The sequence below is a fragment of the Shewanella sp. GutCb genome, from assembly GCF_002836135.1.
Taxonomy (GTDB): Bacteria; Pseudomonadota; Gammaproteobacteria; order Enterobacterales; family Shewanellaceae; genus Shewanella.
The window spans coordinates 1-57,671 of the sequence record NZ_PJBL01000014.1 but is presented as its reverse complement, the minus strand read 5'-3'; the positions used below and the strand labels follow the sequence as shown (position 1 = coordinate 57,671).

Here is a 57,671-nt window from a genome sequence, read left to right as displayed (position 1 = left end):
TGTATTCTTATCGGCATTGAAAGTTAAATGGTCAACTTCATAAGCACGGTATCCATTGGGTGTTTTAACCAGGTCAACACGATCAGTCGCAGACAGCTGCGCATTCCCTAACGCATTCCAACCATCATTACCGCTAGCATTATAGTTATTAACGATCACAACATATTCAGCATCGCCAGTTACAGCAGCCCACTTAGGTTCAGTTTCGGTGCCAGTATTAACTTCAATTGCAGTGATACTACCGCTGACGTTCTTATTATCTTCGGTGAATGTATAACGCATTCCGCCAACATACGGAAACTTACCTGCGTGACTGCCTTGTGGAAGCGTATCGTTAATGGTTGTCGTTAGAAGATTTTTAAGCGTTGTGCCATTAATAGTCAAAACGGATAGATAGTTTGAGAAAGGCAATAGCTCTAGGCTCGCGTTTCCTTCTCTGAAATCACCTGATGTGATATCAGTTCTCACACCACCAGCACCCACAAGACCAATTTGAACTTTCTTTCCAATAACTGAATTTACACTTTCTTGATTTGCCCAAAACACCATGCCTTGAGCAATCAATGGTGCAACGTCAGATCCATGTTCGTCAGTACCAGCATCACCTGGTCGACGTTCATGATTAATATCGGTTGGAGTATTAGCAATCACATCGCCATAAGCTTTTTCTAAAGCAGGTTTATAAATAGCATCTATATGCACCCGCATGGCATCATTCTCATCGACGTCATCAATAAGATTATTATTATCAATAAAGGCTTCAACCTTTTCATGCTCAGCGCCAGTTAATAGGTCGCTAGGTTCACGCTTGCCATCACGATAAAAGGTTTCATTAGTCAACAGTGTGTTCTGCCCTACACATGACAGAAGATCACCTTCATTGTTAAATTTAATATCAACTTGACCTATTGCTTCCGCATATTTACCGGCTTGAACAATACAGGTTTTTCCAACTTCATCTTTTTGATTTACTAATTGAGCATAGATCCCATTATCGCCCTGACCAAGTTCAGTAAAATCACCGAGTAAGGTATGAGAATGTCCACCTACAATAACATCAATATCGGTAGTGCCTTCCGCTAGTACGATGTCTCGTGCATTACCAATATGAGATAGAACTACAATCTTATTAACCCCTTGGGCTTTAAGACTATTGACTGTTATTTGAGTTAATACTATTTCGCTTTCAAATTTAACATCGCCAGTCCCTGTTGCGATAGTGGGCATATCTTCTAAGACGACACCAATCACAGCTACGATTTGCTCATTCTCTTTAGCATCAGAAACTTCAGTTATTTTACGTTTCAACACTCCATCAAATGCAAACAGTTGATAAGGTTTTAGATTTGTAGAACCACTAAGGTTAGCGTCTAGACCTGTGTCTATATTATTTGCAAGTAGAGGGAAGTTAACACTATCGATAAAACTAGCCAGTTTCGCCGTATCTAAATCGAATTCGTGGTTACCTAGTGCCATAGCATCTAGTCCCATTCGTGATAATAGATCTGCGTTTGCCGTGCCTTCATTGAGTTTGAAGTAAGCTGTTCCCTGCCATGCATCACCGCCATGTAAAAACAGTAGAGGTTGGTTTGCATCAGTAGCATCTTCTTTAATTTCATTTGCAGCTTCAAGTATTCTTGGATAACCACCAAACTCATTAAATACAATTTCTCCGTCTTTACCCATGGTAAAACTAGACTTCACAGGATCAAAATTTGAATGGGTATCATTAACATGAGCAATGGTTAAGTTAAAGCCATCAGTAATTTGGTTATTGTCATCATCATTTGAGCAGGCTGATAATGCAGCCAATAGGGCTACAGCTAATACAGTCTTTTGTAGTTTCATTTTTATTTCTTCTTTGTAAAGGACCCGACGACAAAATAACAGAAGATAATAAAATAAACCACCAGCGTTAATAGATTGTAAATCGAACAAATACAACAAGTTAGTTACAAATCTACAGGTGATTTGGATACGTCAAATTGAGAGAAATAAATAAAAAAGGTATTGTTACATTGAAGATGATTGAACAGGCACTTGCTAAATACAAAATCCGATTAACATTTTGAATATTAATTTATCGCCCAACTAATGGTTACCTAAACGTATTATTTACGCTCCTTGATGGTTATCATATTGTAGCGTGAATAAAAGTGAAAATAGTTTATTTTGATTGATTTAATGATATTTGAAGTTAAAAAAAGCCAGTACGAAGACTGGCTTTATATTAAATCAACTCAGATTAGTAGCGACTTAAGTAGTCTTCTACACTGGCTTGTTCACGTTTTTTCAAACTAACACAGTTTCGTACACTCTCATCCAGCTTGGCTAACGTTCGAGCATACTCTGGAGTTTGTTCCATTTTAGGGGTGAAAAACTGCACCGTAGTGTCAAGTGCAGTAATATCACAACCGCTACCCGTATAATAAGGAATACTCGCCACCGCAAACGGAGGCAGCTTTTCCTTTATGGTCTCATAATTGGCATAAACCCAATCTCTGAACCTTTGCTTACGCACGTCAGTATAAGTTTGACCTGATAAAATATATCTCAAGTCTGGCGCATTAATTTTATCTGTTAATGTATAAGCTAACACTTCTGTTTGCAGTTTATCAGTAGGTGCATATCCTAGTGCTGACATTAATCGAGTACGCTTTTGAGGATCTTTAGTGGTCTCAAACTCACTCTTAACCAGTGACAATAATTTAGCATCACCGTAATAAACTGCAATAGTAAGATAGTTACCAATCAAGTATGGATCAACGTCATTATTTCCAGCAATGTAAGATTTTGCTTCTTTTGTTGCTGTCGCAATAATCGCATTATCTTTCGCTTCAAATGCTAACAAGTTAATCAATGTTGGACGCAGCTTACTGATTGCTGGACTTTCACCGGGTTTGGCTTCAACTCCATACTTTTCTATCGCACTATTAGCACGTTTCGCAATAAACTTGGCCCACTGCTGTTGATTACTCTCATCAATAAAAGTACGTTTCTGTGATTGCAAATAACCGAGTGCAGTCGATACTATTTCTGGATGTGGGTCAGCAATGAACTCACCCAAAATATTAAGCAATTCACCACCTGAAATAAATCCACCGTCGAGTAAGGCATCAGCAGAAGAAATTAGTGCTTTACGTTCACGTGGCGTTAAATGAGCTTGGGCATTCTGCAAAAGTGCTGCCATTTCTGTTTCGTCTAACAACCAACGGTAGTAACCCATAGCGTCAGAATCTGGATAGATCCACTCTGGGGTATACGCGAGCTCAACCGTTTGTGTGTCACCGCTTAACAAAATTGTTTGTTGTGAAACCTCGGCGCCTTTACCATATTTAATCGATACCGGCACGGTCCAAGATTGCGGGTCAGCTTTAGTGCCTGCGGAAACAAAGCGGCTTTGTTTTAATGTTAACTTATTACCCACTAGCGACACTTTTACCAACGGGTAAGAAGATTGCTCGATGAAAGTACTGAGTACAGAGCCAACATCTTTACCTGATGATTTTGACAGCGCGCTCCATAGATCATCCGCTTGAGTATTTTTAAAGGCATTATCTTTAATATATTGACGGATCCCGGCCTTAAACTCATCTTCACCAATATAGTTTTCAACCATAGCAAGTACGGCTTCTCCTTTACTATAAGCTAAGCCTAAGCCATCCATGATATCGGCTTCGGTCTTGATCGGCTTTCGAATCGGTTTAGTTGAGACTCTTGCATCCATTGCCATTACATAGTTTTTTGAAAGTGACAGGTCAGATTCAAATTCAGGATGGAGCTGATGAGTGATTTTTGATGCCATCCAACTTGCAAATGCTTCATTTAACCAGAGGTCATTCCACCATTGCATCGTCACTAAGTTACCGTACCATTGGTGTGCTAGCTCATGAGCAATAATAGACACGGCGCGCTCTTTACTATTTTGGCTCGCCGTTTTTTCATCAACTAAAAGAATATCTTCTCTATACGTCACTAACCCAGCATTTTCCATCGCACCAAAAGGAAATTCTGGCACCGCAATGGTATCTAATTTTTCATAAGGATAGTCAACACCAAAATAGGCTTCTAACGCTGAAAGTACTTCAGGCATTTTCTTGGCTGCGTATTGCGCTAGCTCAATCTTGCCTTTAGTCGTAATGACTCTACCGGGCACTTTCATGCCTTTAACCGCTATCTCTTCAAATTGACCGACTGCAAAAGCCACTAAGTATGATGGCAATGGTTTAGTTTGCTTAAAGACATGAGTTGTTGCGCCATTTTTATCTGTCACTGACACTTCTGGAGTATTGCTATACACCTTCTCAGTGCTTGGAGCGGTAATCGTTACTTGAAAAGGGATCTTATATGCAGGTTCATCGAAGCTTGGAAATGCGCGGCGAGCATCACTCATTTCAAACTGAGTAAATAGATAGGGTTGGCCTGCATCAATGGTCTTGTAGAGGCCGACTGATTGCCTGTTATAAGGCGCAGTAAAGTCCATCGATAACGTATATTGGCCAGGCTCAATGATATGGGCGCAATCAAACAACACCACACCAGTCGATTGCATTGTCGCTTTCATTTGGCAATCTTTGCTGCCATTTAACACTATATTGCTGGTATTGTATTCCAAGCCATTTAATTGTAATTGCTTAGTGGCCTCCGTCACTTCAAGCTTTATTGAAGTACTACCTGAAAAACTATCCTTTGCTGGATCTAAATTCAGCTTAACGCTTTGCGTTATAGGCTTGGCAACTTTGCTCAGTACATACTCATTGGCGAGCACATTAAAGCTAGTTGCACATGTCAGCGTGACTAAAGAAGCCGTAACTATTCGATACATATGATTCCCTGTTATCCAGTATTCCAATAGATTGATCTATTGCTACAATTTAATCGATTAAGGACGGGCATTTACCTCGCGTCCTTTACCGCTATAAGATAACAAAACTTTAACGGTAACGGCAGTCGATAGAGAACTGAAAGGCCACCTTGTTGTAACAATTCATTGCCGTTCTAATGCTAATACATTTAAAGCACGCCAATGAATTGCCTCATGTGCCAATAGAAATCGCGGTATAAGTAACAATATATTTGGCTAACGCGGCTTGAATGTATCCAAGCAGGACGGTTTTTGATAACGATACATGAAACGGCAACAAAGGTGTTTAGATGCATTCGCGCACTAGAAAGGACAAGGGCTAAAGCCGAGTACGCGCAATCCTGTCACAGGGTGATCAAACTCTAAACGAGTGGCATGCAGCATTAATCTCGACGCCATCTTATAAGAGTCACTTGTACCATATAGATCGCAGCCAATAATAGGATGGCCAATTTGCTGACTATGGATCCGCAATTGATGGGTGCGACCCGTCTCGGGTGTTAGCTCTACTCTGGTCACTACTGTCGCAATGGCCGCCGTCTTCTGGGTGTTCTCTGTTGTGGCTGCATTGCCTAAAGGAGCAGCAACAAAATGTTCTCGAGACAAGACTTTATATATTGAAAGGGCTGGTTTGCCCTCTTTCTCACAAATCTTCATTAACGGAAAGTTGGGCTTATCCTTCGCTATCGGCAGTGCTATCTCCCCCTCGTCATTTGGTAAGTCACCCAACAATAATGCGGTGTACCGCTTAAGCACGTTGCGCTCACTAAATTGTTTACACAAGGCGGCATTAATCGCTTTGTTCTTCGCCACCACCATAACCCCAGAGGTTCCCAAATCGAGTCGATGCACTAGCGTACAATCTGGATAATCTTTAACGAGACGGTAATGTACAGAATCCCAGTTTGCGGGGTGTTTACCCGACAAGGATAAAAGGCCGGAGGGTTTATTGATCAATAATAGATTTTCATCTTGATAGATAATTGAAATATCTTCAAAACAAGGAGGTGCAATAAAATCATCAGCCGATGGCGGCATATAACATTCCTGTGGCGTTATAACGGTTACTGATGCAGGAGTTTACCAGACTTAGCTCTATTGGGGATTGAGAAAATGCCGACCGATAACAACTCTCATCGTGGCGCAACTTACCTTGGCTAAGTAATCACAGTATTGAGGGCAAAGAGTAGCGCAGACTCACTCTAGTCATATTATTGAATTTATACTCACTTATTAAAATATAACCCCGAGGATTTTTTCATTTAATCGAATAATGAGTCACATTAACGCTTAAAGATTGATGATTAATGTCAATGTAGTGTGGCTATCCTAGTCAAAATCCCCCTACAGTGGCAGTGTTTGAGAAAGGTGAGTTAAGGCTGTGGTGTAAATGAGATAAAGAGCGCGCTGCTTTGCACGCTCTCTGGGATTAGACATTTAAATCGATGTTAGAAATCGATTCTAAAACCAACACTAATAATAGTGTCATCAAAATCAGAATATTGTTTCACATCAAACTGACCCAGTTCGGTATGCACTCGCGTCGACTTTGATAAACGGTACTCGGCACCAATGGCCCATTGTGATACTTCTGGTACGTCAGTGGCCGCGGCGCCGTATTGATCGTAAACTCGGCCGGCAATTTTGCCCGTACCCGAGTCATCCTGACCGTACTGCGCTTTTAACGTGAGTTTATCAATTTGATACTTAGCACTGATGATAAAACCATCGCCATCACGTTGCTGCCAGTTATCTAAGTTAGGGTTAACGATTTTGGCACTCTGGTAGATAGAGCCCAGTTTTAAGTTACCATACTTATACTGCGCAACCGCGCGAAAACCTTTGATGTCTTCAACGCCATCAGTGTAAGCAGCGGCGAGATAAAAATCACCGCTTTTAAACAGTTTGTCACCGTAAGTCACTGCGACTTGGTAGTTACCGTTATCACGATGAACATCGTCTTCGGCGTAATAGTTATCTTCTAGAATATAGCTGGCGCCAAATTGTAATTTGTTCCATTTAACGGTTTTATATTCTAGAGAATCACCCCAACGCTTATCACCGGCAAACAAACGGTCATGCTTTAGTGAATACATGTCCATTGCATCAGCGGTACCCTTAGCCATTTTAAACACTGGGTCGATACGACCTGCAGCAAGTTGACCGACTGTAGAATGCTTTATGCCTAAGAATGTAGGACGTGCCGAAAATGGATTATTTTGCTTACCTTCGCTGGCACCATTTACGCCCACTTCGATTTGATAAAATACCGTAAAATCATCATTTAGCGCGGCGTTGCCCTTAACGCCTAATCGACTCCAGTTGTTTTCCAGAATGGTGCCACTTTTACCGCTATGAGTCGCACTACCACTGTCAGAGTTTGTAATCGAGTAATCGATACGGCCATAAAATTTGTAGGCATCGGCCATAACAGCGGGTGAAGCTAGAATTGCCGCGGCAAGTAAAGTCAATTGAACTGTTTTCATCATCATATCTCTTAACATTATTATTGGTTTAAAACGAAGATGACTCCCCAGCTCTAAGGCGGTTAGGAGTCTTTTTCACCGCAAGTTTAGATTTTATTGTGTGCTACGATCACGCCATCTTGACGCATCTGGCGATACAAGATGTCAGCTTGATGTAAATAAAGATCCCAAGAATCTGAGCGCTTGGTAAAGCCCGTTGCGGCATAGCTGCCGGTATCACCGGTTGCTGGTAAATCATTGATTGAGAATAGAGAGCCACCTTGCTGAAGGTGGACATTTAACGCATCGAACATGACGTTAAAGCCGATACGAGCGGGTTCTACATAGTTAATCGATTCATATTTTGACTGGCGGTAGAACTTCTTTAACGATGCATCTTTTATCTGGGTCTTTTCATCAGCGAAGATTTCGTCATAATGGGCTTTAGTAATTTGCTTGCTGTCGCGATTAACCACTAGGCGTAAAACGGCGGTCACACCGGTCCATTTGCCTTTAGCATCGAGTAACTTTTCTGCGTTCTGGTAAAACAGCTCATTCGTGCCCTCGCCATTAATCTGCGCATGGATTTTAGCCGTAAGCGGCACCATAGACTGTTGAACACTGTTAGAGGCACCCGCAACAATATCGATACCGGCATATTTTAATCGATTCGGCTCTTTCAACTTATTGCCTAAAGCAGGATCAAAATCGGGGTTTAGCTCGAAGGTTAACTTGTCCTGCTCTACCATGAGCTTTTCCATGGTCAACGCAGACTGTACCCAAGCAGTCCCTTTCTTTTTACCCATTGAGAAGTTGTATTCAGACATACGCTTAGGCACATTTTGGTAAAGACGAGTGTAGTAATTTGGGCGACCACTCTCATTAAATTCGGCAAAAATCACATTGTCAGCATTATTGCTGTCAGTGACGATAGCAACACTGCCCATATGACCTTGACGAAAGCGGGCTTCTTGGAAGTAATAATCCCCTTTCAATAAACCCAATTGAGGTTGAATAGACCATTTAAGTTTAAAGTTATCGTCTGCTGCTCCCTCTTTAGAACCGACGGCAACATATTCAGGCTGACTACCGTCCGCTCTCGGAAGGCTGTTAATGGCTTTTAAGATCCCGTTAGAAGAGTAAGTCGCTCCGGAAACGGCATCAATGCCTTCATGGCCGTTATTCGCGACAACTTTCGCTAATAAACGCTCTGCATTGAGATAGAGAGATTCCGTTTCTTTTTGGGATTTTGTTTTAATATCAACAATATTTCCGTTCTTAACCTCAACGGTTAAGGTAATAAGACTTTTCTTACCTTTAGCAGATACATCATGAACGCCATCGGCGTATTTGCCGTGATCGACGCTGCCAGCACAACCTGCAAGCGTCATCGTGGCGAATAGTACAGCGCTACTTACTAATGTTTTATTAAAGATGTTTAAGCTTTTCATTCTGTCAGCCTTTAGATGTGTTATTTCATTGAGGCCAGAATATAAGTTTTAAATTTCTACACAATTGCGGAAAACCGCAATGTGATGAGTTGATGTTTATTTATTTGATCGGATTAACATAAACAAACTATTTTTTAATTTTACATTGCTTGTTATGATACTTATTATAGCCAATCAACATACCTAGGCCATATTGTGAAAATATCACTTCCTATATTAACGCTATTGTTTTTTTCTAGTTATAACTATGCAAATGTCATTACGCAACCAGTAGCACCAGACTTTAAGGTTATTAAAGTCGACACCAAGGGAGAACCTTATCGGTGTGAAGGAAATGCAATAATAACTCATAATGCTGTCAGCAGTAATCTCACCACGCTTAAATACTTTGGCACTTCCATCAGTATTGATATATATGATAATAACGATACAGGTATAGGAATTGCATTATGTAACGCACTACATGTTATTCAGGAATATCATTATCTCGCATCAAACTACAGCACTTACCCCCATGTCACCAATATTAAAAGCATCAATAATCAACCTGATAAAAAACATAAAATAGATCCAAAGTTGACTGAACTGATCCAGGCGAGTATTGATTGGCATGATAAAACCAATGGCTACTTTAACATCGCCCTATCGCCTGTCATCGATATCTGGCGCGGGTATCGGGCCAAATGTAAAGGTGAACGTAAGCTCCAAGACCGTTGCAGCATTCCTACTGAGGCAGAGCTATCAAAGGCTAAGCTATTGATTAATATTAAAGACATAGACTTAGATCTTACCAACAACACCATACAGATGAAAGCAGGCATGAGTATCGATCTTGGTGGGATCGCGAAAGGCTGGATGGCTGAAATGGTTTATAGGCAGTTAAAAGCGGACGGTGTTGAGAACTTCATGATAAATGCAGGGGGTAATATACGGCATTACGGCGTTCACCCTGAGGGCCGAGATTTTACCACTGCAGTCGAAAATCCTATTTGCAAAAAATACAATAATACTCTTGAACAGTGCCAGAGCTTTGAAGACCAATATCATGAAGTGCTGACAGGTAAAGATTTAGCCATTGTCTCGAGTGGTAATTATTTACGCTACTACCGAGTCAAAGGTAAAGAATACCATCATATTATCAACCCAAAAACATTGTATCCTAAAAGCACAGGGATATCGACAACGATAGTTGTCAATAATAACCAACTTTTCGCGGATGTGATTTCTACTGCTCTATTCTTAATGCCTTTAAAAGAAGCGCTTGCCTATGCTAATAAAAATGAGGATGTAGAATCAGTTTGGTATTTGAATGTGCAAGGAGATAAAGTGGAATCTGATCAGTTTAATAAATACAGAAAGTCATTCTAGACTGACATTAATAAAATGATTATTTACTACCATATATTTCTAGACGATAACGTTTATTAAAACAAAGGCACATCGCTCATATATTATAAATGAGGTTATTTATAAATGCTGTAGTGGTTTTCCGCAATATAAAGGAAACTGTGATTTATTTCTCTTCGTGTCGCTGTTTATAAGTACATTTTATGATAATGGCGTCATAATACTCAGGTGTCTCTTTGTTGAACTAAATAATGATAGCCAAGCTTCGCCAACTCATCATCTTAAGTACTATAGTGCTTTCATACTGTAGCTACGCCGATAATACCGATCCGGTTCGTGTCGGTGTATTGACCTTCACGCATCCTGATAAGGTCAAGCAACGTTGGCAGCCAACGATAGATAAGTTAGAACAAGACCTTAATAAGTCCTTTAAACTGATGGCCTTAACGCCCAGTCAACTTGATCGTAGCGTTGCCGAAGGCAAGTTAGATTTTTTAATCACCAATGCCTTAACAGGGGTGAGCTACAAGAAGGATTTTGGCAGTAGTAGCATACTGACACTCATCCCTTTAGGTAACAAAGACCCAAACTACTCCGTTGGCTCAGCATTAATTACTCGTTCGAGCTTAAAGGTCACTAGCTTCAACGATTTAAAACAGTTGAATGCAGTCTCAAGTGATAAACAAGCGTTTGGTGGTTTTCAAATTTTTGCCGGAGAGATGGCACATAATGGCCTCAACCCTTTCAGTGACTTTAAGCAGCTTAAGTTTGTTGGATTCCCACAGAAAAAATTACTCACATTAGTTGTTAACGGCGAAGCCGATATCGCCATTTTACCAACCTGCGTCCTTGAGAATGCTATCAGTACTGGTGAGATAGCTCCCGATAGCTTACATGTTGTTCTACCTAAGCAACCCTCTGGTTTTAACTGCCAACGTTCAAGCAAGCTGTATCCTTACTACTCTTTTTCAAAATTAGGTAAAACAGACCACCGCTTAGCAACTAATGTCATTCGCTCCTTACTATCGATTCATGCCGAAGACTCCGCAGCAATTCAAGGCCGTTATGATTCCTGGTCTGCAACCGTCAATGATAGTGAGGTGTTTAAATTATTAAAACAGTTACAGCGATGGCCATTTGTCACCAACTGGACCTCTATATTTAAAAGCGCACTACCCTGGGCATGTTTTGCAGCCATTTTCCTTTTGTTGGGTTACATCCACCATTTACGGGTAAAACGTCTGGTCGTTTTACGCACCCAAGATCTACAAGCTGAAACTCAGCAGCATACTCAAACCCAAAAAGCGTTATTAGAACAGACAAAACAGTTCTACAAGGCTCAGCGAGTACTGTTAACCGGAGAGATGGCGTCAGGTATCGCTCACGAGTTAACCCAACCCTTAGCGGGGATCCGCTATTTAACACAGGGTTGTATTTATCGTTTATCCGATGAACAAGTCGATTTGAAAGAGGCGATGACAAAGGCGATACAGCAGGTCGATCGAGCGCAATCGACCATTAAACGATTTAGGCATTTCTGCCAACAGCCTAGTGTCATGAGCCATTGCAGTCTCAATCAGATCTTGGATGAAACTTTAAGTTTAATGGCTGCAGAGTTTGGCAGGATGCAAATTGCTCCAGAGTTAAATGCAGAGCAAGTCTCTCTTAATGCCGATCCAAGTCTGCTACAACAAGTTTTTGTTAATATTATCCGCAATGCATTGGATGCAATGGAAGGTGTCAGTTCACCCCAATTGATTATTTCACTGACTAAAAACGAGCAGTATGCACAAATTGATTTCAAAGATAAGGGCAGCGGGCTCACAGAGAGCGCCTTAGAACGTTTGTTCTTCCCCTTTGAGACATCAAAAGAAAATGGCTTAGGCCTTGGCATGATAATCTGTAAGCGCATCATTGAAGAGCACCATGGCGAGATTAGAGCACACAATAATCCCCATAAAGAGACAGATAATAGCGCGTCTGGTTTAACCATAACAATAATCTTACCCACGAAGGAGGCTTCTAATGAATAACCTGTACCTTGTCGACGACGATCAAGCTGTATTGGACTCATTAACCTGGATGCTAACCGGGCTGGGTTATCAACCAAAAGGCTTTTTATCGGCAGATAGTTTTCTACAAGCAGTTGATCTGCAACAAAGCGCTATCGCGATTTTAGATGTGCAAATGCCAGGAATGGATGGCAGCGCGTTATTGAATCATATGACAAAGGCCGGCAGCCCTATTACCGTTATTATGTTAAGCGGTCACGGCAATATTGCAATGGCAGTACAAGCCATTCAAAAAGGCGCGCTCGATTTTTTAGAAAAACCAGTAGACGGTGACAAGCTGGTGTTACTGCTCGAACAAGCGAGCGCACAGACGGAACAAAACATGCTCCGTAAAGCGACACGGCAAGCGCTAGCCAATAAGCTCGTAACACTAACCCCACGAGAACGGGAAGTGATGGAAAAGGTGTTGGAAGGGAAACTGAATAAAGTCATTGCTGCTGAACTTAATGTTGCCCAACGCACTCTAGAGTTACATCGCCAAAAAGTCATGCAAAAAATGCAGGTCAGCAATGTCGCGGAACTGGCATTTTTAATGGGGAAAAATATTGATTAGAGCCTCAAAAATCAAAGTTAACAGTTGTCCTTGCGTGAGAGAACAACACTTAGCTATGCAATGCGACTCCCTGGACCGCGGATAGAATTTGCCCATGTAGCACAAAATTCCCAACCTTTAACTTGGCAGACTAATCCAGCACTGTAGCGGCTTTTAGCCAAGATGGGGCCATGATCACTAGGTGCATTGAGTGCGGTGAACAATAAACCAAAAATCGACAGCATTAAAGTAAAGCAATAAGCTTTTACGTTATGCCCTTTTAAGCCATAGCTCTGCTGGTAATAAGGTGTATTCATACTGAGTAAGGCCTCCTGTCTATTGGGCTTCATTTAAGGTTAACGGATCTCCATTTAATTGCAACTCGCTTACAAATGAATCCTGGTCACTGTTTTCAGTCCAATTCTTAGTTCAGTTCTTAGTTCAATGTCCAGCTCACTGTTTACCGTTAGCAACGACTTCAATCTACTTTTGACACTTTTCAGCAATTCAATCTGCTCTAGCTTCGGCCTACAAAGCTGAATCGAGTCACCGCAGCGACTATTCGATTTGTTTCCTAGCCTCTAAATAATCTTGTTTCAATTGACTCAATAGTCCTAGTTCATCACGTTTATTACGACTACGGCCATGCAAAGAGGACTCTACAAAATAGCTAAACCAGGTTTCCAATACGCCAGCATTTTTGGGTTCACCCGCTGCGGCAATAGCCAATGATGCCACTTCGGCAGTGCCCAGTTGAAAATCGCGGCTACCTTTTCTAAGTGCATAAGATGCCGCTGCTTTCGGAGAAAAAGACAACATAGGTAATCCATGTAAATAGGGACTTTTCCTAAACATTTTAATCGCTTCTCGCCAACTACCATCTAATACGATCAGCAAGGGTGTTTTACCCTCTGAGAGTGCGCCTTGATCAATGCTTTCGGCTATTGGCTGATTTTCGACTGCATATTCAGATGGGAAAACCACATAAGCTTGATACTTTGGATCTGTAATAACAGATAGCATCTTACGGTTAGGCTCATTTCTGGACCAGATATAGGCATGGGTATCAGGGACAATATCTGCAATGAGACGGCCACTATTACTGGGCTTAAGCACTTCATCGTCATACATGATCAGCATAAAGGCTATCTGCGTATTAACCAATTTGCGATAGGCACAAGTGCAATACCTTTTGGCTAATAAACAACGTTCACAGCGGACAACATTTTTGCCGCGGGCCGTAAACGGCTTAGATGATATTGCTTTACGGTATTGGTATAAACGATGAACGGCGTGATCTGGCAAATGCATGCTACGGTTGAGCCTCTATAGGAAATAAAAAAGCCTACTTAATCAGCAGGCTCATTGGTCGTCGGTTGCTCACTATCGTTCTATAACTATAGTATACGGCGTAATAAAAAATCAGCGCGTAAGCGTTTAATCCGCGTCATAATTTTACGAACAGGTTCGGGATAATTATGCAGCGTCTCGATTTGACTATAGTGATACAGTCGCTCTGTATGCTGCAAAATATGAGTTTGTTCTGCTTCGAACTGCTCTTTCCAGCTTTCGTTATCATCTTGCAGTAACAATCCATTCTCTAAATCAAGCGCCCAGGCGCGAGGATTAAGGTTACTACCAGTGATCAAATGACGTTTGCCATCAGCGCTGATCCCTTTAAGATGAAAACTATTACGGCCATCTTTCCATAAGTGAATATTTAACTGACCATTATCGATTGCCCACTGCTGACGCTTGGCAAACTTTCGCAGTGACTGTTCGTACATATACGGCAGTGCACCAATAGTCGAAAATGCCTCTTCTGGTGGAATATAAAAATCGTTAGCTGTTTTATCTCCGACAACAATATCGATTTTCTTGCCTTGTCTTAAATGCTTCGCTAAAGCACGCACTAAGATATAGGGCGGATTAAAGTAAGGAGTACAGATAAACAATGCGTCTGCAGACTCTTCCACCAACGCCACAATCACTTTGTTCAAAATGTTCTTTTTACGGCCTAGCCCAACAAGCGGTGTGACACGGCTGCCTATCTTTGTTGAATTGAATGTGTATTCAGCTTTAGACAAGCGGTGCTTTAAACTGCTCACTTCAGCCTTAGTTGGCAGATGCTCTAACGCTTTTGGTTGAGTCAAAGAGCTCACCGCGACATCATCAACTAAGTAAGTTTGGATCATGTCACGCATACTGCGGGCAAGCTCAGCAGATTCGATGACATGGTAGCGATCGAATCGATACTTCTCCTCTTGATGGAGATAGATATTGTTAATGCTAGCGCCACTAAAGATCACGGCATCATCAACAATGAAGCCTTTTAGGTGTAACACACCCATAAATTCTCGAGATTTTACCGGCACACCTAAGATCTCAATCGGATGCTCTGCGGCTTCGATGACCTTGCGGTACATTAAATAATTACCGCTGTCACCTTTGTGACCAATAAGCCCACGTCTGGCACGATGAAAATCGACCAAAACTTTGATATCGAGTGCTGGATTATTTTGCTTTGCATCCATTAACGCTTGCAGTACTTCTCTGCCCGCTTCATCGTCTTCAAGATAAAGGGCTGCGATATAGACTGAATGTGTTGCATTTTCTATCCGCTTAAGCAGTTCTTTTTTCAACGCTTTTGGTGTTAATAACCATTGCAGTGAATCAGACTGTAGCGGTATACCACCTAGCTTACTCAGCAAGGCTCTCTCCTTAATAATGCGTACCATCTTTATAATAGGTGCTAGGTGTTAACTCTCTAAACATAACAATGGTATGTTTAAGTCCAGGATAAGCACGTATAACGGCTTCACGGATCACCTTTTCTGCACGATGGTGTGTTTCGGGATCTTTAGGGAACCATAGCACTTCGACTTGCGCTGTATCGTTGACGCATTGTCCGCGTCTATAACTCTGACTACTAATACAATCGATAATGAATGATTCTGCATTTACCTGACAAATTTCAGCAAGAACCTCAATCAGCTGGTCACTTAAGTTAGCAACGACGCTTTCTGGCATTCCATACACTTTAATATGTGGCATCAAGATCCTCCTAGATAAGGGCATAGAAATTACCGATTTAACACGCTCTCGGCAAGTCATTTCTACTGTTTAGCCCTGTTGAGAGCATAAAACAGCACTAAGTGTCACTATTCGGTAAATAATTAGACAAACAACGTCTACATATCAATGTTATCTCTGTGCTTTTATTCGCCAAGCAGTCGGTGATTTACACAATGATCACAGCTTAGCTAAGCGTCGTTTGTTATCATCACTATTCATTTATTTCACAGCTGAGATCACGATGAATTTTAAATCATTATTAACGTTGATAGGTGTTTTGTTAGCCGCATGGGCTATCTTTCATTTTAAAGCGCAGTTAGGGTTACTGATGTTCCCGCTATTTTTTGGCTTGGTGTTGTTTGTCACGCTCAAACTGTATCATTTAATGAGCCATGATGATGATGACAAACCTGAGTAATCCGCTTTGTTTCTTATAAAGGACAGTACATTGATACTTCGGAATATCATTTCTACAGCGCTCTTGATGACCCTAGCCAGCACAGGGATTGCCGCTGAACTCAAGCTTGTATCCCCACCGCGCACCACACTCACAGCATTAACCGTTATCGCGACGAATCCAAGTGGCGTAACCCAGCGTCAAAATGCCGATAAATTATTTATCCCCGCAAGCACGATGAAATTGCTCACAGCAGTGTCCGCTACTGCGGCACTCGGCAAGGACTTTCGTTACCACACTAACATATACGCTGATAACCCTATCCAAGATGGTCAAATTGAAGGCGATGTCTATCTCTCTTTTACCGGTGACCCCACTCTGACAACTGAAGATATTCAAGCGTTATTGGACCAACTTAAACAACAAGGCTTAAAACACATTACAGGTAACCTTTATCTTGTAGGCGAACAATACGAGATCCAACATGCTCCGGGCCGAGTATGGGACGATTTAGGGATCTGTTATGCCGCACCAGTATCAAGTTATGTACTCAATAAAAATTGTATACAAGCTCAGTTTAAGCCAAGACTGGCAGACAATGCGGGTGTGGTTGAACTGTTAGAAAATGAACCTGTAGTGATTGTAAGCCGCGCTACATTTGATAAAAGTGGTCAGCGGGCGATTTGCAATTTAACGCTGGCAAGATTTGAGAAAAACCAATATCGCTTAGACGGTTGTTATCCAGGAAATAAAGCCTTGAAGTTATCTGTCGCCATTACAGACCCAGGCCTTTACGCAATAGATAAACTGACTCAAAGCATTAACTACAACGGCATTAGTATTAACGGCAGTATTACCTTAGCTCAGCAGCACGCTGCTAATGCTCTGTTAGTCGCTCAGCATCAATCAGAGCCCTTATCTAGTTTAATAACAACCATGCTATTAAAGTCTGATAATTTGATCGCAGACAGCCTCTTAAAACGCATGGGGCAGTATCTATTTGGATCCTCTGGAACATTTGCCAATGGTAGCGCTGCAATGACACAGATATTATCTGAGCAAGGTGTTGACTTAAGCAGTGCCAATATTGTTGATGGTTCAGGTTTATCTCGTTATAACTTACTCAGCGCCAACCAGTTAGCTCAGGTTTTAGCACTCATACAACAAAACGAACACTACAAATACATCATTGATGCACTTCCTGTTGCAGGCATCACAGGCACGCTGAAATATCGTCATGGCTACGCTCAAGCCCCCCTAAAAGGCCAGATAGTGGCCAAAACAGGTTCTATGCTGGGCGTGGTGAATATTGCAGGATTTATAAAACAAAATGATGCTTTGCCATCTATTGTGGTTATTTTGCAAAACGGCGTCAGTCCGACACCCGTTAAGGCCAATGTCCCCACTTATGATGTCTCTATCTTAAAACAGCTTGTTAATAACGCTAAGCACTAGATTCACAACATTAAAAGATAAAAAAGGCGGATTAAGTTAACTTAATCCGCCTTTTAATTGTTGGCGCTTTTTAGTTAGAAAAGTGATTCATCAATATCCATTATTGAAGCGTCGCCTGTTGCAACTTGAGACAAATGATAATCTGCTTTTGCTAACAATTTGTCGAAATAGAAACGGCTTAAATGCTGCTTTTGCACCTTGAAGTTATTGTCTTCATGGTCATTTGCTGCATCTGCCATCGCCAGCCAAAAATAACCATACAAGCTATATCCAAACGCATCTAGGTAATCAACGGCACACGCATTAATTAATGCAGGCTGGGTAAGTTTATGTTCATTCACTTCACGACCAATGACTAATAGCTTCTCAAATAAGCCTAATACTCTGGCTTTATCAGCACCCGATACATGCTCAAATTGGTCAATATTGGCAGTCTGTTCTGCAACGAATTCGGTCAACGCTTTAAGATTGTCTCCAGTGACCTTACGCCCCAAGAAATCAATAGCTTGAATGCCATTGGTGCCTTCATAAATCTGTGCAATACGGGTATCACGTACCAGTTGTTCTATACCCGTTTCACGAATATAACCATGACCCCCAAACACTTGTTGCGCCATAATCGCGGCATCCAAACCGCGATCGCTTAAGAAAGCTTTTGAAACCGGAGTGAGTAAGCCAACATAGCGACTCGCTTTCGCTTTTTCGTCTGCGTTATCGGAAAATTTCGCTAAATCTAATTGCTGTCCGGTATAAACAGATAACGCTCGCCCAGCTTCCGTTAACGTACGGACAGTGAGGAGCATGCGTCTGACATCGCCATGCACTAAGATGGGGTCGCTTGTTGCGCCCGTAGGTGAACCGCCGGCAGCAACACCTTGAACACGCTCTTTTGCATATTCAGACGCCATTTGATAAGCCGCTTGTGACGTGCCCAGCCCTTGAATACCTATGGCTAGTCGCTCATAATTCATCATGGTGAACATGCACACTAATCCACGGTTTGGCTTACCAATCAAATAACCTTCAGCATCGTCAAAATTCATCACACAAGTTGCCGAGCCTTTAAGGCCCATTTTGTGTTCAATAGACCCCACGGTAACACCATTGGCATCACCCAGATTATTGTCGGCATCAACCTTTATTTTAGGCACCAAAAATAGCGAAATACCATTGGTGTTAGGCAATTTTGCTAATACCAAGTGAATCACATTTTCAGTTAAATCATGATCGCCACCAGTAATAAATATTTTGCTACCGGTGATGTTGTAACTACCCTCTTCGTTGGGGACGGCTTTGGTGCGTATATTACGCAGATCAGAACCCGCCTGAGGCTCTGTCATATCCATCGCCCCAGCCCACTCTCCGCTGTACATCATAGGCAAATATTGCGCTTTGATCGCTTCAGTGCCATGCGCATGAATCGCCAATGCGGCGCCAGCGGTTAACGAACCATATAGGGTAAAAGCATTACACGCGCTATAAGCCATTTCATCAACGAGCACGCCAAGCATTTTTGGCATACCCATGCCACCAAGCTCTGGATCGCCACATAGACCCACCCAGCCACCTTCTGCATACTGGTTGTATACCGCTTTATAACCATCAGGTGTGATCACCTTATCACCTTCGTGACGAACACCTTGCTCATCGCCGCTGCGGTTAATAGGATGGATAAGTTCACGGCTGATCTTGTCTGCTTCATCTAAAATCGCTGCCGCCGTATCCATATCTACAGACTCGGCCATTGCAGGCATAGAAGCCCATGTTTTAGGGGCATTAAATACTTTTTCTAGCAGAAAGCGCATCTCAGCTAATGGCGCGTTATATGGGTTCATACTCAACTCTCAAACGATAGATTAAAACAGTTGTTTCAAATCTACCAGATAACACCAAAAAAGAAAGCCTTTTCTTGCTCTATCTTTAAGCTACAACATAACGAATTCATGTGCCTAATCGGCATTCAAATGATCGTCTCAATGCGCTAAAAAATTGATATTTAAGTTTTAGAAACGAAACTAATACAGATGTTAATAGTGCTAAAAGTAGAATATGAAAGCAGCCAAAAGGATTTAGTTGGCTAGCAATAGATGGAAGCGAAATGGTGCTAGTTTGGGATTGTCGCGGTATTTGATGACGTTGCTTTTAAGGCAGAGGCTGACGCGGTATGCAGCGTTGAACACTAAGACTGATAATGACTGATAACCCGAATGACTAAAGGTAATAGTCATTATAAAAAAGCCGTAATCATCTTGTATTACGGCTTCCACACTTAGCTGTAAATAACAGTCTCTTAAGTTACCACATCAGGTCGTCTGGAATAACGTAGTCAGCGTAAGGATCATCCGCTTCTACCGCAGTAACATTATCTTCTTGAGTCCATAAGTAACCAATCCAAGCTGGCACTAATAGATTGACTCGCTCAACGAGCTTATGCGGCGCCAAATAACTCACATCTTCATGTCTGATAATGCCAAGGCGTCCATTTAATAGCTGCGCTTGGAGCTTATCATCAACATAAAGAGAGAAAATCTTTTTCTCAAAAGTGTAGTTGAATTTAATCTCTGCCGATCTAGATGGTGTGATAGCAAGTTTCTTAAATTCGGTCACTAAACCACGCACAAGCCCTTTTTCAGAGGCTTCTGCAAAACGTTTTTCGTTTAATTGCTTATCTTTTTCAATTTGCGCTAGCTTCTTAGCAGCGATCTCTTGTTTGAGCTCGTCGCTGCCATCATCGACTTTTGCTTTTTTATCACGACGTTTTTGAGTTTTTGTATCTCTTACTTTCTGCTTGCTAACCAAACCAGCCTTAAGTAGCTGTTCCTGAAAAGGATTTGCCATATCTTGTTTTCTCTACTTTAACGTTATTTTTGTTTCGCTAATTGACCGATTTCGGCCATCGCCGCGCCAGCACCACCGAGTGACCAGCCACCGTCTACCGGCAATACAGCGCCTGTAATGTAAGACGCCATATCAGAGGCTAAAAACAGTGCTGCGTTGGCGATATCTTCACAACGACCATTGCGCCTTAAAGGAACACCTTTAGCGACATGATTTTGTAATTCTTCTGTTGGTGCTAATCGATTAAAGCCTTCTGTGCCTGCGATGGGGCCCGGCACAATTGAGTTTATTCTAATGCCTTTATTGCCCCACTCAATGGCTAACGTTTTAGTCAGCATATCTACACCCGCTTTTGCAGCACAAACATGGACTTGCATTGCCATAGGGACAAAAGCTTGCGGCGCTGAGATTTGAATGATGGCGCCACCATGTTCTGCCATCAAAGGTAAAGCTTGCTTTAATACTTGAAAACTACCCAGTAAATCAATATCCATCACTGACTTAAAGCCATTTTCTGATAACTTTTCGGCCGAGGCCGGAAAGTTACCCGCAGCGCCACTGACAAGCACGTCAATAACGCTATAAGAAGCGCGAATATAATCAAAACCTAAGGATAATGCGTCTACATCTCGTACATCGAAGCAAGCTCCAATATGGTGACCTTGAGGATTTGTCGCTGATAATTTGGCGACTGCGGCATCGACCTTGTCTTTGCTGCGGCTAGCCACCGCCACGTTAGCCCCTGCTTTTGCAAAACTAAGCGCTATACCTAAATTAATGCCACTGGTGCCACCGACGACAACAACGTTTTTTCCTTGGTAATTAAACATAGAGTGCACTCCACTTGCGGTATAAATGACGGTTAATTATCTAACTAACTTGTAACTTATATGACTGCACTCTTTTATTAAAGCATTTAATTGATACTGTTATGCTATTGACTGATGAATATCATGCAATGCTTTTAACGGATCAGCAGCTTTAGTGATTGGTCGACCTATCACTAAATAATCTGAACCGGCTGCCAATGCTTGTGGTGGCGTCATGACACGATGTTGGTCGCCTTTGTCGCTACCGACAGGTCTAATCCCTGGAGTGATGAGCTTAAACTCTTGGCCAAACTTTGCTTTTAATAAGCTAGATTCGTGCGCAGAACAGACCACGCCGTCGAGCCCGGCTCTTTGAGTTAAAGCTGCCAAGCGTAATACATGTTCCGAAGCCGGGACGTTAATGCCTAGCAACTTGAGCTCTTCATCACTCATTGAGGTTAATACAGTTACAGCGATTAACAGCGGCGCTTTATCACCATAAGTCTCAAGTGCACGCTTAGCGGCTTCCATCATGGCAAGGCCACCTGAGGCATGCACATTGGTCATCCACACACCCAGTTCAGCTGCCGCTGTAACGGCTTTTGCTACCGTGTTGGGGATATCGTGAAACTTCAAATCTAGAAAGAGATCAAAGCCGCGGCTATGAATATCATTAACGATTTGTGGGCCGAACAAAGTAAACATTTCTTTGCCAATCTTAAGTCGGCACATATCAGGATCGAGCTTATCTATTAGCTGCAAAGCATCATTTCTATTATCGTAATCTAAGGCAACCAAAATAGGTTTGTTTGTCATTTTGTCTCCAATCGCTTTGCGTTTGTCATTTGACTAATCGTATTTTTAACGGAGGAAATCACTTTACTCTCCGTCTAACCCTCGAACTCTTTTTATACTTCCCCAATTTTTACAAGAGGGACAGTGCCAATACAGTCGATGGGATGGGAACCCGCATTCACTGCAGCGGTATCCAGGCCGAAATTTTATTTGCTGTTCAACAAGTTGCTCAAGCATCGATAAGCTCTTTTTTGCTTGACCATCTTCAGCCTGTTTGACGTGCATTTTCATTAAATGTTGAAAGCTCTTCATTGTTGGGTGTCGAATTAAGCCTTCTAGAATGAGTTTCTCTGCATCCTGTTCATTACCTTGAGATATCATATGCTGCGCTAATGTCACCGCAATACTGGCGCCAGCGCCCTTCTCGATAGCTTCTCTTAGGAGCTCTTGATACCCAATACTGTCATCAGTCAGTAAATAAACCTGCTTAGCAATCGTTAAACAATCAGGAAACAGGTCAATGTTGCTGCTAAGCAATTTCTCTATCGATTGCTTACACGCTTTAAAATCTTCTAATTTTAAGTGAAGTTCAGCGAGTGTCAGTAAGGCTCTTCCGCAACTAGCATCAAGCTTAATCGCCGCATGTAAACGCTTAAGTTTAACGGCATCATCATCCGTTTCAGCGGCCAATTCACAATAAAAATGAGCACTGTCATGCTTTAACACTTGCTGGCGTTTACGCTTAAGCTTTTTAATAATGTCGATAGCCTTTTGCCAATCTTTAGTCACTTGGTAAATGGCAATAAGATGAGTTTCTGACTCTTCGCTATGATCGTCTTGGTTTACAAGGTTAATAAAAATTTCTTCAGCGCGATCATAAAAGCCGGCGGCTAAATAATCTTTACCCAACTCCATCATCGCAATATCTCTTTGCTCTGTGGTTAAGCTAGGTCTTGCGATAAGGTTTTGATGAATTCTGATGGAGCGGTCGACTTCGCCGCGTTTTCTAAACAGGGAGCCCAACGAAAGGTGAGTATCTATGGTGTCGTCATCGACATCTAGCATAGATATAAACAGATCAACGGCTTTATCAGACTCATTAGACAGTAAAAAGTTTAAGCCGGTGAAATAATCACGACTCAGCTGTTCTCTCTGATTACTCTGCTTTTGCCTGACACTTCTGCGCCCCATATACCAACCATAACCGGCGGCGATAGGAAGAAGCAGAAAGAGGATTTCTAACATATTAAGCGTCTACTTCCTTTGCTGCGCTTTCAATAACAGCAGTGCTATTATCCGATGTCTTAGTATCGTTTGGATTAGCTGATGCTGCCAACTGTTTTTTTAAACGTCTAATTGAAAACTTAAGACCTGCAATATGATACATCGCAAATATCCAGCTCACTAAAAATCCAGATAGAAATACAAACGCAAGCACGACTGGCAACCTAAATTCACCCTGAGCAACAAAGTAACTGATGGTGACGACTTGTTCGTTCCGAGCGCCAAAAATAAGCGCTATGAAAAAAAAGGCGGCAACTAAAACGGCAATGATGAATGACTTCACGTTAAGCTCCAGACACGTGTTGGTAGGCTTTGATTATCTAAGAAAAAGAGCGAACTAGCTAGTGATACCTAAGTTTTAGATATAAAAAAGCCTCCCGAGGGAGGCTTTTAATACTTTGTAAATTACGCGTTGAGCGCGTCAACACGTTCGCGCAGTTCTTTGCCTGGCTTAAAGTGCGGTACGTACTTGCCTTCCAAATCAACTGATGTTCCAGTCTTAGGATTACGGCCAGTGCGCGGTGCACGATAATGAAGCGAGAAACTACCAAAGCCGCGGATTTCTATGCGATCTCCACCTTCCAATGTCTCGGCCATTTGCTCTAACATCTCTTTAATAGCACTTTCCACTTCTTTCGCAGACAGCTGCGACTGCCTAGTGGCAAGTTTTTCGATCAGTTCGGATTTTGTCATCCTATACCCTCTATTTATCAAGCCAAACACAGTCACCTTTTAGGGGTGCATGCACCCCTGAACTTCAAGGCGATTATTTACGAGCTGCTTTGAACGCTTCAGCCATAGCACTGCTCATGACGTCATCTTCTTGCTTGTTCAAGCTAGCCATTGCTTCTTTCTCTTCAGCTTCATCCTTAGCACGGATAGAAAGGCTGATAGTGCGGTTCTTACGATCCACACCCATGAACTTAGACTCGACTTTGTCACCTACAGAGTAAACTGTTGATGCATCTTCGATACGTTCACGAGAGATATCTGAAACGCGAAGGTAACCTTCAACAGTCTCAGCTAGTTCAATTGTAACACCTTTTGCGTCAACTGCTGTAACAACACCATGTACAACAACACCTTTCTTCTTATCAGCAAGGTATGCATTGAATGGATCGTCTTCAGTTTGCTTAACGCCTAAGCTGATACGCTCGCGTTCTGGGTCAACAGAAAGTACCACTGCGTGGATTTCGTCGCCTTTCTTAAATTCAGCAACTGCGTCTTCGCCAGTACCATTCCAAGAAATATCAGAAAGGTGAACTAGACCGTCGATGCCGCCGTCAAGACCGATGAAGATACCGAAGTCAGTGATTGACTTGATCTTACCAGAAACCTTGTCGCCTTTATTGAAGCGCTCTGCGAAGTCATCCCATGGGTTAACTTTACATTGCTTAAGACCTAGAGAAATACGACGACGCTCTTCATCGATGTCAAGAACTAGAACTTCAACTTCATCACCTAGGTTAACAACCTTTGATGGGTGGATGTTCTTGTTAGTCCAATCCATTTCAGAAACGTGAACAAGACCTTCAACGCCTTCTTCAATTTCAACGAAACAACCGTAGTCTGTTAGGTTAGTTACGCGACCAGTCAAACGTGTGTTTTCTGGGTAGCGTTTGCTGATTTCTAACCATGGATCTTCGCCAAGTTGCTTAAGACCTAGTGATACACGTGTGCGCTCACGGTCGTACTTAAGAACTTTAACGTTGATTTCGTCACCAACATTAACGATTTCTGATGGATGCTTAACACGCTTCCAAGCCATATCAGTGATATGTAGAAGACCATCAACACCGCCAAGATCAACGAATGCACCGTAGTCAGTAAGGTTCTTAACGATACCTTTAACTGATTGACCTTCTTGAAGGTTCTCAAGAAGAGCATCACGCTCTGCGCTGCTTTCAGATTCGATAACTGCACGACGAGAAACAACAACGTTGTTGCGCTTCTGGTCAAGCTTGATAACTTTGAATTCTAATTCTTTGTTTTCTAGGTGAGCTGTATCGCGAACTGGGCGAACGTCAACTAGAGAACCTGGTAGGAATGCACGGATACCGTTTAATTCAACAGTGAAACCGCCTTTAACCTTACCATTGATGACACCGATTACAGTTTCAGCATCTTCGTACGCTTTTTCTAGAACGATCCAAGCTTCGTGACGCTTAGCTTTTTCGCGAGACAATTGAGTCTCACCAAAGCCATCTTCAACAGAGTCGAGAGCAACGTGCACGGTATCGCCAACAGAAATTTCAAGTTCGCCATTGGCGTTCTTGAATTCTTCAGCTGGGATTGGGCTTTCAGACTTAAGACCTGCGTCAACAAGTACAGTACCGTTTTCGATGCGTACAACTACACCAGTTACGATAGAACCTGGACGGAACTCCAAAGTTTCAAGGGATTGTTCAAATAGATCAGCAAAAGATTCAGTCATGTTTAGGTTACTTTCTTTAATAAACCACAGTCCATCCTAGACGCGGAGTCAGTATAATAATTTGCCTCATCCTTGGGGCAAATAGTTAAATACCTGCTTACGCAGGTACTCGAAAACTTTTATGAATATGCGTTAGCGCCATGTCTAACACATCTTCTATAGAAATATCAGTCGTATCGATAATAAGTGCGTCCTCGGCAGGAACCAAAGGTGCGACGCTACGATTCATATCGCGGTCGTCTCGCTCTTTTATCTCAGACAAAAGTTGATCAATTTTAACATCGAAGCCATTGTCCTGCAACTGATTATAGCGTCTTTGCGCTCTTTCCTCTGCCGTAGCAGTTAAAAAAAGTTTCGCCGGTGTTGTTGGGAATACAACAGTTCCCATATCGCGACCATCTGCAATCAATCCCGGTGTCTCAGCAAATGCGCGTTGGCGACGCAACAATGCTTCTCTAACACGTGGAAATGCAGCCACTTTTGATGCCGCATTCGAGCACTCTTGGCTACGTATCGTAATGGATACATCTTCGCCTTCGAGTACCACTTTGATGCCTCTACTTCCATTACCAGTAATGAACTGCACATCTAAATGTGCTGCAAGTAGCGTTAATGATTCTTCATTATCAAGTTCTACGTTGTGATGAATAGCAGCCAATGCTAATACGCGGTAAATTGCACCACTATCTAATAGCTTGTAGCCTAACCTTTCGGCAAGCAATTGACTAATAGTACCTTTTCCCGCACCGCTAGGGCCGTCAACAGTGACAACAGGAGCCCGTTCTAACATAAAATCCTCCACAAGAAATTCAATCTTCCTTGATATAACCGAAAATGAGCGCGCGTATTATAAACCATCTGACACTAGAAAGCGGCATCTAATTCAAATATCCAAGGATCCCATTAAGCAATGGTTCAGACTACTGAAATGAGTCTGAACCAATTAATCAAAGGTATTAGTGCGGAAGCTACTTAGCGAGGGCCTTAAACTGATTAAAATAATCAGGAAAGGTTTTAGAGGTACACTCTGGTTCGTTAATGGTGATACCACAATCGGCAAATGCCAACATAGAAAAGCACATCGCCATTCTGTGGTCATTATAAGTGTCAATATCAGCAGTCTGTAGCGTTGCTGGTGGGGTCACACTAATATAATCATGCCCTTCATCGACAATAGCGCCAACTTTACGCAGCTCTGTCGCCATTGCAGCAAGACGATCGGTTTCTTTAATGCGCCAGTTATAGATATTACGGATATGGGTCGTTCCCTCAGCAAACAAAGCCGCTGTTGCTATTGTCATCGCGGCATCCGGGATATGGTTCATATCGAGATCAACCGCCTTCAGTTTAGAGCCTCGAGCTATAATGTAGTCATCGCCCCACTCTATATCCGCGCCCATTTGTGCGAGGACATCGGCAAACTTAACGTCGCCTTGAATACTGAGCTTACCCACGCCAGTGACTTTAACTTCGCCACCTTTAATCGCGCCAGCCGCAAGAAAGTAAGATGCTGAAGATGCGTCACCTTCGACTAAAATTTTTCCAGGTGAGATATAACGCTGACCGGTTTTAATTTCAAAAGAGGCATAATCCTTGTTGGTGACTTTGACACCAAACTGTTCCATCAATGCTAAGGTGATATCAATGTAAGGCTTTGATACTAGCTCGCCTTTAATTTGAATATTAACGTCGCCTTTCGCGAGAGGAGCGACCATTAATAGCGCCGTCAGAAACTGACTAGATAAATCCCCCGCTATCTCTACGTTACCGCCCCTTAGCCCAGTGGCATTGATGGTTAACGGTGGAAAGCCTTCATTTTTCAAATAGGCAACATCAGCTCCCAGTTGGCGCAGTGAATCAACAAGGTCACCAATAGGTCGCTCTTCCATTCTTGGCTCGCCCGTAAGGGTAAACTCACCGTTACCCAAGGTTAATGCTGCACATAAAGGCCGCATTGCAGTACCTGCATTGCCAAGAAACAGAGTTTGGGCTTTCTCACTGTTGAGTGTGCCCGCAATACCGTCAAGTTCACAAACAGTATTGTTGTTTGATAAACGATAATTCACACCTAGCTGTTTAAGCGATGCGAGCATATATCGAATATCATCAGAGTCGAGTAAATTTGTTAATGTCGTGGTCCCTTCAGCTAGCGTTGCTAGCAATAAAGCGCGATTAGAAATGCTTTTAGATCCAGGGATATTAATAGTCCCGTTGACTTGTTCGATCGGCTCTAAACGTAATTGATTCATTGATAACTTCTTTATATGACTGCAGGAGTCAAACTCACCTGCGGGTTAACAGTAGATGTTCATGCTAAAAGCTTTTTATGTCACCACGACAAAATGACAGCTGGTTTAGCGATTGTTTGAACTTCGTAGTTACAAATTTACTGATTGCTGCGAAGTATTCAACACTTTTCTGCTAAAAAATGCCCTTTAGCTGCTAAATGTTACTCAAGAGGGTGAAACTGAACATTAATAACGGTAAATAAGCTCGCTTGAGGCTGAACTTAGAACAGTGGAATGTTTTTTTGCCACTTTTAATCCACATTCAATTAATCACAAATGCTATTAACTCCCCCCTAATTTACGTTACCCTAGGTTTAACAAAAAATAATAATTAAATTGGGCCAATTAGGCTAATCAACATGAGGTAGATGGAGCTATGTTTAACAAACTGACCGCTATGCCAGCAGACCCGATTTTGGGTCTACTTACAAAATACCGAGAAGACAACAATGTGCAGAAAGTCGATTTAGGCGTTGGTGTGTACAAAGATGAGACCGGTCACACGCCTATTTTGTCTTGTGTGAAAAAGGCTGAAAAGTACAGATTGGACACCGAGTCAACTAAAGTTTACATCGGCCCTACCGGTTCTGCTGATTTTAATCGCCTAATGTCAGAGCTTGCTTTTGGCACCGAAAACCCTGCCATTATGGCCAATAGAGTTCGCACTGTATCCACCCCCGGTGGCACAGGCGCCTTAAGAGTCGCGGCGGACTTTATCAAACGTTGTAATCCTAACGCTGTACTGTGGGTTAGCGATCCAACCTGGGCAAATCATACTGGCTTATTTGAAGCGGCAGGCATCACGGTTAAGACCTACCCATATTACGATTATGAGGCTAAATCACTCAAGTTCGATGAAATGAAAGCCGCTTTATCTCAAGTGGGGAGTGATGATGTAGTGTTATTGCACGCATGCTGTCATAACCCGAGTGGTATGGATCTGAATCAACAGCAGTGGGATGACATTATTGAGCTGACTGTTGAACAAGGCTTCACTCCGTTAATTGATATGGCTTATCAAGGCTTTGGTGACGGTGTTGATGAAGACGCATATGGCGTTAGACAAATGGCAGCCAGAGTAGACAACATGATTTTATGTAGCTCTTGCTCTAAAAACTTCGGCCTGTACCGTGAACGTATTGGTGCCTGTTCTATCATAGGTAAAAACGCTGCAGCTAGTGATATTGCGTTTTCAGTGTTGCTGTATGTCGTCCGTTGCATCTATTCAATGCCGCCAGCACATGGTGCAGCTATTGTTGAAACCATTTTAGGTTCTGCAGAATTAAAGCAAGAGTGGCTTGATGAATTAACAGTGATGCGCAATAGAATAAATGGCAATCGCACCATGCTGGTTAACAAGCTAAAAGAGATAGGCGTTACTCGTAACTTTGACTTTATTACTCACCAAAAAGGGATGTTCTCTTTCCTTGGTATTACGCCTGCACAAGTGGCACAACTTCAAAGCGAATACAGTGTGTATATGGTAGATTCAAGCCGTATTAGCATCGCCGGAATCGGCACAGGAAATGTGGATTACTTAGCAAAGTCGATTGCAAAAATTCTTTAACAGTCAGCCAGCTAAATAAAAAGCCGCTGTTCAGCGGCTTTTTATTACTCAATTTATAAGCTTAAGCATTCTTTTTTGCAAATTCTCGCATAAAACCAACAAGTGCTATAACGCCCTCTAAAGGCATAGCGTTATACAAGCTTGCTCGCATACCACCGACACTACGGTGGCCTTTTAGGGCGACCAAACCAGCATCTTTGGCGGCTTCAAGGAACACACTATCAAGTTCAGTGTTCACCAATTGAAATGTTACATTCATGCGCGAGCGGTTTTCAATTGCAACACCACTGGTATAAAAATCTAGTTCATCAATACATTGATAAAGCAGCTTTGCTTTTTCAATATTAATTTTTTCTACCGCGGCAACACCTCCGATTGATTGTAGCCAGCTAAAGACCTCTGCAGCCAAATACCAAGCAAATGTTGGCGGGGTGTTATACATAGATCCATGTTTGACGGCCAGTTTATAATCCATGATTGAAGATTGCGGTAAGCTAGGTAGGGCCAGCATATCGTCACGCACAATAACGATACTTAAACCTGACGGACCGATATTTTTCTGGGCGCCAGCATAGATGAGGCTAAACTGGCTAACGTCAATTTTGCGCGATAAGATATTTGAAGACATATCGGCAATCACAGGCCATGGGCTGTTTAATGGTTCAAAAATTTCAATACCATCGACGGTTTCATTAGGGCAATAATGTAAATACCGATAATCTTTATCGATTTGAGATAAATCAGGTAAGACTACAGCATTTTTCCCGGTAGATTTTTCGACGATGTTAATCGTGTCGATGTTCCTGTCGCCGGCGAGTTTTTTTGCCTCATCAACAGCCGCAGAAGACCAACTGCCATCGACTAGATATAAAGCGCGCCCATCTTCACCAAGAAAATTATTAACGACTGCAGAGAACTGACCTCGTCCACCACCATGCATAAAAAGAACATGATAATTTGCTGGGATATCCATTACCGCTCGAAGATCTGTTTCTGCTTGCTCCGTTAATGCAATGAACTCTTTACTGCGATGGCTTATTTCCATCACTGAAGTGCCCATACCGTTCCAATCTAATAATTCTCGTTGTGCTTTTTGCATAACAGCTTGAGGCAACATCGCAGGTCCGGCACAGAAATTATAAATAGCGCTCACAGCATTGTCCTTATATCATTTTCAGCTAACACATTAATAGGATATACAATAATCTACAGTATATCGTAACTAACAGCTGATTAGTGGTTAGAAAAAAATTAGTCATCAAGTAAAAATAGGCCGTTATTTTACGCTAAAACAAAATCAGTAATCACTAGTAAAGTCCTGCTTTTTGAACAACAATAGTAATCTTATATAAGAGCGTGGAGGTGAACATTGTTGCTTATTCATCGTACTGTTTTACACCATTTGCACGATAAATTTAGCTGAGTTCCTTTAATGATGACTTAAGTTTACATGTTGAGTCGACTAATAAAAATTTGAATATTAGCAATATACCCCTAAATATTTTAGTCGTTATCAATTGTTACTCAGCGCTCATGGAAGCGCTCACTTTTAATTGAAATAACACAAATAAATGGTCAACTGGATATTTACATGTTTTTAAAATCAGCCTTTTTCTTCGGCACTATCTCATTATCTTTAAGTGCCTTGCTAAACACTCAACAAGTACAAGCCTCGCAATTTGACACGGTATCAGACAAGTTCAAACAGAGTTTTCATAGTCAATTAAAAAAGAGAAAAGTGCCTGGTGGTGCATTTGTTATTGTCGAAGGCGACAAGATATTAAAGCTCAGCTACTACGGGAAGCGCAGTAAAGGAGGCTCACTAAACGTTAATGCGAATACCGTATTTAGATTAGCATCAGTATCAAAAACCTTTGCTGGCTCTCTCGCGAGTATGTTGGTTCAAGAAAACAAATTGGATTGGAAACAATCGATAAACGCTTACCTCCCCTCCTTTTCATTAGCGGATCCCAATGGTAGTAAGCAAATTAATTTAGGACATATTATTGGCCAAAGCACGGGGTTAATGCCTAATAGCTACGATAACTTAGTTAATGCTGACGTGAACATAGAAAAAATTATTAGTAAGTTCTCTGAATTAACACCTATGTGTAAACCAGGTGTGTGTTACAGCTATCAAAATGTGGCTTTTTCATTCATAGAGGCCGCTATTGAACAAAAAAGCGGACAAACCTATGAGAGTTACATCAATGAACGAATATTTAGACCATTAAACATGAACACAGCCTCTGTGGGTTTTGAAGCTTTCAAACAAGAAAGCAATAGAGCTGAGCCACATGTAAAGACAAAATCAGGTTTTAAAAAAGTAAAAGTTAAAGCTAACTATTACAAACTGGCTCCTGCTGTCGGTGTAAACGCCAGTATTACGGATATGTCCAAATGGCTAATCGCTAACTTAGGAGAAAGACCCTCGGTGTTATCTCCTGCAGTCATTGCAGATGTAACGACACCAGGGGTTAAAACCACAAAAGAACTCCGCCGTCGAGATTGGAAGACTTATCTTGATGATGCACATTATGGTAAAGGTTGGCGAGTTTATGAGTTTGACGGTCGCCCACTCATTTATCATGCGGGTTGGGTTGCAGGTTACGTCGCTGAAATTTCCTATTCACCAGAGCTCAATATTGGCATGGTGATGCTATTGAATGGTGAATCTAGAGTCATCGCAAAATTAAGTGCTACCTTTTGGCACGACGTATTTAAACAGCAAAAGTAATGCAGGCCATAAATCATCTTGATTGTATTAAACAAAATGTATAAACAACAGAACTAAAAAAGGATGCCAATTGGCATCCTTTTTATTGACTTAAACAACCGCGTTATGCGTCGTCTTCAGGTTTCTCATCTGTCGCTGGAGCTTCAGTTGTAGCCTCGGTATCAAGCGCTTCAGTATCAGGCGCTTCAGTGATGATTGGGTTTCCCTCTTCATCAAGCTCAACATCTTCATCTTGTATCTCATCAATACGCTGGAGACCAACAACTTTCTCGTCATCAGCAGTACGGATAATCGTTACACCTTGTGTATTACGACCAATACTTGATACGCCAGTAGCCGGAGTACGCACTAAGGTGCCTTTGTCACTAATCAACATGATTTCATCATTGTCGCCAACTTGCACAGCACCAACTACAGCACCATTACGGTCGCTGACTTTAATTGAAACCACACCTTTAGTGCCACGACTCTTAGCCGGATACTCAGATAACGCAGTTCGTTTACCGTAACCGTTCTCTGTCACAGTTAGAATCGCACCATCTTCTTTAGGTACAATCAATGATACAACAGACTGGCCTGCTTCAAGTTTAATACCGCGAACACCGGTAGCAGTACGCCCCATAGCACGTAACGCGATAATCTCTTCGCCGGTTTCCGGATCAATTTTAACTTCACCCGTTTCTGCATTCCGCGCTTTCTCGTTGAAGCGAACCACTTTACCTTCATTAGAGAACAGCATGATGTCGTCATTACCATCGGTAATATCGACACCAATTAACTGATCGCCATCTTTAAGGTTCACCGCGATAATACCGTTAGCACGTGGATTGCTGTATGCCGTTAACGCTGTTTTCTTAACCGTACCGTGTGACGTCGCCATGATAATGTACTTATCATCTGCGTATTCACGTACAGGCAAGATTGCAGTGATGCGCTCACCTTCTGATAACGGTAGCAGGTTCACAATTGGACGACCACGAGCAGTTCTGCTTGCTAGTGGTAATTGATAAACCTTAAGCCAGTACATCTTACCAAAATCTGAGAAGCACAAAATCGTATCGTGGGTATTGGCAACCAAAAGCTTTTCAACGAAATCTTCGTCCTTCACTTTAGTTGCTGCTTTACCTTTACCACCACGACGCTGCGCTTGATAATCACTTAACACTTGGTATTTTGCATAACCAAGATGAGAAAGCGTAACAACAACATCTTCTTCGTTAATAAGATCTTCAAGACTCATATCAACTTCGTTAGCATTGATAACCGTACGGCGTTTATCACCAAAGTTCTCTAATACTTCATGAAGCTCTTCAGTGATGATCTCCATCAGACGTTGTGGGCTGCTTAGAATAAGAAGTAGCGCTGCAATAACTTCAAGTAGCTCTTCATATTCAGCAATGATCTTGTCATGTTCTAGACCCGTTAGACGGTGCAGACGTAGCTCAAGGATGGCTTGTGCTTGTTGCTCAGTCAGATAATACTTGTCATCACGGATACCATATTCTGGTTCTAACCATTCAGGACGAGCAGCATCATCACCGGCCTTTTCGAGCATGCCTTTAACATGACCGAGCTCCCATCCCTGTGCAATCAGCTTAACTTTGGCTTCAGCAGGAGTAGGTGACGCTTTAATTAGCGCAATAATAGGGTCAATGTTTGCAAGTGCAACGGCGAGAGCTTCCAAAAGATGAGCTCTTTCACGTGCTTTACGAAGTTCAAATACGGTACGACGAGTAACCACTTCACGACGGTGAAGGATAAAGCACTCTAGCATCTCTTTAAGGTTAAATAGTTTTGGCTGACCATTCGTCAACGCAACCATATTGATACCAAAAGAGCACTGCATTTGTGTTTGAGCATATAGGTTGTTAAGTACAACCTCGCCTACTTCACCACGCTTGATCTCAATGACAATACGCATGCCGTCTTTATCAGACTCATCACGTAGGCCACTAATGCCTTCAATCTTTTTATCTTTAACAAGCTCTGCAATCTTTTCGATTAAGCGCGCTTTGTTAACTTGATAAGGAATTTCATGAACAATAATTCGCTCACGTCCATTCTCTTCGGTTTCGACTTCAGCAAGGGCACGCATAATGGCGCGACCACGGCCCGTGTTATAAGCATCAATAATGCCTTTACGACCGTTAATGATTGCTGCAGTAGGGAAATCTGGACCAGGAATGTACTCCATCAACTGTTCAATTGATAAAGCCGGATCTTCAATCAGCGCTAAACAACCTGCAATCACTTCACTCATATTATGAGGTGGAATGTTAGTTGCCATACCGACCGCAATACCTGATGAACCGTTAACAAGTAACGTAGGAATGCGCGTAGGCAATACAGCAGGAATAAACTCAGTACCATCATAGTTAGGTACAAAGTCAACAGTCTCTTTTTCAAGATCCGCTAATAATTGATGCGCAACTTTATCCATGCGGATTTCGGTATAACGCATTGCTGCCGCAGCATCACCATCGACAGAACCAAAGTTACCTTGGCCATCGATAAGTGGATATCTCATTGAGAATGGCTGTGCCAGACGAACAATAGTGTCATATACCGCTGTATCACCATGTGGATGATATTTACCGATAACGTCACCAACGACACGAGCAGACTTTTTATAAGGCTTGTTCCAGTCGTTTTTCAATTCACTCATGGCGAACAATACGCGGCGATGAACAGGCTTTAAGCCATCACGAACATCGGGCAGTGCCCGTCCTACAATTACGCTCATGGCGTAATCTAGGTATGAATTTTTTAATTCGTCTTCAATATTAATTGGTGTTATAGATGAAGCCAGATCAGTCATAAACCGCTCGATCCCTTGAAATTTAGCACGCAATCCTTACAGATAAGAATAGTCATGCTTGAAAACGTGATTTGGCATTCTAACACAGTTATTTGACGGCGCTAGACCCAATACAGCATTCATTTACTATATGAAGTAATAGGCAATACTATTGATTAAAATCAAGGCATAAGTGTATTTTTTGGTCACTTTTAATGATTCCTGAGAAACGACGCGATATCCGCTTTGTTTATTGGCACTAATCATTATAATGAGCACAAAAGACGAATTAATCGATCTGAGGTAATTAATAGTGCAAAACAATCATAATGTCGATCCTGAAGAGATTGCTAAATTTGAAAAAATGGCCGCCACTTGGTGGGATCTAAACGGTGAATTCAAGCCTCTGCACAATTTAAATCCACTTCGCCTCAATTATATAGATCAAACCGCTGGTGGCATTTTTGGCAAGAACGTACTTGATGTTGGTTGCGGTGGCGGTATCTTGTCTGAAAGCATGGCGCGTATCGGCGCAAACGTGACCGGTTTAGATATGGGTGATGAGCCACTCGACGTCGCTCGTTTACATGCTTTAGAAATGGGTGTCTCGGTAAACTATATAAAGAACACCGCAGAAAACCATCGTGATGAGCACAGACAACAATATGATGTCATTACGTGTATGGAGATGCTCGAGCATGTACCCGATCCAAGCTCAGTGATCCAAGCCTGCGCAGATATGGTAAAACCGGGTGGCTTTGTTTTCTTCTCTACTATTAATAGAAATATGAGAGCTTATGTCGAAACAATCCTCGGCGCAGAATATTTGCTGAAAATGTTACCTGTTGCCACTCATGACCACAAAAAGTTCATTAAGCCTTCTGAACTCATTGCACTTGCGGATAACGCCGAGCTTATCTGTAATGATGCCGTAGGGATAACCTACAACCCTATTACGGATGTGTTTAAGTATACTAAAAGCTTAGAAGTCAATTATATGATTACCACAGTAAAGAATGACTGACAGTAACCCTTCTACAAAGCACCGTGCCATTAAAGCGGTGCTTTTTGATCTTGATGGCACACTTGCAGACACCGCTCCGGATATGGTTGATGCGCTAAATATCAGCCTGACCCAATTTGGTTACTCGACAGTCACCTTAAGTCAACAGCGTAATGTAGCATCTCATGGCAGCTTAGCCATGGTTCGCGCTGCCCTTCCTAATGCCAATGATGATATTCAACGACAAGTACAATTGGCGCTGCTAGAGAATTATGAAAAGGTTAATGGTAACAACTGTGACTTATTCCCTGGGCTGTGGCCTTTTCTTAGCTTGTTAAAGCTTAATGATATTCCCTACGGCGTGGTCACCAATAAGCCTGCTCGTTTTACTCGACCACTGCTGATTAAATTAGGCCTAGACAAACAGATGCCTGCCATTGTGAGTGGCGATTCAACACTTTATTCAAAACCTCATACCGCCCCTATGCTACTGGCGGCTCAGCAAATCGGTGTAAGTTGCCAACATATTCTTTATTTGGGCGATGCAGAAAGAGACATGGTTGCTGCTCGAGCAGCCAATATGCAAGCTGGCTTAGCAGCGTGGGGTTATATCGCGCCCAACGATGATATTAATGCCTGGCCAACTGACATTTGCTTTGCTAACTCAGATGAGCTGATGAAATGGTTCACGCTTCAGCTAAATGACTGAGTTATATTATCAGTATATTGATAAGTGAAGATCGCTCAAGGATCCTGCGATCTTCAAATCCATTTTTGGCTGTATAAATATTCATCTTCCGCTAGGAACCCAAATCAAAACAAGCTTTAAGGGTTAGCTGTTACTAACTGTCAAAATTATCCTCAAGATATCCACAACTTGTTCCCAGAATTCGCACTTGCAAATAACCCCGAACCTCACTATCTTGTACCTAAGAAATTTAAAAACACCATATATTGTGTGTAAGTGGCAATCAGAGACACTATTTAGCAGTTTGTGTCAATAAATTGGAAGCCACTGTTTTACGGTTTCGTTTGGATTGTTTACAGGGAAATGTACGGTGCACCTATGCAGGTCACTTTCATCAATATAAGAACCAAGGTTTATCTTTAATGAATAGTAATATGACAGTCACAAAACGCAGTGGCGAACGTGAGACAATCGATCTCGAAAAAATCCATCGTGTTATTGAATGGGCGGCAAAGGGACTGACTAATGTCTCGGTGTCTGAAGTTGAACTACGTTCTCACCTACAGTTTTTCGAAGGGATCCCAACTGAAGCGATCCACGAGACTATCATTAAAGCCGCTGCAGACTTAATTTCCCCCGAGTCACCTGACTATCAGTTTTTATCTGCAAGATTGGCCATTTTCCATCTTCGTAAAAAGGCGTTTGGTCAGTTTGAACCACCAAAACTTTACGAACATGTCGTTCACTTAGTAGAACTGGGCAAGTACGATGCCCACATACTGCAGGACTATAGCCGCGAAGAGATCGATATATTAGGTAGCTACATTGATCATTGGCGTGACATGAACTTCTCTTATGCAGCCGTTAAGCAGTTAGAAGGTAAGTATTTAGTTCAAAACCGTGTCACTCATGAAATTTATGAAAGTGCACAGTTTCTTTATATTTTGGTTGCAGCCTGTTTATTTGCTAAATATCCAAAAGAAACACGTCTTAAGTACGTAAAAGATTTTTACGATGCAACATCGACGTTTAAGATTTCACTACCCACACCGATTATGGCGGGTGTGCGTACACCAACACGCCAATTCAGCTCTTGCGTGCTAATTGAATGTGGTGACAGCTTAGATTCAATTAATGCCACTGCATCTTCAATCGTTAAATACGTCTCTCAGCGAGCTGGGATTGGTGTGAATGCCGGTCGAATTCGCGCGCTAGGTAGCCCTATTCGTGGTGGTGAAGCATTCCACACCGGTTGTTTACCGTTTTATAAGTATTTCCAAACCGCTGTCAAATCGTGCTCACAAGGCGGCGTACGCGGCGGTGCTGCCACCCTCTTCTACCCTATGTGGCATCTAGAAGTTGAATCGTTACTGGTACTTAAGAATAACCGTGGCGTAGATGACAACCGTATTCGTCACCTAGATTACGGCGTGCAAATTAATAAGCTGATGTACCAGCGCCTTATCCAAGGTGGCATGATTAGCTTGTTCAGCCCATCAGATGTGCCTGGCATGTACGATGCGTTCTTTGAAGATCAAGATGAATTTGAACGTCTCTACCTTAAATATGAAGCTGACGAGAGTATCCGTAAGCAACAAATTAAAGCCGTTGAACTGTTTTCATTGATGATGCAAGAGCGTGCCTCTACGGGTCGTATCTATATTCAAAACGTGGATCACTGCAACACGCACAGTCCATTTGATTCAAAAGTAGCGCCAATCCGTCAATCTAACTTATGTTTAGAAATAGCGCTGCCGACTAAGCCATTGAACAACATCAATGATCCTGACGGTGAAATTGCCCTTTGTACGCTTTCAGCGTTGAACTTAGGCGCGATTAAAAAGCTTGAAGAGCTAGAGCCATTGGCAGATCTTGCCGTACGAGCACTGGATAACTTATTAGACTATCAAGATTATCCGATTATCTCTGCTGAAAAAGCATCGATGAATCGTCGTACTTTAGGGATCGGAGTTATCAACTTCGCTAACTATCTCGCGAAAGAAGGTGTGCGCTATTCAGATGGTTCAGCAAATGGTCTTACCCATAAGACATTTGAAGCAATCCAGTACTATCTATTGAAAGCGTCAATGAACTTGGCTAAAGAGCAAGGGGCTTGCCCAGCGTTCCACGAAACCACGTATTCGAAAGGGATCTTACCTATCGATACCTATAAGCGTGACTTGGACAAAATCTGTGACGAGCCATTGCATATGGATTGGGAAACGCTGCGTGAAGAGATTAAAACTCACGGACTGCGTAACTCTACCCTTTCGGCATTAATGCCGTCAGAGACCTCTTCGCAGATCTCTAACGCCACTAACGGCATTGAGCCACCGCGCGGTCTCATCAGCGTTAAAGCCAGTAAAGATGGTCAATTAAAGCAAGTTGTTCCTGACTTTGAAAAATATCAGCATAGTTATGAACTATTGTGGCAGATGCCTAATAACGATGGTTACATACAGTTAGTCGGTTTAATGCAGAAGTTTGTTGATCAATCTATTTCAGCTAACACCAACTACGACCCATCTCGTTTTGAGGGTGGAAGAGTGCCAATGAAGGTACTGCTGAAAGACTTATTGACTGCTTATAAATACGGTGTGAAGACACTTTACTATCACAATACTCGTGATGGTGCTTCAGATAATCATGATGACATTACTTCCGTTGAAGTAGAAGATGACAGCTGCGAAGGCGGCGCATGTAAAATCTAGTCTCGAGCAGTTATTCATGAGTATTAAACGTTAATTAAAGGGGGCAAAGCCCCCATTATCGGAAGATAGAAAAATGGCCTATTCTACATTTTGTCAAACACCTAACAATGCACTGCTTGAACCTATGTTTCTTGGGCAGTCAGTTAACGTTGCGCGTTATGACCAACAGAAATATGAAGTATTTGAAAAACTGATTGAAAAACAGCTTTCATTCTTTTGGCGCCCTGAAGAAGTTGACGTCAGCAAAGATAAAATAGATTACGCTGCACTGCCTGAGCATGAAAAGCATATTTTCATTTCGAACTTAAAATATCAGACTCTACTTGATTCAATTCAAGGACGTTCACCCAACGTCGCATTTTTACCGTTAGTATCTCTGCCTGAGTTAGAGACATGGATTGAGACATGGTCGTTTTCAGAAACGATTCATTCGCGCTCATACACTCATATCATCCGTAATATCGTTAATGATCCATCGGTTGTTTTTGACGATATCGTCGAGAATAAAGAGATCCTTAAGCGAGCAACTGACATTGCAGCTTATTACGACGAGCTCATCATACTTAGCCAAGCATTCCACTTACACGGTGAAGGTAGCCATCAAATTAATGGCGAAACTGTTGAAGTCACTAAGCGAGAAATAAAGAAAGCACTCTACTTATGTATGGTGTCTGTTAACGTGCTTGAAGCCATTCGTTTCTATGTTAGTTTTGCTTGCTCGTTTGCATTTGCAGAGCGCAACGTTATGGAAGGTAATGCAAAAATCATTCGCCTAATTGCCCGCGATGAAGCATTGCACTTGAACAGCACGCAACACATTTTAAAAATCATGCATGCAGGTAAAGATGATCCTGAAATGGCAGAGATAGCTAAAGAGTGCAAACAAACTGCCATCGACATTTTTGTCAAAGCTGCAGAGCAAGAAAAAGAGTGGGCTAAATACCTGTTCAAAGACGGTTCAATGATTGGCTTAAATGAACACATCCTTTGTCAGTACGTCGAGTACATTACTAACGAACGTATGAAGTCAGTTAACTTTGAATCACCGTACGCTGAGATAACTAACCCACTTCCATGGATGAAGAACTGGCTCGAGAGTGACGCGGTTCAGGTGGCACCTCAAGAAGTTGAAGTTTCATCATACTTAGTTGGCCAAATCGATTCTTCTATTGATGAAGATGAGTTTTTAGACTTTGACCTTTAAGCATCTCAGCTTAAAAAAAGCCCCCATCGTTAGCCTACAAGGCCAACCGGTGCTGTTGTTTAATCAACAGCACCTGACCTTGCTTGAAGCATTAGAGCAGAAAAAAGTGAAGACTTTTTCTGAATGCCGAAATGGATTTTGTGGGCAATGCAAAACTAAAGTGATTAGTGGTTCCGTTAGCTATATAACTGAACCGCTAGTGACATTAGAAGCAGACGAATGTCTGCCATGTTGTTGTATTCCAACGACCGATATAAATTTAGAACTTTCAGGGGAAGGTGCGGAAGTCGTTGTTAGAGCACCCAAACGTAAGCAACCTGAAACTCACGAATCTATAGATTAACAGCAACAGTTTAGATTGCAGAGAGTCATGACCGCAGTTTTATGTCATTAATCTCTGCAGTTCATTTATTTCAGTGCATAACGCACTACCCTCCCCAGACATAAGTCCACCATTAAACACTCCGTTAGTATGCACCAGTGAACACTAGAGCTTCATCAATGCTCGACATATCAAACTATAGACTCCTCCAAGCTTTCTATAACCTAACATGCCCCGCTAATACCCGACTCCCTCTACTTCTCCGTATGCTCTCGTGCGTAGGAATTAGGAGGTTAAATGACTATCTATTGCAATAACCACTAGCAGCCTCATTATTTTGAAAAATATTAATCTTTAACTTGTTATCTAAACACAAAACATTAATGACAAAAAAGCCTGTTTAGTTCGCGTATTGAACTAAACAGGCTTTTATTGGAATATTGAACGGTTCGCTTAAAGAGCGATAGCGAGCTCCGCACCTTGGCGTATAGCACGCTTGGCATCAAGTTCAGCGGCAACGTCAGCTCCGCCAATCAGATGAACCGGAATTCCAGTAGACTTCATCTCTTCAAGCAGTACAGTATTTGAAACCTGACCCGCGCAGAGTACAACATTATCGACTGCTAACACCTCAGCCTTGTCATTAACGGTGATATGCAGCCCTTCATCATCAAACTTTTCATAAGATACGCCGGTTTTCATCACCACTTTATGTTGCTTCAATACTGAACGGTGGATCCAGCCCGTTGTTTTACCCAATCCTTTACCCATTTTTGTGGTTTTACGTTGCAGTAACACCACCTCACGATGCTTTTCATCGAGAACAGGCTCTGTTAAGCCACCTGCAGTTTGGTATTCTTTATCAATACCCCACTGCTTTAACCATTTATTTGGGTTTAACGTAGACGATTCTTCTTCGCATAAATAGTGCGCCATATCAAAACCAATACCGCCAGCACCAATCAAAGCAACTTTCTGTCCAATTTCAACTTCGCCGTTGAGTACTTGTTGGTAATCAACCACCTTTTCACTATCGAAACCAGGTAAATCAAGCGGACGCGGTTTAACCCCCGATGACATCACTATTTCGTCAAATTTTTCATCTCTAATGACACTAGCATCGAGTCGAGTATTTAGACGCAGTTCAATCTTATGCAGTTTTATCTGGTTTAGAAAATATCTAATGGTCTCGTCGAACTCCTCTTTGCCAGGGATCTTCCTGGCTAAGTTAAATTGTCCACCGACTTCAGATTTTGCCTCAAACAAAACCACTTCATGACCTCGAGTCGCCGCATATACTGAGAACGCCATCCCTGCAGGGCCTGCGCCCATTACCGCAATACGCTTTTTAATGTTCGCTGGGGTGAAGTTAAGCTCGGTTTCATAGCAAGCACGTGGGTTAACTAAACAGGTTGCTCGTTTAAGCGCAAAGCTATGATCAAGACACGCTTGGTTACAGCCAATGCAAGTATTGATAAGTTCAGGTGTGTTAGCTTCAGCTTTATTTACAAATTCAGGATCGGCTAAGAAAGGCCTAGCCATCGACACCATATCTGCTTGGCCCGACGCAATAATAGATTCTGCTATCTCGGGTGTATTAATGCGATTAGTCGCGATAAGCGGAATAGACATCTCTTTCATCAGCTTTTCCGTCACCCATGCAAACGCGCCGCGAGGTACGCTAGTGGCAATGGTCGGAATACGCGCTTCATGCCAGCCTATGCCGGTGTTTATAATCGTTACACCCGCGCTTTCTAACCGTTTTGCAAGTTGTACAACTTCATCCCAAGTGGAGCCATTATCAACCAGATCAAGCATAGACAATCTAAAAATGATAATAAAATCAGTGCCCACTTTGGCGCGGATCTGATTTACGATCTCAACAGGGAACTGTGCTCTATTTTCAAATGCACCGCCCCACTTATCTGTACGCTTGTTGGTGCGAGAGCTAACAAACTGGTTTATCAAATAACCTTCACTGCCCATCACCTCTACGCCGTCATAACCTGCTTTTTTAGCCAGTGCAGCACTGGTTGCATAGTCTTTAATCGTTGCGGCTACTTGTCTTGTAGACATTTCAGATGGTGTGAAAGGGGTAATCGGAGATTTTATTTTACTCGGGGCCTGCGAGAATGGGTGATAACCATAACGTCCCGCGTGTAGTAGTTGCATGCATATCTTACCGCCGGCGTCATGCACTGCTTTAGTGACGATAGTGTGTTTCTTTACCTGCCATGGAAAACTCAACTGACAAGCATTAGGCGCCAACCGCCCACGGAGATTAGGTGAAATACCGCCGGTAACGATAAGACCTACTCCGCCTTGTGCACGCTCTTTATAAAACACTGCCAGTTTCTCAAAACCGCCCTTTTCTTCTTCCAAACCAGTATGCATTGAGCCCATCAGCACACGGTTCTTTAACTGGGTAAAGCCCAGATCTAAGGGTTCTAATAAATGCGGAAACGACATTCAAACGTCCTTTTTAAACAAGTGATTTAATTCAGCATACATTGTGTAAACCATAAGCTCAATAAGTGAGTGATTAGATTCCTTTACAATTGAATTTTCCTTTCGAGACTGTTTTCAGTTAGCATTGTCATAATTCGGATTCAAAGGAGTGGCTGATGCCCGCTAAACCCTCAATATTTAAAAAGATATTCCTACTTAGCTGGAATGTAATCAACGGCACAAGAAAACTATTTTTAAACCTTTTCTTTTTCGGTATTGTCATCGCACTCATCGTAGTATTAAGCGGTGAAGAAAGCATAAAAGTAGAAGATGGTTCAGCACTGGTGCTGAACCTTTCTGGAGCAATCGTTGATCAAAAACGCCATGTAGACCCTTTTGAAGCGGCAATGAAAAGTGGTAATGGTAAAGATGCTGGTGGCGAGATCCTATTAGCAGATGTCATTGATGTTGTTAACAATGCCGCTGCTGACAATCGGATCAGTCAGTTAGTACTCGACTTAGGCCACCTTAGTGGCACAGGCATGAGTAAGCTACAATCGATTGGTGATGCCTTAAACAACTTTAAAGAATCGGGTAAACCCATTGTTGCTCACGCAAATTGGTACGGACAAAATCAGTACTTCCTCGCCAGCTTTGCAGATAGCATCACCTTAAACCCACAGGGCAGCGTTGAAATTGAAGGCTTAGGTCGTTACCGCCAGTATTTTAAGTCAGCCTTAGACAAGCTTAAAATTAAAGCTCATGTCTTCCGCGTCGGTACATTTAAATCTGCAGTAGAACCCTTTATTCGTGATGACATGTCAGACGCAGCTAAAGAGGCTAACTTAACCTTATTAAATGATTTATGGGAAAGCTACAGTACTACGGTTGGACAAAACCGAGATATCCCTGCAACGAGTCTATCTTTGAGCGCAGAGGACTATTTAGCCCAGTTAGACAAAGCGGAAGGTCAGTCTAGTCAAATGGCGCTGAATATGAATTGGGTTGATAACCTTAAAACAGCGGAAGGATTTCGATTGAGCATGGTTGATGCCGTCGGTGAATCTGCCGATGGTGAGTCATTCAAACAGATCGATTTCTATGATTACCTTTCTGTAACGGCAAGTCATCCACTGCTTTTATCAGACAATAAAGTCGGCATCATCGTTGCCAAAGGCACGATCATGAATGGCGCGCAACCTGCTGGGCAGATTGGCGGAGAAAGCACCGCTAAGTTGCTCCGTAAAGCACGTTTTGATGATTCCATTAAAGCCGTGGTACTTCGTGTTGATAGTCCTGGTGGCAGTGCATTCGCATCAGAGCAGATCCGCCAAGAAGTATTAGCCCTTAAAACAGCCAATAAACCTGTTGTTGTCAGTATGGGCAGCTATGCAGCGTCCGGTGGATACTGGATATCAGCCAGTGCAGATTATATCTACGCCACCCCAACAACGTTGACAGGCTCTATCGGCATTTTCGGAATGGTCACCACCTTTGAAGACTCGCTTGCGAGCATAGGTGTCCATACCGATGGTGTTGCAACTTCTGACTGGGCAGGATTTTCTGTCACCAAAGGTCTTTCTCCAGGGATCAGTGCTATTATTCAGCGCCATATTGAACGCGGATATAACGACTTCATTTCATTAGTCGCTAAAGAGCGTGATATGAGCCTTGAGCAAGTAGATAGTATTGCACAGGGCCGTGTTTGGACTGGCCGTAAGGCACTTGAGCTTGGTCTGGTAGATGAACTCGGTGATCTACAAGACGCAGTATCGCGAGCAGCGGATATGGCATCAATCGAACATTTTGATACCGAAGTGATTGAGCAAGAGCTATCACCGCAAGATCTGTTTGTACAAGAGATGTTTGCTAGCGCGTCGGTATACATGCCACAAAGTTTGGTAAAAACCACGCTAATTGAACAACTTTTGGGTCAGTTTTCAACAGTTGCTCAGACATTGCAGACGTTTGATGATCCAAATGGTGTCTATCTTTACTGTGATACTTGCAGTGACTAAGTCATAAAGCTTTATCACTCACTAAAGTTTTATTAAATAAAGCCCAGTTTTACTGGGCTTTATTATATCCACACCTTTATAATCATCCCATTGTGTTCAAAAACAAAATCAAAACCAACATGACTAAACGCTGTATATATGTAGCCTACACGGGCGGTACTATTGGTATGCAAAAAACTGAACAAGGCTTTGCCCCTGTTGCAGGATTTTTGACTGGATGTATCAAAGCAATGCCTGAGTTTTACCATGAAGAAATGCCAGACTTTGTCATCAGTGAATACTCTCCCCTAATCGACTCATCAGATATGGCACCGACTGATTGGCAGATGATCGCTAATGATATCAAAGCCAATTATGACCAATACGATGGCTTCGTGATTTTGCATGGTACCGATACCATGGCGTATACGGCATCTGCTTTATCGTTTATGTTACAAGGGTTATCTAAACCCGTTATTGTTACCGGCTCACAGATCCCACTGGCACAGTTACGTTCCGATGGACAAACTAACTTACTTAATGCGCTCTATATCGCAGCAAATTATCCTGTCGATGAAGTGTGCTTATTCTTCAATAACAAACTGTTTAGAGGCAACCGTACGACTAAAGCGCATGCTGACGGCTTTAATGCGTTTGCTTCGCCGAATTTCCCATTATTATTAGAAGCTGGAATTAAGATCCGCTGGCATGCAGGTAAACTCGCAAAGGAGAATCCGAGCCAAACACTTAATGTGATTAATATCAGTCCACAACCGATAGGTGTCGTGACTCTTTACCCTGGTATTAGTACAGAAATCTTCGCCAATATATTACAGCAACCTGTAAAGGCGCTGATATTGCTGACCTTTGGCGTTGGCAATGCACCACAAACACCCGCGTTACTTAAAACACTGCGTGATGCACACGAGCGTGGGATTGTACTGGTGAATTTAACCCAGTGTTTGCAAGGTAAAGTCAATATGGGCGGTTATGCGACGGGTAATGCACTTGCATCGGCAGGAGTTATCAGCGGCTACGACATGACGACAGAAGCTGCACTGGCTAAGCTACATTATTTATTATCAACGGATCTCACCCCTGATGCCATCCGAAAAGCCATGCAAGTATCCATTGTAGGTGAGTTAACCCAAGATTAGACCATCAGCCTCTAGAAATAGATAAAGCCCTGCGCTAATAAATTAGCACAGGGCTTTTAGTGTTAATCTACAGCTCTTTTTCTTGGAACTCAGCGATAGTCTCGCCTTTGAACTGCTTCTTTAATTCTGACTTAGAGAGCTCGTTTACGTTACCTTCACTGTTAATAGTGAAGTGTTCCGTTTGTGTAAGCTTTCTAGCCTGATAAAGCATAACGACCTGTTGAGTCGACGCACGCTGCTCTTGTGTTAGCACAGTGCCATCTTCCCACTTACCCAGCTCTACCGCACTCAGTAAGCGCTGGTAAACTTCAGTCGGCATATCATCAATGACTTTATTTATATCGGTCATACTCTTTTCCGTTTATGTAGCACGATTTGCATTCGGGTAACCAAGTAGCCAACAAAACCCAGTGTAAAAGCAGACACAGCAATAATAGAACGGGTCCCCTCTGCAGGTTCTCCCCCCCAAAACCAAGTGACTACGCCGCCAATAAATAACGTTAATGCCAAAAAGCTCTGATTCATTAACTGATTAGAGCGCTTTATATGACTAATCACTTGCAGGCTTTCATTGTTGGCAGAAATGCTAGCTTTACAATGCGAGCACTCTTTAGCCATGCTTGAAATGCGTTCACCACAGCTAGGACACTTAACTAATGCCATTTACTCCCCTCAATACTCATTTAATAAACGTACAACTTACTTTAATTTATCAACCACAGCGTTCATCGCAATCAACGATGCTTCACCAAGGTAAATACAGCGCTCAGGCGACCAACCTGCCATAAGATCAGGCATATTGTCGTTGTCTTTGAATGGCATTTCTAACGTGTTAGAAAGACAACCAAACGTATGTGCCACCCAGTTAGAACCAACGGTTAAGTTGGCTTGACCCGGCGCATCTTTATCATATCCAAATTCAGTTTGAAAATCAGGGCTCGCCATTTGTAATGCATCTACAAATGCTTGCTGACGTACTGCATCTTCTTTGGTATAGGCAGGGACACCTTCACAGCCGGCAAGGAATACGAACGGTAAGCCTTCATCGCCATGCACGTCATAGAAAAGATCAACACCCGTCTCTTTCATTTTATTAACCACATAAAATACTTCAGGGCTTTTCTCTAAAGAGGGAGACTGCCACTCACGGTTAAGATTTGTTCCTACCGCATTGGTGCGCAAATGCCCTCGAACACTCCCATCTGGGTTCATATTTGGCACAATATAGAAGTTAGCTTTGTCTAAAAGTGATTTAGCCGTTGGGCAATCGCTATCAAGCAGGTTGTTAATTAATCCTTCAACCAACCATTCAGCCATAGTTTCACCAGGATGCTGACGCGCTGTGATCCAGATATTGGCTTTCTCTTCGTCACCGTCACCGACTTTGATGAGCGTCATATCACGTTCATCCAATGTCAGGCCTAAATGCTCTAAGCTGACTTGTGGATGTACCTGTACGGCCGCTAATAAGTCTTGATGACGCTCATAGCTGTATGGCGCAAAATAAGCGATTTGAATTGCATCACAATCAAGATCAACTGAGATAGTTAATTTGCCGTCTTGATACGTCGTCGGCAATCTAAACCAGTTTTGTCTATCGTAAGTCGCTACAGCTTGGTAATCATCCCAACCTTTAACGTAAGAAGCTTTGTCCGCATTAACAATATTAAGCGTGTACTGAGTACCAACAACACCATCGAGTTTGAAATTAAACCATTGAAAAAACTCTCCACCTTCATCGGGACGAATGGCCAACTGCACATCGTCTTTATTGTCAGCATTGATTACTTCTATGTTTCCGCCATCAAAATTCGCGCTAATACGCATAACACTTCCTTTCTACTGTTTTAGGCTGTGATCCAGCTCGATTTCAATCTTTGCGCTATAGAATAAACCAAAATGTGATAAGGAGCAGCCTAAACAGTGTAAAAACCCCTAAAAATCGACGCTGTGTAAGCTTTCCGTTGCAGTGTTCTCTCAATACAGAGCTTTACCCACAACCTTAAATTCCATACAATCGCTGCAATTGATAGAGATAGAGGGGTTGATCCCCCTTGATAGACATTGCATTCGTAAAAGAACGGAGAAACAAATGACCCAAGCTAGACATTGTAACTTACTTATTCTGGGTTCAGGCCCTGCTGGCTATACTGCAGCAGTATATGCCGCTCGTGCTAACCTAAAACCTGTCATGATCACAGGTATGCAGCAAGGTGGGCAACTTACGACAACGACAGAAGTTGAAAACTGGCCAGGTGATGCGGATGATCTTACCGGTCCAGCACTAATGGAACGTATGCAAAAGCATGCTGAAAAGTTTGATACTGAAATTATTTTTGATCACATCAATGAAGTGAACTTAAACGTCCGCCCTTTCCAGTTAAAAGGTGATGACGGCGAGTTCACTTGTGATGCACTCATCATCTCTACAGGTGCATCAGCGATGTACTTAGGTCTTGAGTCTGAAGAAGCCTTTAAAGGCCGTGGCGTATCAGCTTGCGCAACGTGTGACGGTTTCTTCTATCGTAACCAGAAAGTCGCTGTTATTGGTGGTGGTAACACCGCAGTTGAAGAAGCACTGTACCTCAGTAACATTGCATCTGAAGTGCACCTTATTCACCGTCGTGATAGTTTCCGCAGTGAAAAAATCTTAACTAAGCGTCTGATGGATAAAGTGGCGAGCGGCAATATCATCTTACACCTAGACAACACTCTCGATGAAGTTGTTGGTAATGCGATGGGCGTTACCGGTCTTAAGATGAAGAGCACTAAAGATGGTGTCATCAAGGATTTAGAAGTGGCTGGCGTATTCGTCGCCATTGGCCACAGCCCAAATACTGGTATGTTTGAAGGCCAGCTAGAGATGAGCAATGGTTATATCAAAGTAGAAAGTGGCCTTAATGGCAACGCTACCCAAACAAGCATAGAAGGCGTATTTGCTGCTGGCGATGTAATGGATCAACATTACCGCCAAGCGATTACATCTGCGGGTACAGGCTGTATGGCCGCACTTGACGCTGAGCGTTACTTAGACGCCAAGAAGTAATTGGTAGTTTCGATAAAAAGCAGGCTTTAAGCCTGCTTTTTTTGTATCTGTAATTAACCAAAAGCGTCAGATAATGAGTACCGCGATAAGATAAGACGTTTGTGGTGATAATCTAATGTTTAGCTTAATTATCACGGTACCTAGGTCAGTTCGCCTTTTTCTGCAGGCCTAACAAAACCACAGTTAAGTCCAGAGTGTGCTCACCTTGTGTGCGCTTTTGCTGATGGAACTTAAAGATTTCATCAATCAGTCTCTAAAACGTCAACTTATTCTCAAGACGGGACAAATTTCAGGTACAAAAAAGGGAGCCCTAAGGCTCCCTTTTTACAAGAATCACAGCTAATTACTTAGCTAAAGCTTCTTTTGCTTTTTCTACTAAAGTTGTAAATACAACTTTATCAAAAACAGCGATGTCAGCCAGGATCTTACGATCGATTTCAATAGAGGCTTTTTTCAAACCATTAATGAAACGGCTGTAAGACAGACCATTTTGACGAGAAGCCGCATTGATACGTGCAATCCAAAGTTGACGGAATTGACGTTTCTTCTGACGACGGTCACGGTAAGCATATTGACCAGCTTTAGTTACGGCTTGCTTTGCAACACGGTAAGTACGTGAGCGAGCTCCGTAATAACCTTTGGCTAGTTTGAGTACTTTTTTGTGACGAGCACGAGCGGTTACACCACGCTTAACTCTAGGCATTGTTCTTTGCTCCTTTAATTAAGCGTAAGGTAGTTGACGTGCAATAGCAGGCATGTCAGCTTTAGATACTAAACATTTAGCACGTAAGTGACGTTTACGCTTAGTGCTCTTCTTGGTCAAAATGTGACGTAAATGGGCTTGCTTACGTTTAAAACCATTGGCGGTTTTCTTAAAACGCTTCGCTACACCCTTGTCTGTTTTCATTTTAGGCATTGCTAAAACTCCGCATTGGGACAATTAATAAAACGCAAGGCGAACAGGTATCTTAATAAAAAGACCCTGCTACTTTCAATTGCCTTACTATTTCTTTTTCGGTGCGAGAACCATGACAGCTTGGCGACCTTCCATTTTTGGAAAGGACTCCACGACTGCAATTGCTTCCAAATCAGCTTTGATACGGTTCAAAAGATCCATACCTAGGCTTTGGTGAGCCATCTCACGACCACGGAAACGAAGCGTTACTTTCGCTTTGTCGCCGTCTTCTAGAAAACGAGTCAGGTTGCGTAGTTTTACCTGATAATCGTTCGAATCTGTACCGGGACGGAATTTAATTTCCTTCACCTGTACAATTTTTTGCTTCTTTTTTTGTTCTTTTTGAGCTTTCGCTTTATCAAAAAGGAACTTACCGTAGTCCATTACACGGCAAACCGGCGGCTCAGCATTAGGACTGATTTCTACTAAATCAACACCTGCTTCGTCAGCAACTTCCTGTGCTTCACTAATAGTCAAGATACCTAATTGCTCACCGTCAAGACCGTTAAGACGGACTTCTGAAACACCAGTGATGAGCTCGTTTATTCTATTCGGGGCCGCCTGGCGCCCTGCAGTTTTTTTGATCTTTATGACCTATTCCTCCAACAAATTGAGACTACGGAGCGAAATTTGGTTCTTGAGCTTAGTCGCAAATTCTTCGATTTGCATCTTACCTAAGTCAACTCCCTCTCGGGTACGCACCGCGACTTCCTTATTTTCTATTTCTTGATCACCAACGACCAATAAATAAGGGACACGCCTTAACGTGTGCTCACGTATTTTAAAGCCTATCTTCTCATTCCTCAAGTCTTTAGTTGCACGAATTCCATATTCTTTTAATGAATTGACAACTTTTTCAGCATAATCCGACTGTTTGTCAGTAATATTCATCACGACAACTTGTTGAGGTGCTAACCAAGCTGGGAATTTTCCGGCGTACTCTTCAATAAGAATACCCAAGAAGCGCTCTAATGAACCAAGAATGGCTCGGTGGATCATTACGGGCGTTTGACGACTGTTGTCTTCCGCTACGTAAGTTGCACCTAAACGACCAGGTAATGCGTAATCTAATTGTACAGTACCGCACTGCCATGCTCTATCTAAACAATCGTGTAATGTGAATTCGATCTTAGGTCCGTAAAAAGCACCTTCACCGGGTAGGATGTCAAATTCAATATCATTAGCTGTAAGCGCTTGCTTTAAGGCTTCTTCAGCTCGGTCCCACATATCGTCATCACCAATACGTTTTTCAGGACGAGTAGAAAGCTTAACGGCGATATTTTTAAAGCCAAATGTTTCGTATGTGTCATACACCATTTGAATACATGCGCTAACTTCCTGCTGAACTTGATCTTCAGTACAGAAAACATGTGCATCATCTTGCGTAAAGCCACGAACACGCATTAAGCCATGCAGTGAACCTGATGGCTCATTACGATGACAACAACCAAACTCAGCCATACGTAATGGCAAATCGCGATAAGACTTAAGGCCTTGATTAAATATTTGAACGTGTCCAGGACAGTTCATCGGCTTAATGGCGTATTCACGATTCTCAGAGCTAGTGGTGAACATTGCCTCGGAATATTTATCCCAATGGCCTGAACGTTCCCACAACACTCGATCCATCATTAATGGACCTTTAACTTCTTGATAAGTGTATTGACCCAGTTTTTGACGAATGAACTTTTCAAGTTCTAGGTATAGACTCCAGCCATCGTTGTGCCAAAACACCATACCAGGTGCTTCTTCTTGCATATGGTAAAGATCTAGCTGCTTACCAATTTTACGATGGTCACGCTTAGCCGCTTCTTCTAAACGGTTAAGGTGCACTTTAAGTGCTTTCTTGTCTGCCCATGCTGTACCGTAGATACGTTGCAGCATTTTGTTGTCTGAGTTACCACGCCAATAGGCACCAGCTACACTCATCAACTTAAAGTTCTGGCAGAATCTCATGTTCGGTACATGCGGACCACGGCACATATCAACATATTCTTCATGATGATAAAGCGCTGGAGTTGCATCTTTGCTGATGTTCTCATCAAGGATTGCAATTTTATAGCTTTCACCGCGAGCTTCAAAGGTATCACGCGCTTCTTGCCAGCTAACAACACGTTTATCAACAGCGTAGTTAGTTTTTGCAAGTTGGGTCATACGCTTTTCTAGCGCATCAATATCTTCCTGGGTCAATTTATGATCTAAGTCGATATCATAATAGAAACCATTGTCGATAACAGGACCGATCGCCATTTTAGCGTCAGGCCAAAGCTGCTTAAATGCATGGCCGAGCAAATGTGCACAAGAGTGGCGAAGGATCTTTACTCCCTCTTCATCTTTAGCTGTGATAATCGAAAGCTCTGAATCGGTATCAATGATATCGCAAGCGTCTTTCAGCTCACCATTAATACGTCCGGCAATACAAGCTTTCGCCAGACCAGGACCAATATCGGCAGCAACATCTAAAGTAGAAACGGGTTGAGCAAACTCGCGTTTGCTTCCATCAGGAAGTGTAATTACAGGCATGAATTTTCCTTTTCCAGTGGTGACCCCCACGTAGGGCCACTTGGGTTTAATAATTAAGAGTTAAAACGCAGCCAGGACAAGACCGTACAGGAGTCTATGTTTTCCGACGCGTAAGAGCGTGATTCTAAGTGATAGCCATGGGTGGATGCAAGTTTTACCTTGAGATTAGTTTTTCTTATTCAAACCATTAAAAACATCAGGGGAATATCATCAGTGATAAAGGCTGACTGTAACTTCAGCTTCATTTTCAGTCGTTAATCTAGCCGCGTCTTAAACAAGGAGGACGTTATGATTAAGCTAATGTTATTGACCGCAACGCTAATGCAAGCCGGATATACTGAAAGCCCACAGGTACCATCACAAACAATCAACAAAGCACAACTAATCGTCGAGATAGAAACAGACTTAACTAACACGATGGTGTACATGACAAAGGCATTAACCGAAAATATCGTTGCCACAGAGCAAGGGAGCTATCTTCAATTAGCAAACAAGACATCATTAAGCAGCATGGCGGTCACAACGTATAATGTCGCGAAGTAGCACAATCGATATCAATACTAAACCCAGTATTAGATTGTGTGATGTCTTATGATAAGGCCATAATACCTTATATATAGCAAACAACTTTATGGAAAAGCGTTATGAATAAATGGGCACTCATCACCGGCGCAGCAAAACGTATTGGACATTGTATTGCTAAGCAGCTTCACCACGATGGGTTCAACATATTAATTCATTACAGCCAATCTTATAACGACGCGCTATCACTGTGTTCTGAACTCAATGCGACAAGGCCTAACTCTGCACAAATTATGCAGGCCGAACTTAATAACCAGATTGAACTGCAACAGTTTATTACCAACGTAAAGTCATTGGCATTACCCTTAGCAGTATTAGTTAATAATGCGTCAGAGTTCACCCCTACTCCCCTAGGTGAAACGGATTACTTAGCAGCACAACAACTACTTGCCACAAACCTGTTAGCGCCCTACTTTTTAGCCGAGCAATTTGCGCCGACACTCAAAGAGCAAAGAGGCTGCATAATCAATTTAATTGATATCCATGCTAAGCGCCCGCTGAAAGATCATGGACTATACTCTATATCAAAGGCAGCACTTGAGATGGCAACGCTTTCGCTGGCACAAGAACTCGCACCTGATATCCGCGTAAACGGAGTGGCACCAGGCGCAATCCTCTGGCCAGAACAATCTAATGATGACTCTCAGAACCATGTCTTAAAAGAAATTCCCTTAGCTAAGCTTGGCCAGCCGGACGACATTGCTAAGTTGATATCTCATTTAGTCAGCGCTCCTTATATCTCAGGGCAGATTATTGCAGTAGATGGAGGACGAAGCGCAGTCGGATTTACGGGAGTTTAATATGCGATTTATCAATAAAACCATTTCATGCCCACATTGCGGACATCATCAACATCTCAATATTGATGCGACTGGCGGTGATCAAGATTACTACGAAGATTGCAGAGTATGTTGCAACCCCATTCATATGCGGATGCATCTGGATGAATCGCGAATGACAATCGAACTTTATATCGATTCCGATGACGAACAAATTTATTAGCTCAATGTACTGTTTGTGAGTCAAACAGTGCATTGATCCAGTTGCTTTAAAAGTTTGACCATTCGGCAGGAATTTAAAGCCCTGTAGACAAGATGGGGATTGGAGCTAAGGGCTTTGCCATTTGCTTTAAACGTCGGCCGCACTCGTTAAGCGCCTCAGTCTTTCCAGCTTTGCATTGGCTTAAAAGGGAATACCATTTTTCACCAATGCGCCTTGAATTGAAAAGTCTGAAGCGCTCTAAATGGGTCAAATACTTAGTGCACTGGGTGTTAAACGTCCATTGAGTTAGCAAAACGCTTGGCTAATACTCGCTCAACGGTATCAACAATCGCTTGCGTCTGGCTATCAATCTCAATATTGATTTTGTCACCAGCAGTGTATGACTCCAAGTTGGTCAATTTTAATGTTTCAGGGATCAAATGCAGCATAAAGCTAGACTCAGTAACCGCCCCTACCGTAAGGCTACAGCCGTTTACACCAACAAATCCCTTATAAAGAATATAATTCATCCATTTTGGTTCAACAGACAAACAAATATCATAGTGAGATTCTGTTTTACTTACCGATTTAACCTCTGCTTCTGTGTGCACATGACCTGATAAAATGTGGCCGCCAATCTCACTGCCAAAGGTTAACGACCGTTCGATGTTAACTTGTGATCCAGGTCTCAGATTAGATAGGTTAGTTAGCTTTAGCGTCTCTTCCATTACATCGAAAAACACCCTATCATCTTCCATTCTTGTGACTGTTAAACAAACACCGTTATTTGCGACACTTGCCCCTAGTGAAAGTCCCTCGCGCAAATCCGGTCCAATTTCGATTTGTAGCGTATTTAAACCCGTTTTTTTATCTATCGCCAACACTTCGCATGTTGCTTGAACTATACCTGTAAACATTTTATCTCTCGTATGTATTAAGGGCTGTATTCATGAACCACTCAGGCTTTCAGGCCAAACGTTTAATTCAATTAGCACTACCTGTACTCATTGCTCAAGTTACCCAAACCATGATGGGCTTCATCGACACTGTAATGGCCGGCCGAGTTAGCGCCGTTGATATGGCTGCCGTTGCTATTGGCTCCAGTTTATGGCTCCCTGCATTGTTATTCGTGCAAGGACTATTAATGGCATTTACCCCGGTATTTGCTCACCATCATGGTGCTAATGATCAAAAAGCAATACAACCGTTGGCTTTCCAAGCTGGATATATTGCCATAATAGGCAGCGTAGGTGTGATGTTCTTCCTCTCACTTGCCGACAATATATTAACTCTGATGGATTTGGAACCGCGACTGGCTCAGCTCAGTGTGGGTTACCTCAATGGCTTTATGTGGGGCGTTCCCGCCTTTGTCTTATATCAAGTACTTCGCGGTTGCAGTGAAGGGATTTCTTATACTCTGCCGACGATGGTGATCGGCTTTGTCGGCTTAGCAGTCAATATCCCTGCAAACTATATCTTTATTTATGGCCATTTCGGTATGCCCGCAATGGGCGGCGCCGGTTGTGGCATCGCAACAGCCTTAGTATTTTGGGCAATGCTTATTGCCATGATTATTTATATGCAGTTTCATGCCAAATTTAAAGAACTTGCTCCCTTCAAATCTTTTCATCGTCCCAATGTAAAAGTAATGGTCGATATGACAAAGCATGGCTTCCCAATCGCTATGGCGCTATTTTTTGAAGTTAGTTTATTTGCAATCATTGCGCTATTACTGGCGCCCCTCGGTGCAACGATTGTCGCTGGTCACCAAATCGCACTCAACTTCTCATCCATTGTCTTTATGCTGCCACTATCTATAGGTATTGCCGTATCGATACGCGTTGGCTACTACCTTGGACAAGATAAACCTGCAATTGCAGCGATGATCACCCGACTTGGGTTAATTATCTCTTTCTCACTTGCACTATTTACTGCAATTATTACGGTGACGTTTAGAAATGAAATTGCACTACTCTATAATGATAACCCTGACGTCATTACATTAGCAGGTAGCCTAATGTTCTTTGCCGCTATCTATCAATTGTCGGATGCCGTACAAGTCGTCACTTCAGGAGCCTTGCGCGGTTATAAAGATACCCGTAGTGCTTTTTACATTACGTTAGTCTCGTATTGGGCTGTAGGGATGACACTTGGCTACACATTGGCTCGAACTGACATACTGGTTCCAGCAATGGGCGCACAAGGTTTTTGGATTGGACTCATCGCAGGACTCACTACTGCTGCAATATTATTCGCTATGCGCTTGAGGTATATCCAAAAAAGGGGTGTAAAACTTTCGGCAATGTAAGATTTTTACTTATAAATCGTTCGAAACGCTTAATGAGCATACAAGTTGGCGAGCAAAGCAGCATTTAACACAAAAGAATGTTTTTTTACTTGCGCCAATCCAGCATCGACCGTACTATAGCGCTCGTTCCAAGGCATCAGCCAACAGGACATGCAGTATACACAGTCGCGGGATGGAGCAGTATGGTAGCTCGTCGGGCTCATAACCCGAAGGTCGTTGGTTCAAATCCAGCTCCCGCAACCAATACAACCGTAGCTCAGTTGGTTAGAGCACTACCTTGACATGGTAGGGGTCGGTGGTTCGAATCCACTCGGTTGTACCAATTCTGTTTATAGTGTCACGCTTTACAATACAACCGTAGCTCAGTTGGTTAGAGCACTACCTTGACATGGTAGGGGTCGGTGGTTCGAATCCACTCGGTTGTACCAATTCTTTTTAGTTGAATTCAAATACTAGTTTTTAAACATGATACATCCGGACGCGGGATGGAGCAGTATGGTAGCTCGTCGGGCTCATAACCCGAAGGTCGTTGGTTCAAA

Annotated in this window: 49 protein-coding genes and 3 tRNA genes (1 of these 52 running past the window's edge); 22 read left to right on the top strand and 30 right to left on the bottom strand. The window is 42.4% G+C overall.

What is annotated here, in order from left to right; genetic code table 11:
- From CXF86_RS08125 to CXF86_RS08105, 5 genes are all read right to left on the bottom strand, one after another.
- On the bottom strand, positions 1-1,848 hold the 5' portion of the coding sequence (locus CXF86_RS08125; protein WP_101090210.1) for a bifunctional metallophosphatase/5'-nucleotidase. 153 nt of this gene lie to the left of the window's left edge; only the first 1,848 of its 2,001 coding nucleotides appear in the window; it begins with the start codon at positions 1,846-1,848; the stop codon falls past the left edge of the window.
- A gap of 397 nt (positions 1,849-2,245) precedes the next feature.
- On the bottom strand, positions 2,246-4,825 hold the full coding sequence (locus CXF86_RS08120) for a M1 family metallopeptidase (RefSeq protein WP_374702330.1): 2,580 nt from the start codon (positions 4,823-4,825) through the stop codon (positions 2,246-2,248).
- A 342-nt stretch (positions 4,826-5,167) separates the two neighbouring features.
- Complete coding sequence (locus tag CXF86_RS08115; protein WP_102038751.1) at positions 5,168-5,902, bottom strand: RluA family pseudouridine synthase; 735 nt, start codon at positions 5,900-5,902, stop codon at positions 5,168-5,170.
- A gap of 410 nt (positions 5,903-6,312) precedes the next feature.
- Complete coding sequence (locus CXF86_RS08110; protein WP_101090212.1) at positions 6,313-7,353, bottom strand: porin; 1,041 nt, start codon at positions 7,351-7,353, stop codon at positions 6,313-6,315.
- Between the two features lie 83 nt (positions 7,354-7,436).
- Entirely contained in the window at positions 7,437-8,780 is a 1,344-nt protein-coding gene (locus CXF86_RS08105) for an FMN-binding protein (protein WP_102038750.1), read from the bottom strand.
- 195 nt (positions 8,781-8,975) lie between these two features.
- Here CXF86_RS08105 and CXF86_RS08100 point away from each other — a divergent pair, with 195 nt between their 5' ends.
- From CXF86_RS08100 to CXF86_RS08090, 3 genes are all read left to right on the top strand, one after another.
- Positions 8,976-10,148, top strand: a complete 1,173-nt coding sequence (locus CXF86_RS08100) for an FAD:protein FMN transferase (RefSeq protein WP_102038749.1) — start codon at positions 8,976-8,978, stop codon at positions 10,146-10,148.
- 230 nt (positions 10,149-10,378) lie between these two features.
- Positions 10,379-12,160 carry a sensor histidine kinase gene (locus CXF86_RS08095; RefSeq protein ID WP_257985314.1) on the top strand — a complete coding sequence of 594 codons (1,782 nt, stop codon included), beginning with the start codon at positions 10,379-10,381 and terminating at the stop codon, positions 12,158-12,160.
- Positions 12,153-12,752 carry a response regulator transcription factor gene (locus tag CXF86_RS08090; RefSeq protein WP_101090216.1) on the top strand — a complete coding sequence of 200 codons (600 nt, stop codon included), beginning with the start codon at positions 12,153-12,155 and terminating at the stop codon, positions 12,750-12,752. Before CXF86_RS08095 ends, CXF86_RS08090 begins: the two co-directional genes overlap by 8 nt.
- Positions 12,753-12,805: 53 nt before the next feature.
- Here CXF86_RS08090 and CXF86_RS08085 read toward each other — a convergent pair whose 3' ends face one another.
- The 4 genes from CXF86_RS08085 to CXF86_RS08070 all read right to left on the bottom strand — a co-directional run bounded on the left by CXF86_RS08085 (position 12,806) and on the right by CXF86_RS08070 (position 15,785).
- Entirely contained in the window at positions 12,806-13,048 is a 243-nt protein-coding gene (locus CXF86_RS08085; RefSeq protein WP_101090217.1) for a hypothetical protein, read from the bottom strand.
- Positions 13,049-13,289: 241 nt separating this feature from the next.
- Positions 13,290-14,042 (bottom strand): tRNA-uridine aminocarboxypropyltransferase, encoded by a 753-nt coding sequence (locus CXF86_RS08080; RefSeq protein ID WP_102038747.1) that lies wholly within the window; start codon positions 14,040-14,042, stop codon positions 13,290-13,292.
- An 86-nt stretch (positions 14,043-14,128) separates the two neighbouring features.
- Complete coding sequence (pssA, locus tag CXF86_RS08075; protein WP_257985313.1) at positions 14,129-15,442, bottom strand: CDP-diacylglycerol--serine O-phosphatidyltransferase; 1,314 nt, start codon at positions 15,440-15,442, stop codon at positions 14,129-14,131.
- A gap of 10 nt (positions 15,443-15,452) precedes the next feature.
- Positions 15,453-15,785: a DUF1904 family protein gene (locus CXF86_RS08070; RefSeq protein WP_101090220.1), complete on the bottom strand. Its 333-nt coding sequence runs from the start codon at positions 15,783-15,785 to the stop codon at positions 15,453-15,455.
- Between the two features lie 262 nt (positions 15,786-16,047).
- Between CXF86_RS08070 and CXF86_RS22710 the strand changes: the two genes are divergently transcribed.
- Both CXF86_RS22710 and dacB read left to right on the top strand, forming a co-directional pair.
- A complete protein-coding gene (locus CXF86_RS22710; protein WP_180961032.1) occupies positions 16,048-16,224 on the top strand; it encodes a hypothetical protein in 177 nt (58 codons plus the stop codon).
- 30 nt (positions 16,225-16,254) lie between these two features.
- A complete protein-coding gene (gene dacB / locus CXF86_RS08060) occupies positions 16,255-17,658 on the top strand; it encodes a D-alanyl-D-alanine carboxypeptidase/D-alanyl-D-alanine endopeptidase (RefSeq protein ID WP_257985312.1) in 1,404 nt (467 codons plus the stop codon).
- A 74-nt stretch (positions 17,659-17,732) separates the two neighbouring features.
- On the opposite strand, the gene CXF86_RS08055 is transcribed toward dacB, so the two are convergent.
- The 10 genes from CXF86_RS08055 to aroA all read right to left on the bottom strand — a co-directional run bounded on the left by CXF86_RS08055 (position 17,733) and on the right by aroA (position 28,067).
- Positions 17,733-19,493, bottom strand: a complete 1,761-nt coding sequence (locus CXF86_RS08055) for an acyl-CoA dehydrogenase family protein (RefSeq protein ID WP_102038744.1) — start codon at positions 19,491-19,493, stop codon at positions 17,733-17,735.
- 460 nt (positions 19,494-19,953) lie between these two features.
- Complete coding sequence (locus tag CXF86_RS08050) at positions 19,954-20,496, bottom strand: DUF2058 domain-containing protein (RefSeq protein WP_102038743.1); 543 nt, start codon at positions 20,494-20,496, stop codon at positions 19,954-19,956.
- A gap of 23 nt (positions 20,497-20,519) precedes the next feature.
- Positions 20,520-21,326 carry an SDR family oxidoreductase gene (locus CXF86_RS08045; protein WP_101090225.1) on the bottom strand — a complete coding sequence of 269 codons (807 nt, stop codon included), beginning with the start codon at positions 21,324-21,326 and terminating at the stop codon, positions 20,520-20,522.
- Between the two features lie 99 nt (positions 21,327-21,425).
- Positions 21,426-22,121, bottom strand: coding sequence for an orotidine-5'-phosphate decarboxylase (gene pyrF / locus CXF86_RS08040; protein WP_101090226.1), 696 nt, complete (start codon positions 22,119-22,121; stop codon positions 21,426-21,428).
- 63 nt (positions 22,122-22,184) lie between these two features.
- Positions 22,185-23,345 (bottom strand): lipopolysaccharide assembly protein LapB, encoded by a 1,161-nt coding sequence (lapB, locus tag CXF86_RS08035; protein ID WP_101090227.1) that lies wholly within the window; start codon positions 23,343-23,345, stop codon positions 22,185-22,187.
- Between the two features lies 1 nt (position 23,346).
- Entirely contained in the window at positions 23,347-23,667 is a 321-nt protein-coding gene (locus CXF86_RS08030; RefSeq protein ID WP_101090228.1) for a LapA family protein, read from the bottom strand.
- Positions 23,668-23,789: 122 nt separating this feature from the next.
- Entirely contained in the window at positions 23,790-24,077 is a 288-nt protein-coding gene (ihfB, locus tag CXF86_RS08025; protein WP_101090229.1) for an integration host factor subunit beta, read from the bottom strand.
- 73 nt (positions 24,078-24,150) lie between these two features.
- A complete protein-coding gene (gene rpsA, locus CXF86_RS08020) occupies positions 24,151-25,818 on the bottom strand; it encodes a 30S ribosomal protein S1 (protein ID WP_101090230.1) in 1,668 nt (555 codons plus the stop codon).
- A gap of 97 nt (positions 25,819-25,915) precedes the next feature.
- On the bottom strand, positions 25,916-26,608 hold the full coding sequence (cmk, locus tag CXF86_RS08015) for a (d)CMP kinase (protein ID WP_101090231.1): 693 nt from the start codon (positions 26,606-26,608) through the stop codon (positions 25,916-25,918).
- Positions 26,609-26,786: 178 nt separating this feature from the next.
- The gene (gene aroA / locus CXF86_RS08010) at positions 26,787-28,067 is read right to left on the bottom strand and encodes a 3-phosphoshikimate 1-carboxyvinyltransferase (protein WP_102038742.1); all 1,281 of its coding nucleotides are present in this window, start codon (positions 28,065-28,067) and stop codon (positions 26,787-26,789) included.
- A 415-nt stretch (positions 28,068-28,482) separates the two neighbouring features.
- Here aroA and CXF86_RS08005 point away from each other — a divergent pair, with 415 nt between their 5' ends.
- A complete protein-coding gene (locus tag CXF86_RS08005) occupies positions 28,483-29,673 on the top strand; it encodes an amino acid aminotransferase (RefSeq protein WP_102038741.1) in 1,191 nt (396 codons plus the stop codon).
- A 61-nt stretch (positions 29,674-29,734) separates the two neighbouring features.
- Here CXF86_RS08005 and serC read toward each other — a convergent pair whose 3' ends face one another.
- A complete protein-coding gene (serC, locus tag CXF86_RS08000; protein WP_102038740.1) occupies positions 29,735-30,826 on the bottom strand; it encodes a 3-phosphoserine/phosphohydroxythreonine transaminase in 1,092 nt (363 codons plus the stop codon).
- A gap of 438 nt (positions 30,827-31,264) precedes the next feature.
- On the opposite strand from serC, the gene CXF86_RS07995 reads away from it, so the two are divergent.
- A complete protein-coding gene (locus CXF86_RS07995) occupies positions 31,265-32,410 on the top strand; it encodes a serine hydrolase domain-containing protein (protein WP_102038739.1) in 1,146 nt (381 codons plus the stop codon).
- 103 nt (positions 32,411-32,513) lie between these two features.
- On the opposite strand, the gene gyrA is transcribed toward CXF86_RS07995, so the two are convergent.
- Positions 32,514-35,228: a DNA gyrase subunit A gene (gene gyrA / locus CXF86_RS07990; protein WP_102038738.1), complete on the bottom strand. Its 2,715-nt coding sequence runs from the start codon at positions 35,226-35,228 to the stop codon at positions 32,514-32,516.
- Positions 35,229-35,520: 292 nt separating this feature from the next.
- Between gyrA and ubiG the strand changes: the two genes are divergently transcribed.
- From ubiG to yfaE, 5 genes are all read left to right on the top strand, one after another.
- Entirely contained in the window at positions 35,521-36,231 is a 711-nt protein-coding gene (gene ubiG, locus CXF86_RS07985) for a bifunctional 2-polyprenyl-6-hydroxyphenol methylase/3-demethylubiquinol 3-O-methyltransferase UbiG (RefSeq protein WP_102038737.1), read from the top strand.
- Positions 36,224-36,919 carry an HAD family hydrolase gene (locus tag CXF86_RS07980; protein WP_102038736.1) on the top strand — a complete coding sequence of 232 codons (696 nt, stop codon included), beginning with the start codon at positions 36,224-36,226 and terminating at the stop codon, positions 36,917-36,919. The genes ubiG and CXF86_RS07980 overlap by 8 nt, the downstream gene beginning before the upstream one ends.
- A 401-nt stretch (positions 36,920-37,320) precedes the next feature.
- Complete coding sequence (gene nrdA / locus CXF86_RS07975; protein WP_101090239.1) at positions 37,321-39,609, top strand: class 1a ribonucleoside-diphosphate reductase subunit alpha; 2,289 nt, start codon at positions 37,321-37,323, stop codon at positions 39,607-39,609.
- A 73-nt stretch (positions 39,610-39,682) separates the two neighbouring features.
- A complete protein-coding gene (gene nrdB / locus CXF86_RS07970; protein ID WP_101090240.1) occupies positions 39,683-40,813 on the top strand; it encodes a class Ia ribonucleoside-diphosphate reductase subunit beta in 1,131 nt (376 codons plus the stop codon).
- The gene (yfaE, locus tag CXF86_RS07965) at positions 40,803-41,156 is read left to right on the top strand and encodes a class I ribonucleotide reductase maintenance protein YfaE (protein WP_101090241.1); all 354 of its coding nucleotides are present in this window, start codon (positions 40,803-40,805) and stop codon (positions 41,154-41,156) included. Before nrdB ends, yfaE begins: the two co-directional genes overlap by 11 nt.
- 432 nt (positions 41,157-41,588) lie before the next feature.
- On the opposite strand, the gene CXF86_RS07960 is transcribed toward yfaE, so the two are convergent.
- Positions 41,589-43,604, bottom strand: a complete 2,016-nt coding sequence (locus CXF86_RS07960) for an oxidoreductase (protein ID WP_102038735.1) — start codon at positions 43,602-43,604, stop codon at positions 41,589-41,591.
- A gap of 155 nt (positions 43,605-43,759) precedes the next feature.
- Here CXF86_RS07960 and sppA point away from each other — a divergent pair, with 155 nt between their 5' ends.
- Both sppA and ansA read left to right on the top strand, forming a co-directional pair.
- Entirely contained in the window at positions 43,760-45,601 is a 1,842-nt protein-coding gene (gene sppA / locus CXF86_RS07955) for a signal peptide peptidase SppA (protein ID WP_101090243.1), read from the top strand.
- A gap of 119 nt (positions 45,602-45,720) precedes the next feature.
- Positions 45,721-46,737: an asparaginase gene (gene ansA, locus CXF86_RS07950; RefSeq protein WP_102038734.1), complete on the top strand. Its 1,017-nt coding sequence runs from the start codon at positions 45,721-45,723 to the stop codon at positions 46,735-46,737.
- Positions 46,738-46,804: 67 nt separating this feature from the next.
- On the opposite strand, the gene CXF86_RS07945 is transcribed toward ansA, so the two are convergent.
- The 3 genes from CXF86_RS07945 to CXF86_RS07935 are packed head-to-tail and all read right to left on the bottom strand — an operon-like array spanning position 46,805 to position 48,564.
- On the bottom strand, positions 46,805-47,086 hold the full coding sequence (locus tag CXF86_RS07945) for a YeaC family protein (RefSeq protein WP_101090245.1): 282 nt from the start codon (positions 47,084-47,086) through the stop codon (positions 46,805-46,807).
- Positions 47,083-47,400: a zinc ribbon domain-containing protein gene (locus CXF86_RS07940; protein WP_101090246.1), complete on the bottom strand. Its 318-nt coding sequence runs from the start codon at positions 47,398-47,400 to the stop codon at positions 47,083-47,085. Before CXF86_RS07940 ends, CXF86_RS07945 begins: the two co-directional genes overlap by 4 nt.
- 36 nt (positions 47,401-47,436) lie before the next feature.
- On the bottom strand, positions 47,437-48,564 hold the full coding sequence (locus CXF86_RS07935) for a M14 family metallopeptidase (RefSeq protein ID WP_101090247.1): 1,128 nt from the start codon (positions 48,562-48,564) through the stop codon (positions 47,437-47,439).
- Between the two features lie 265 nt (positions 48,565-48,829).
- On the opposite strand from CXF86_RS07935, the gene trxB reads away from it, so the two are divergent.
- Entirely contained in the window at positions 48,830-49,783 is a 954-nt protein-coding gene (gene trxB / locus CXF86_RS07930; RefSeq protein ID WP_101090248.1) for a thioredoxin-disulfide reductase, read from the top strand.
- Between the two features lie 343 nt (positions 49,784-50,126).
- Here trxB and rplT read toward each other — a convergent pair whose 3' ends face one another.
- The 4 genes from rplT to thrS all read right to left on the bottom strand — a co-directional run bounded on the left by rplT (position 50,127) and on the right by thrS (position 53,261).
- Entirely contained in the window at positions 50,127-50,486 is a 360-nt protein-coding gene (gene rplT / locus CXF86_RS07925; protein ID WP_012142467.1) for a 50S ribosomal protein L20, read from the bottom strand.
- An 18-nt stretch (positions 50,487-50,504) separates the two neighbouring features.
- A complete protein-coding gene (rpmI, locus tag CXF86_RS07920) occupies positions 50,505-50,699 on the bottom strand; it encodes a 50S ribosomal protein L35 (RefSeq protein ID WP_005503401.1) in 195 nt (64 codons plus the stop codon).
- An 87-nt stretch (positions 50,700-50,786) separates the two neighbouring features.
- Positions 50,787-51,329: a translation initiation factor IF-3 gene (gene infC / locus CXF86_RS07915; protein WP_101090249.1), complete on the bottom strand. Its 543-nt coding sequence runs from the start codon at positions 51,327-51,329 to the stop codon at positions 50,787-50,789.
- A 3-nt stretch (positions 51,330-51,332) separates the two neighbouring features.
- Positions 51,333-53,261, bottom strand: coding sequence for a threonine--tRNA ligase (gene thrS / locus CXF86_RS07910; protein ID WP_101090250.1), 1,929 nt, complete (start codon positions 53,259-53,261; stop codon positions 51,333-51,335).
- A gap of 288 nt (positions 53,262-53,549) precedes the next feature.
- Here thrS and CXF86_RS07905 point away from each other — a divergent pair, with 288 nt between their 5' ends.
- From CXF86_RS07905 to CXF86_RS07895, 3 genes are all read left to right on the top strand, one after another.
- Positions 53,550-53,804: a hypothetical protein gene (locus CXF86_RS07905; RefSeq protein ID WP_101090251.1), complete on the top strand. Its 255-nt coding sequence runs from the start codon at positions 53,550-53,552 to the stop codon at positions 53,802-53,804.
- Positions 53,805-53,905: 101 nt separating this feature from the next.
- Positions 53,906-54,643: a pteridine reductase gene (locus tag CXF86_RS07900; protein ID WP_102038733.1), complete on the top strand. Its 738-nt coding sequence runs from the start codon at positions 53,906-53,908 to the stop codon at positions 54,641-54,643.
- A 1-nt stretch (position 54,644) separates the two neighbouring features.
- Complete coding sequence (locus tag CXF86_RS07895) at positions 54,645-54,845, top strand: CPXCG motif-containing cysteine-rich protein (RefSeq protein ID WP_101090253.1); 201 nt, start codon at positions 54,645-54,647, stop codon at positions 54,843-54,845.
- Between the two features lie 269 nt (positions 54,846-55,114).
- On the opposite strand, the gene CXF86_RS07890 is transcribed toward CXF86_RS07895, so the two are convergent.
- On the bottom strand, positions 55,115-55,741 hold the full coding sequence (locus CXF86_RS07890) for a riboflavin synthase subunit alpha (protein ID WP_102038732.1): 627 nt from the start codon (positions 55,739-55,741) through the stop codon (positions 55,115-55,117).
- Positions 55,742-55,773: 32 nt separating this feature from the next.
- On the opposite strand from CXF86_RS07890, the gene CXF86_RS07885 reads away from it, so the two are divergent.
- From CXF86_RS07885 to CXF86_RS07870, 4 genes are all read left to right on the top strand, one after another.
- Positions 55,774-57,132: an MATE family efflux transporter gene (locus CXF86_RS07885; protein WP_102038731.1), complete on the top strand. Its 1,359-nt coding sequence runs from the start codon at positions 55,774-55,776 to the stop codon at positions 57,130-57,132.
- A gap of 166 nt (positions 57,133-57,298) precedes the next feature.
- Positions 57,299-57,375, top strand: a tRNA-Met gene (locus CXF86_RS07880).
- 2 nt (positions 57,376-57,377) lie between these two features.
- A tRNA-Val gene (locus CXF86_RS07875) sits at positions 57,378-57,454 on the top strand.
- A 29-nt stretch (positions 57,455-57,483) separates the two neighbouring features.
- Positions 57,484-57,560, top strand: a tRNA-Val gene (locus tag CXF86_RS07870).
- The last annotated feature ends 111 nt before the right edge of the window (positions 57,561-57,671 follow it).

Coding starts and splice junctions, on each gene's coding strand:
- aroA (WP_102038742.1), bottom strand. CDS start 28,067: ATGAATCAATTACGTTTAGAGCCGATCGAACAAGTCAACGGGACTATT.
- nrdB (WP_101090240.1), top strand. CDS start 39,683: ATGGCCTATTCTACATTTTGTCAAACACCTAACAATGCACTGCTTGAA.
- CXF86_RS07890 (WP_102038732.1), bottom strand. CDS start 55,741: ATGTTTACAGGTATAGTTCAAGCAACATGCGAAGTGTTGGCGATAGAT.
- CXF86_RS07995 (WP_102038739.1), top strand. CDS start 31,265: ATGTTTTTAAAATCAGCCTTTTTCTTCGGCACTATCTCATTATCTTTA.
- CXF86_RS22710 (WP_180961032.1), top strand. CDS start 16,048: ATGAATTTTAAATCATTATTAACGTTGATAGGTGTTTTGTTAGCCGCA.
- CXF86_RS08095 (WP_257985314.1), top strand. CDS start 10,379: ATGATAGCCAAGCTTCGCCAACTCATCATCTTAAGTACTATAGTGCTT.
- CXF86_RS08005 (WP_102038741.1), top strand. CDS start 28,483: ATGTTTAACAAACTGACCGCTATGCCAGCAGACCCGATTTTGGGTCTA.
- CXF86_RS07935 (WP_101090247.1), bottom strand. CDS start 48,564: ATGCGTATTAGCGCGAATTTTGATGGCGGAAACATAGAAGTAATCAAT.
- CXF86_RS07885 (WP_102038731.1), top strand. CDS start 55,774: ATGAACCACTCAGGCTTTCAGGCCAAACGTTTAATTCAATTAGCACTA.
- lapB (WP_101090227.1), bottom strand. CDS start 23,345: ATGTTAGAAATCCTCTTTCTGCTTCTTCCTATCGCCGCCGGTTATGGT.
- CXF86_RS08115 (WP_102038751.1), bottom strand. CDS start 5,902: ATGCCGCCATCGGCTGATGATTTTATTGCACCTCCTTGTTTTGAAGAT.
- CXF86_RS08045 (WP_101090225.1), bottom strand. CDS start 21,326: ATGTTTAATTACCAAGGAAAAAACGTTGTTGTCGTCGGTGGCACCAGT.
- CXF86_RS07945 (WP_101090245.1), bottom strand. CDS start 47,086: ATGACCGATATAAATAAAGTCATTGATGATATGCCGACTGAAGTTTAC.
- CXF86_RS08105 (WP_102038750.1), bottom strand. CDS start 8,780: ATGAAAAGCTTAAACATCTTTAATAAAACATTAGTAAGTAGCGCTGTA.
- CXF86_RS07895 (WP_101090253.1), top strand. CDS start 54,645: ATGCGATTTATCAATAAAACCATTTCATGCCCACATTGCGGACATCAT.
- gyrA (WP_102038738.1), bottom strand. CDS start 35,228: ATGACTGATCTGGCTTCATCTATAACACCAATTAATATTGAAGACGAA.
- CXF86_RS08110 (WP_101090212.1), bottom strand. CDS start 7,353: ATGATGAAAACAGTTCAATTGACTTTACTTGCCGCGGCAATTCTAGCT.
- CXF86_RS07960 (WP_102038735.1), bottom strand. CDS start 43,604: ATGTCGTTTCCGCATTTATTAGAACCCTTAGATCTGGGCTTTACCCAG.
- CXF86_RS08120 (WP_374702330.1), bottom strand. CDS start 4,825: ATGTATCGAATAGTTACGGCTTCTTTAGTCACGCTGACATGTGCAACT.
- cmk (WP_101090231.1), bottom strand. CDS start 26,608: ATGTTAGAACGGGCTCCTGTTGTCACTGTTGACGGCCCTAGCGGTGCG.
- nrdA (WP_101090239.1), top strand. CDS start 37,321: ATGAATAGTAATATGACAGTCACAAAACGCAGTGGCGAACGTGAGACA.
- CXF86_RS08070 (WP_101090220.1), bottom strand. CDS start 15,785: ATGCCACATATTAAAGTGTATGGAATGCCAGAAAGCGTCGTTGCTAAC.
- rplT (WP_012142467.1), bottom strand. CDS start 50,486: ATGCCTAGAGTTAAGCGTGGTGTAACCGCTCGTGCTCGTCACAAAAAA.
- thrS (WP_101090250.1), bottom strand. CDS start 53,261: ATGCCTGTAATTACACTTCCTGATGGAAGCAAACGCGAGTTTGCTCAA.
- CXF86_RS08080 (WP_102038747.1), bottom strand. CDS start 14,042: ATGCATTTGCCAGATCACGCCGTTCATCGTTTATACCAATACCGTAAA.
- CXF86_RS07900 (WP_102038733.1), top strand. CDS start 53,906: ATGAATAAATGGGCACTCATCACCGGCGCAGCAAAACGTATTGGACAT.
- CXF86_RS07905 (WP_101090251.1), top strand. CDS start 53,550: ATGATTAAGCTAATGTTATTGACCGCAACGCTAATGCAAGCCGGATAT.
- CXF86_RS08090 (WP_101090216.1), top strand. CDS start 12,153: ATGAATAACCTGTACCTTGTCGACGACGATCAAGCTGTATTGGACTCA.
- rpmI (WP_005503401.1), bottom strand. CDS start 50,699: ATGCCTAAAATGAAAACAGACAAGGGTGTAGCGAAGCGTTTTAAGAAA.
- CXF86_RS08055 (WP_102038744.1), bottom strand. CDS start 19,493: ATGAACCCATATAACGCGCCATTAGCTGAGATGCGCTTTCTGCTAGAA.
- rpsA (WP_101090230.1), bottom strand. CDS start 25,818: ATGACTGAATCTTTTGCTGATCTATTTGAACAATCCCTTGAAACTTTG.
- sppA (WP_101090243.1), top strand. CDS start 43,760: ATGCCCGCTAAACCCTCAATATTTAAAAAGATATTCCTACTTAGCTGG.
- trxB (WP_101090248.1), top strand. CDS start 48,830: ATGACCCAAGCTAGACATTGTAACTTACTTATTCTGGGTTCAGGCCCT.
- CXF86_RS07940 (WP_101090246.1), bottom strand. CDS start 47,400: ATGGCATTAGTTAAGTGTCCTAGCTGTGGTGAACGCATTTCAAGCATG.
- ihfB (WP_101090229.1), bottom strand. CDS start 24,077: ATGACAAAATCCGAACTGATCGAAAAACTTGCCACTAGGCAGTCGCAG.
- ansA (WP_102038734.1), top strand. CDS start 45,721: ATGACTAAACGCTGTATATATGTAGCCTACACGGGCGGTACTATTGGT.
- pyrF (WP_101090226.1), bottom strand. CDS start 22,121: ATGACAAACAAACCTATTTTGGTTGCCTTAGATTACGATAATAGAAAT.
- CXF86_RS07980 (WP_102038736.1), top strand. CDS start 36,224: ATGACTGACAGTAACCCTTCTACAAAGCACCGTGCCATTAAAGCGGTG.
- CXF86_RS08085 (WP_101090217.1), bottom strand. CDS start 13,048: ATGAATACACCTTATTACCAGCAGAGCTATGGCTTAAAAGGGCATAAC.
- CXF86_RS08050 (WP_102038743.1), bottom strand. CDS start 20,496: ATGGCAAATCCTTTTCAGGAACAGCTACTTAAGGCTGGTTTGGTTAGC.